The organism is Streptomyces sp. (assembly GCF_019510245.1).
GTDB lineage: Bacteria > Actinomycetota > Actinomycetes > Streptomycetales > Streptomycetaceae > Streptomyces.
In genome coordinates, this window is sequence record NZ_JAEKKT010000125.1 from 57,672 (window position 1) to 114,481 (window position 56,810).

52 protein-coding genes and 1 pseudogene (2 of these 53 cut by a window edge) are annotated in these 56,810 nt (G+C 72.4%); 30 read left to right on the forward strand and 23 right to left on the reverse strand.

The genetic code is table 11. From position 1 onward, the window contains the following. From JF597_RS13745 to zapE, 3 genes are all read right to left on the reverse strand, one after another. Positions 1-451 carry the 5' portion of a carbonic anhydrase gene (locus JF597_RS13745; protein ID WP_293993608.1) on the reverse strand. 128 nt of this gene lie to the left of the window's left edge, so only the first 451 of its 579 coding nucleotides appear in the window; it begins with the start codon at positions 449-451; its stop codon lies beyond the left edge, outside the window. Between the two features lie 105 nt (positions 452-556). Next, a complete protein-coding gene (locus JF597_RS13750) occupies positions 557-952 on the reverse strand; it encodes a hypothetical protein (RefSeq protein ID WP_293993610.1) in 396 nt (131 codons plus the stop codon). A 191-nt stretch (positions 953-1,143) separates the two neighbouring features. After that, on the reverse strand, positions 1,144-2,250 hold the full coding sequence (gene zapE, locus JF597_RS13755) for a cell division protein ZapE (RefSeq protein ID WP_293993612.1): 1,107 nt from the start codon (positions 2,248-2,250) through the stop codon (positions 1,144-1,146). Between the two features lie 37 nt (positions 2,251-2,287). On the opposite strand from zapE, the gene JF597_RS13760 reads away from it, so the two are divergent. The 5 genes from JF597_RS13760 (at position 2,288) to JF597_RS13780 (ending at position 7,370) form a co-directional block, all read left to right on the forward strand. Then, positions 2,288-3,118: a pyrimidine reductase family protein gene (locus JF597_RS13760; RefSeq protein WP_293993613.1), complete on the forward strand. Its 831-nt coding sequence runs from the start codon at positions 2,288-2,290 to the stop codon at positions 3,116-3,118. Between the two features lie 170 nt (positions 3,119-3,288). Continuing rightward, complete coding sequence (locus JF597_RS13765) at positions 3,289-3,744, forward strand: indole-3-glycerol phosphate synthase (RefSeq protein WP_293993713.1); 456 nt, start codon at positions 3,289-3,291, stop codon at positions 3,742-3,744. A 388-nt stretch (positions 3,745-4,132) separates the two neighbouring features. Next, the gene (murC, locus tag JF597_RS13770) at positions 4,133-5,521 is read left to right on the forward strand and encodes a UDP-N-acetylmuramate--L-alanine ligase (RefSeq protein ID WP_293993615.1); all 1,389 of its coding nucleotides are present in this window, start codon (positions 4,133-4,135) and stop codon (positions 5,519-5,521) included. Positions 5,522-5,534: 13 nt separating this feature from the next. Beyond that, the gene (gene msrB / locus JF597_RS13775; protein ID WP_293993618.1) at positions 5,535-5,942 is read left to right on the forward strand and encodes a peptide-methionine (R)-S-oxide reductase MsrB; all 408 of its coding nucleotides are present in this window, start codon (positions 5,535-5,537) and stop codon (positions 5,940-5,942) included. A gap of 216 nt (positions 5,943-6,158) precedes the next feature. Next, positions 6,159-7,370, forward strand: a complete 1,212-nt coding sequence (locus JF597_RS13780) for a PP2C family protein-serine/threonine phosphatase (RefSeq protein ID WP_293993620.1) — start codon at positions 6,159-6,161, stop codon at positions 7,368-7,370. A gap of 351 nt (positions 7,371-7,721) precedes the next feature. Here JF597_RS13780 and JF597_RS13785 read toward each other — a convergent pair whose 3' ends face one another. Further along, positions 7,722-9,185 (reverse strand): HAMP domain-containing sensor histidine kinase, encoded by a 1,464-nt coding sequence (locus JF597_RS13785; RefSeq protein WP_293993622.1) that lies wholly within the window; start codon positions 9,183-9,185, stop codon positions 7,722-7,724. After that, positions 9,182-9,877, reverse strand: coding sequence for a response regulator transcription factor (locus tag JF597_RS13790; protein WP_293993623.1), 696 nt, complete (start codon positions 9,875-9,877; stop codon positions 9,182-9,184). Before JF597_RS13790 ends, JF597_RS13785 begins: the two co-directional genes overlap by 4 nt. Positions 9,878-10,028: 151 nt before the next feature. Here JF597_RS13790 and JF597_RS13795 point away from each other — a divergent pair, with 151 nt between their 5' ends. Genes JF597_RS13795 through JF597_RS13805 form a run of 3 tightly spaced genes read left to right on the forward strand, consistent with a single transcriptional unit; the run spans position 10,029 to position 12,518 of the window. Then, complete coding sequence (locus tag JF597_RS13795; protein ID WP_293993625.1) at positions 10,029-11,366, forward strand: ferredoxin reductase family protein; 1,338 nt, start codon at positions 10,029-10,031, stop codon at positions 11,364-11,366. A gap of 10 nt (positions 11,367-11,376) precedes the next feature. After that, positions 11,377-11,775, forward strand: coding sequence for an FMN-binding protein (locus JF597_RS13800; RefSeq protein ID WP_293993627.1), 399 nt, complete (start codon positions 11,377-11,379; stop codon positions 11,773-11,775). Between the two features lie 2 nt (positions 11,776-11,777). Continuing rightward, on the forward strand, positions 11,778-12,518 hold the full coding sequence (locus tag JF597_RS13805; RefSeq protein ID WP_293993628.1) for an FAD:protein FMN transferase: 741 nt from the start codon (positions 11,778-11,780) through the stop codon (positions 12,516-12,518). A 154-nt stretch (positions 12,519-12,672) separates the two neighbouring features. Here JF597_RS13805 and JF597_RS13810 read toward each other — a convergent pair whose 3' ends face one another. Continuing rightward, positions 12,673-14,760: a glycosyltransferase family 39 protein gene (locus JF597_RS13810; RefSeq protein ID WP_293993629.1), complete on the reverse strand. Its 2,088-nt coding sequence runs from the start codon at positions 14,758-14,760 to the stop codon at positions 12,673-12,675. Beyond that, entirely contained in the window at positions 14,757-14,900 is a 144-nt protein-coding gene (locus JF597_RS13815; protein ID WP_293993630.1) for a hypothetical protein, read from the reverse strand. The genes JF597_RS13810 and JF597_RS13815 overlap by 4 nt, the downstream gene beginning before the upstream one ends. 242 nt (positions 14,901-15,142) lie before the next feature. On the opposite strand from JF597_RS13815, the gene JF597_RS13820 reads away from it, so the two are divergent. The 3 genes from JF597_RS13820 to JF597_RS13830 are packed head-to-tail and all read left to right on the forward strand — an operon-like array spanning position 15,143 to position 17,582. Further along, the gene (locus JF597_RS13820) at positions 15,143-16,273 is read left to right on the forward strand and encodes an ABC transporter ATP-binding protein (RefSeq protein ID WP_293993631.1); all 1,131 of its coding nucleotides are present in this window, start codon (positions 15,143-15,145) and stop codon (positions 16,271-16,273) included. Beyond that, on the forward strand, positions 16,270-16,920 hold the full coding sequence (locus tag JF597_RS13825; RefSeq protein WP_046732640.1) for an ABC transporter permease: 651 nt from the start codon (positions 16,270-16,272) through the stop codon (positions 16,918-16,920). Before JF597_RS13820 ends, JF597_RS13825 begins: the two co-directional genes overlap by 4 nt. Further along, positions 16,917-17,582, forward strand: coding sequence for an ABC transporter permease (locus JF597_RS13830; protein WP_293993634.1), 666 nt, complete (start codon positions 16,917-16,919; stop codon positions 17,580-17,582). The genes JF597_RS13825 and JF597_RS13830 overlap by 4 nt, the downstream gene beginning before the upstream one ends. A gap of 67 nt (positions 17,583-17,649) precedes the next feature. Here the strand turns inward: JF597_RS13830 and JF597_RS13835 are convergent, their stop codons facing one another. The 4 genes from JF597_RS13835 to JF597_RS13850 are packed head-to-tail and all read right to left on the reverse strand — an operon-like array spanning position 17,650 to position 21,694. Further along, positions 17,650-18,246 carry an ATP/GTP-binding protein gene (locus JF597_RS13835; protein ID WP_293993635.1) on the reverse strand — a complete coding sequence of 199 codons (597 nt, stop codon included), beginning with the start codon at positions 18,244-18,246 and terminating at the stop codon, positions 17,650-17,652. After that, on the reverse strand, positions 18,233-18,649 hold the full coding sequence (locus JF597_RS13840) for a DUF742 domain-containing protein (RefSeq protein WP_293993637.1): 417 nt from the start codon (positions 18,647-18,649) through the stop codon (positions 18,233-18,235). The genes JF597_RS13835 and JF597_RS13840 overlap by 14 nt, the downstream gene beginning before the upstream one ends. A 52-nt stretch (positions 18,650-18,701) precedes the next feature. Continuing rightward, complete coding sequence (locus tag JF597_RS13845; protein WP_132890098.1) at positions 18,702-19,178, reverse strand: roadblock/LC7 domain-containing protein; 477 nt, start codon at positions 19,176-19,178, stop codon at positions 18,702-18,704. Continuing rightward, positions 19,175-21,694: an ATP-binding protein gene (locus tag JF597_RS13850; RefSeq protein ID WP_293993641.1), complete on the reverse strand. Its 2,520-nt coding sequence runs from the start codon at positions 21,692-21,694 to the stop codon at positions 19,175-19,177. Before JF597_RS13850 ends, JF597_RS13845 begins: the two co-directional genes overlap by 4 nt. Before the next feature lie 321 nt (positions 21,695-22,015). Between JF597_RS13850 and JF597_RS13855 the strand changes: the two genes are divergently transcribed. Beyond that, positions 22,016-22,981, forward strand: coding sequence for an ABC transporter substrate-binding protein (locus JF597_RS13855; RefSeq protein ID WP_293993642.1), 966 nt, complete (start codon positions 22,016-22,018; stop codon positions 22,979-22,981). 441 nt (positions 22,982-23,422) lie between these two features. On the opposite strand, the gene JF597_RS13860 is transcribed toward JF597_RS13855, so the two are convergent. Then, the gene (locus tag JF597_RS13860) at positions 23,423-23,878 is read right to left on the reverse strand and encodes a tellurite resistance TerB family protein (protein WP_293993644.1); all 456 of its coding nucleotides are present in this window, start codon (positions 23,876-23,878) and stop codon (positions 23,423-23,425) included. Between the two features lie 173 nt (positions 23,879-24,051). Here JF597_RS13860 and JF597_RS13865 point away from each other — a divergent pair, with 173 nt between their 5' ends. The 4 genes from JF597_RS13865 (at position 24,052) to JF597_RS13880 (ending at position 27,891) form a co-directional block, all read left to right on the forward strand. Further along, a complete protein-coding gene (locus JF597_RS13865; RefSeq protein WP_293993646.1) occupies positions 24,052-24,414 on the forward strand; it encodes a metalloregulator ArsR/SmtB family transcription factor in 363 nt (120 codons plus the stop codon). After that, entirely contained in the window at positions 24,404-26,965 is a 2,562-nt protein-coding gene (gene mgtA, locus JF597_RS13870; protein ID WP_293993647.1) for a magnesium-translocating P-type ATPase, read from the forward strand. Before JF597_RS13865 ends, mgtA begins: the two co-directional genes overlap by 11 nt. Before the next feature lie 130 nt (positions 26,966-27,095). After that, positions 27,096-27,368, forward strand: coding sequence for a Sec-independent protein translocase subunit TatA (gene tatA / locus JF597_RS13875; RefSeq protein WP_293993649.1), 273 nt, complete (start codon positions 27,096-27,098; stop codon positions 27,366-27,368). Positions 27,369-27,405: 37 nt separating this feature from the next. After that, positions 27,406-27,891 carry a hypothetical protein gene (locus JF597_RS13880; protein ID WP_293993651.1) on the forward strand — a complete coding sequence of 162 codons (486 nt, stop codon included), beginning with the start codon at positions 27,406-27,408 and terminating at the stop codon, positions 27,889-27,891. Positions 27,892-27,963: 72 nt separating this feature from the next. On the opposite strand, the gene JF597_RS13885 is transcribed toward JF597_RS13880, so the two are convergent. Both JF597_RS13885 and JF597_RS13890 read right to left on the reverse strand, forming a co-directional pair. Further along, positions 27,964-28,428 carry a DUF6114 domain-containing protein gene (locus tag JF597_RS13885; protein ID WP_293993652.1) on the reverse strand — a complete coding sequence of 155 codons (465 nt, stop codon included), beginning with the start codon at positions 28,426-28,428 and terminating at the stop codon, positions 27,964-27,966. Then, a complete protein-coding gene (locus JF597_RS13890; protein WP_293993654.1) occupies positions 28,428-29,126 on the reverse strand; it encodes a DUF6230 family protein in 699 nt (232 codons plus the stop codon). Before JF597_RS13890 ends, JF597_RS13885 begins: the two co-directional genes overlap by 1 nt. Positions 29,127-29,737: 611 nt before the next feature. Here JF597_RS13890 and JF597_RS13895 point away from each other — a divergent pair. Then, a complete protein-coding gene (locus JF597_RS13895; RefSeq protein WP_293993656.1) occupies positions 29,738-30,382 on the forward strand; it encodes a Tat pathway signal sequence domain protein in 645 nt (214 codons plus the stop codon). Between the two features lie 17 nt (positions 30,383-30,399). Here JF597_RS13895 and JF597_RS13900 read toward each other — a convergent pair whose 3' ends face one another. Further along, positions 30,400-31,359: a lytic polysaccharide monooxygenase gene (locus JF597_RS13900; protein WP_293993658.1), complete on the reverse strand. Its 960-nt coding sequence runs from the start codon at positions 31,357-31,359 to the stop codon at positions 30,400-30,402. Positions 31,360-31,844: 485 nt separating this feature from the next. Here JF597_RS13900 and JF597_RS13905 point away from each other — a divergent pair, with 485 nt between their 5' ends. Next, the gene (locus tag JF597_RS13905; RefSeq protein ID WP_293993660.1) at positions 31,845-32,492 is read left to right on the forward strand and encodes a ScbR family autoregulator-binding transcription factor; all 648 of its coding nucleotides are present in this window, start codon (positions 31,845-31,847) and stop codon (positions 32,490-32,492) included. A 54-nt stretch (positions 32,493-32,546) separates the two neighbouring features. Beyond that, complete coding sequence (locus tag JF597_RS13910) at positions 32,547-33,707, forward strand: damage-control phosphatase ARMT1 family protein (RefSeq protein ID WP_293993662.1); 1,161 nt, start codon at positions 32,547-32,549, stop codon at positions 33,705-33,707. Here the strand turns inward: JF597_RS13910 and JF597_RS13915 are convergent. Beyond that, positions 33,679-34,956: a cytochrome P450 gene (locus JF597_RS13915; protein ID WP_293993664.1), complete on the reverse strand. Its 1,278-nt coding sequence runs from the start codon at positions 34,954-34,956 to the stop codon at positions 33,679-33,681. The genes JF597_RS13910 and JF597_RS13915 overlap by 29 nt on opposite strands. Before the next feature lie 196 nt (positions 34,957-35,152). On the opposite strand from JF597_RS13915, the pseudogene cyc2 reads away from it, so the two are divergent. Continuing rightward, positions 35,153-37,233 (forward strand): annotated as a pseudogene (gene cyc2, locus JF597_RS13920) (germacradienol/geosmin synthase Cyc2). A gap of 21 nt (positions 37,234-37,254) precedes the next feature. Here the strand turns inward: cyc2 and JF597_RS13925 are convergent. Together JF597_RS13925 and JF597_RS13930 are read right to left on the reverse strand one after the other, a co-directional pair. Next, positions 37,255-38,088 carry a hypothetical protein gene (locus JF597_RS13925; protein ID WP_293993666.1) on the reverse strand — a complete coding sequence of 278 codons (834 nt, stop codon included), beginning with the start codon at positions 38,086-38,088 and terminating at the stop codon, positions 37,255-37,257. Between the two features lie 103 nt (positions 38,089-38,191). Then, complete coding sequence (locus tag JF597_RS13930; protein WP_293993722.1) at positions 38,192-38,347, reverse strand: hypothetical protein; 156 nt, start codon at positions 38,345-38,347, stop codon at positions 38,192-38,194. Between the two features lie 134 nt (positions 38,348-38,481). On the opposite strand from JF597_RS13930, the gene JF597_RS13935 reads away from it, so the two are divergent. The 3 genes from JF597_RS13935 (at position 38,482) to JF597_RS13945 (ending at position 41,375) form a co-directional block, all read left to right on the forward strand. Continuing rightward, positions 38,482-39,036 carry a PDZ domain-containing protein gene (locus JF597_RS13935; RefSeq protein WP_293993668.1) on the forward strand — a complete coding sequence of 185 codons (555 nt, stop codon included), beginning with the start codon at positions 38,482-38,484 and terminating at the stop codon, positions 39,034-39,036. 188 nt (positions 39,037-39,224) lie between these two features. Beyond that, entirely contained in the window at positions 39,225-40,355 is a 1,131-nt protein-coding gene (locus tag JF597_RS13940) for an aminopeptidase P family protein (RefSeq protein ID WP_293993670.1), read from the forward strand. A gap of 72 nt (positions 40,356-40,427) precedes the next feature. After that, positions 40,428-41,375 (forward strand): aminoglycoside phosphotransferase family protein, encoded by a 948-nt coding sequence (locus JF597_RS13945; RefSeq protein ID WP_293993672.1) that lies wholly within the window; start codon positions 40,428-40,430, stop codon positions 41,373-41,375. Positions 41,376-41,483: 108 nt separating this feature from the next. Here JF597_RS13945 and treZ read toward each other — a convergent pair whose 3' ends face one another. Continuing rightward, positions 41,484-43,229, reverse strand: a complete 1,746-nt coding sequence (gene treZ / locus JF597_RS13950) for a malto-oligosyltrehalose trehalohydrolase (protein WP_293993674.1) — start codon at positions 43,227-43,229, stop codon at positions 41,484-41,486. A 176-nt stretch (positions 43,230-43,405) separates the two neighbouring features. On the opposite strand from treZ, the gene JF597_RS13955 reads away from it, so the two are divergent. From JF597_RS13955 to JF597_RS13965, 3 genes are all read left to right on the forward strand, one after another. Continuing rightward, on the forward strand, positions 43,406-43,957 hold the full coding sequence (locus tag JF597_RS13955; protein ID WP_293993676.1) for a DUF1707 and FHA domain-containing protein: 552 nt from the start codon (positions 43,406-43,408) through the stop codon (positions 43,955-43,957). A 141-nt stretch (positions 43,958-44,098) separates the two neighbouring features. Next, the gene (locus JF597_RS13960) at positions 44,099-45,466 is read left to right on the forward strand and encodes a M14 family zinc carboxypeptidase (RefSeq protein ID WP_293993715.1); all 1,368 of its coding nucleotides are present in this window, start codon (positions 44,099-44,101) and stop codon (positions 45,464-45,466) included. Next, positions 45,463-45,879 (forward strand): SSI family serine proteinase inhibitor, encoded by a 417-nt coding sequence (locus JF597_RS13965; protein WP_293993678.1) that lies wholly within the window; start codon positions 45,463-45,465, stop codon positions 45,877-45,879. The genes JF597_RS13960 and JF597_RS13965 overlap by 4 nt, the downstream gene beginning before the upstream one ends. A gap of 61 nt (positions 45,880-45,940) precedes the next feature. Here the strand turns inward: JF597_RS13965 and JF597_RS13970 are convergent, their stop codons facing one another. The 3 genes from JF597_RS13970 to glgX all read right to left on the reverse strand — a co-directional run bounded on the left by JF597_RS13970 (position 45,941) and on the right by glgX (position 52,054). Continuing rightward, positions 45,941-47,200: a M14 family zinc carboxypeptidase gene (locus JF597_RS13970; RefSeq protein WP_293993717.1), complete on the reverse strand. Its 1,260-nt coding sequence runs from the start codon at positions 47,198-47,200 to the stop codon at positions 45,941-45,943. Positions 47,201-47,471: 271 nt separating this feature from the next. After that, positions 47,472-49,823, reverse strand: a complete 2,352-nt coding sequence (gene treY, locus JF597_RS13975) for a malto-oligosyltrehalose synthase (protein WP_293993679.1) — start codon at positions 49,821-49,823, stop codon at positions 47,472-47,474. A gap of 122 nt (positions 49,824-49,945) precedes the next feature. Further along, positions 49,946-52,054 (reverse strand): glycogen debranching protein GlgX, encoded by a 2,109-nt coding sequence (glgX, locus tag JF597_RS13980; RefSeq protein ID WP_293993681.1) that lies wholly within the window; start codon positions 52,052-52,054, stop codon positions 49,946-49,948. 196 nt (positions 52,055-52,250) lie between these two features. Between glgX and JF597_RS13985 the strand changes: the two genes are divergently transcribed. From JF597_RS13985 to JF597_RS14000, 4 genes are all read left to right on the forward strand, one after another. After that, positions 52,251-53,066, forward strand: coding sequence for a Tat pathway signal sequence domain protein (locus JF597_RS13985; protein ID WP_293993683.1), 816 nt, complete (start codon positions 52,251-52,253; stop codon positions 53,064-53,066). Positions 53,067-53,124: 58 nt separating this feature from the next. Further along, complete coding sequence (locus JF597_RS13990) at positions 53,125-54,465, forward strand: copper amine oxidase (RefSeq protein WP_293993684.1); 1,341 nt, start codon at positions 53,125-53,127, stop codon at positions 54,463-54,465. A gap of 102 nt (positions 54,466-54,567) precedes the next feature. Further along, positions 54,568-55,809 (forward strand): SAV2148 family HEPN domain-containing protein, encoded by a 1,242-nt coding sequence (locus tag JF597_RS13995; RefSeq protein ID WP_293993686.1) that lies wholly within the window; start codon positions 54,568-54,570, stop codon positions 55,807-55,809. Positions 55,810-55,924: 115 nt separating this feature from the next. Further along, a complete protein-coding gene (locus JF597_RS14000; RefSeq protein ID WP_293993688.1) occupies positions 55,925-56,644 on the forward strand; it encodes a 3'-5' exonuclease in 720 nt (239 codons plus the stop codon). Between the two features lie 102 nt (positions 56,645-56,746). On the opposite strand, the gene JF597_RS14005 is transcribed toward JF597_RS14000, so the two are convergent. Next, on the reverse strand, positions 56,747-56,810 hold the 3' portion of the coding sequence (locus JF597_RS14005; RefSeq protein WP_293993689.1) for an aminoglycoside phosphotransferase family protein. The gene runs 800 nt beyond the window's last position; the window shows 64 of its 864 coding nt (coding positions 801-864); its start codon lies off the right edge, out of view — the gene reads right to left on this strand; its stop codon occupies positions 56,747-56,749.

Here is a 56,810-nt window from a genome sequence, read left to right on the forward strand (position 1 = left end):
GCAGCCGCAGCAGCTGGGCGAGCACGTGGTTCTGCACGCCCTCCGCGACGGCCGGGTCCTCGGCCGCCCCGCTCGGCCGTGGCTCGGCGCTGGCCAGCCAGTCCCGTACGGCGGGTACGGCGGTCAGGTCGTCGCCGCGCACCAGCGCGCCGACGGCACCGCAGTGCGAGTGCCCGCAGACGACGATGTCGCGGACGCCGAGCACCTCCACGGCGTACTCGATGGTGGCCGCCTCGCTGGTGGGGGTGGTCGAGGCGTACGGCGGGACGATGTTGCCCGCGGTGCGCAGCTCGAAGAGCTCGCCCGGGCGGGCGCCGGTGATCAGGGCCGGGACGACCCGGGAATCGGAGCAGGTGATGAAGAGCACCTGCGGGGACTGGCCTTCGGCGAGCCTGGCGAACTCCTCAGGGCGCTGTCCGAACGTACGGGCGTTGTCGATGAGGGGCTGCATGGTGTGTGGACTCCTCCTGGCGCGCTACAGCGGCGCGTCGGGCTTGCACGACGTTTGTGTGTGGGGGGATGAAGGGCATGGAGAGCCCGGGCAGTGCCCGTCCCGTCAGCAGCGGAAGACCTGAAGCGCGGCCGGTGAGTGGGCTCTCGACGCTCTCGGCGTGCGGAGGTGCCTGGCCGTGGGAGGCACCGGGGTGCGTATGGCCTCGGAGTGCCGCGCGGTGGACGGGCGGTCGTCCGTCCAGCCGGCGGTGGCCGCGCGGTGGCGGTCGGCGGTCTGCGGCGGGCCGGGCGGCTCGCCGCAGAGGCCGTGTTCCTGGAGGGTGTGCGAGCCGGCGCGCACGGCCTTCGCCGAGAGCTTCGGCCCGGGCTGGGCTTTGGCCTCGACATGACTGGGGGTGTGCGCAGCTGCGAAGGTTGCCGCGGGCGCGAAGAACTGGACGGTGAGCAGGGCGGCGGCCAGCAGCGAGAGCACGGTCCGGGCGGTTGCACCTCGGAACATGAGCCTCCCTTGCGGCAGTTCACGCCTCTCGTGTGCATCAAGCACAGGTCAATGGTTGGTCAAGAAACACGTTAACCCTGCAAAGTTGTTTGCAGGGTTAACTCGGTGTTGCGAGCCGAAGAGAGCGTGAAAAGTGCCGGTGGTGTGGCCTGATCAGACTCTTGACCTGGCGAGCTTGATCGACTAGTGGCCTAGTCGGCGGTCACGAGCGTCTTGGCGTCCCTGGCCAGGGCGGTGAGCCGGGATATCGCGCGGAAGTACTTCTTCCGGTATCCGCCGTTCAGCATCTCCTCGCTGAACAGCTTGTCGAAGGGCAGCCCGGAGGCCAGCACCGGGACCTCGCGGTCGTAGAGCCGGTCCGCGAGGACCACGAGCCGCAGGGCGGTCGACTGGTCGGGAACGGGCTGCACGTCCGTCAGGCAGACGGCGCTCAGGTCGTCGGTGAGCGCGCCGTACCGGCTGGGGTGCACCTTGGCCAGGTGGTCCAGGAGGTGCGGGAAGTCGTCGAGCGAGGCGCCCGGGGTGGCGTACGCCGCCTTCGTCACCTGTTCGTCGGAGAACGGCGCCGGCGCCTCGGGCAGGCCGCGGTGGCGGTAGTCCTCGCCGTCGATGCGCAGCGGGCGGAAGTGGGCCGACAGGCCCTGGATCTCGCGCAGGAAGTCGACGGCGGCGAACCGGCCCTCGCCGAGCTTGCCCGGCAAGGTGTTGGAGGTGGCGGCGAGCGCGACACCGGCGTCCACCAGCCGGCCCAGCAGCGTCGACACCAGGACCGTGTCGCCGGGGTCGTCCAGCTCGAACTCGTCGATGCACAGCAGACGGTGGCCGGAGAGGGTCTGCACGGTCTGCTGGAAGCCGAGGGCGCCGACCAGGTTGGTCAGCTCCACGAAGGTGCCGAACGCCTTCAGCGCGGGCTCGGCCGGGGTGGCGTGCCACAGCGAGGCCAGCAGGTGGGTCTTGCCGACGCCGTAGCCGCCGTCGAGGTAGACCCCGCGGGGCCCGGCCGGTGCCTTGGGTGCCTTCGCCCTCCCGAAGCCGAGGAAGCCACGCCTGCCGCCGGCCACCGCGTGCGCCCCGCCGAGACCGCCGGCGAACCCTTCCAGGACCCGTACGGCCTCGGTCTGGGTCGGCTGGTTCGGGTCCGGGATGTAGGTGGCGAAGCGGACCGAGTCGAAGCGGGGCGGCGGCACCATCTCGGCGACCAGCCGGTCCGCGGGGACGTGCGGCGAACGGGCGCACAGGGACAGCGGGGCCGCGTCGGCTATGGGGCTGACCTCGGAAGCGGCGGGAGAAGACGACACGGTCACCCATGCTAGTTGCCGTGCCACACTGCACGGCATGCGACGCCTGTTCCCTGTGACCGAACGAACAACAGCCCGGGCCTCCGGCGGTGCGGCCGAGGGGACGCTCCCCGAGGGCGGGGCCGAGGGTTCCGGTTGCGCCGACCGGGAGTGGAGCCTTGCCGAGCTGGCCCGTGCCTACGCCTACCCCGACTCCGCCGGGCGGGAGGCGTGGCTGCGGGCCAACATGGTGTCCACGCTCGACGGGGCCGGGCAGCACGACGGGCGGTCGCAGCCCATCTCCGGCGCGGCCGACATGCGGATCTTCGGCACCCTGCGGGGACTCGCGGACGTCGTCGTCGTGGGTGCGGAAACGGTACGGCAGGAGGGGTACCGGCCGGTACGCGAACGGGCGGAGTTCGCGGGCGCCCGGACCGCGGCCGGTCAGGCCGTGGTCGCCGCGGTGGCCGTCGTCACCGCGAGCCTCGACCTCGACTTCTCGCTGCCGCTGTTCACCTCGCCCCTCGTGCCCACGCTCGTCCTGACCGGTGCGGCCGCCGCCCCCGACCGCGTCGCCGCCGCCGAGAAGGCCGGCGCCCGCGTGGTGGTCGCCGGTGACGGCGTCGGCGTCGACCCCGCCCGTGCGGTCCGGGCCCTCGCCGGCCTCGGCCACACCCGGCTGCTCACCGAGGGCGGCCCCCGGCTGCTCGGGCAGTTCGTCGCCGCCGGGGTCCTCGACGAGCTGTGCCTTACGGTCTCCCCGATGCTCACGGCGGGCCACGCGCAGCGGATCGCCGGGGGGCCCGGTGTCGCCGTCCCCCGACGCTTCGAACTAGTGTCCCTTCTGGAAGAGGCCGGATTCCTGTTCGGTCGTTACCGCCGGTCCTGAAATCAGCGGAATAAACCGTTCCGCTTAGCGTCCGACGGGCAAACTGAATCCGGCAGTACCCGTGCGATCGCGGGGCAGGATGGTTTCCGCAGGGGTGCCGGCCCCACGGAGGACAGAGGGTCGAGCGACCCTCTAGGGAGAAGAGGCGCCTGGTGTTCACAAGCGTTCTGATGATCGAGAAGGCCCTGACGTCCGCCGACGTGGAGTTCGTCACCACCTTGCACGGGGACGAGCAGGTCGCCTTCCACGTGCTGCTCCAGCCGCGCGGCGACCAGGCGGACCGCCTGCTGCGGGCCATCGACGACATCGCGCTCGGCGAACTCGACGAGGCCACGCGCGAGCGGGAGACGCCGGAGGGGGAAGCGGCGAAGGGTCCTGCCGAGCAGGCGCTGGCGGTGTCCCTGACGGCCCTGCGGGCGGCGGGCAGCACCGCGGAGGGGCGGATGGTCGAGGACCACCCCCTGGACGCGCTGCGGAAGCTGGTGGAAGAGGTGGGCGCGGACGAGGTGATCGTGCTGACCGATCCCCACTATGTGGAGGAGTTCTTCCACCGGGACTGGGCGTCGCGGGCGCGGCACAAGGTGGGGGTGCCGGTGCTGAAGCTGTTCTCGCACAGCAAGGCGTAGGCGCCGTTTCAGGGGGGGCGCGTGTCCGGGTGCGGGTGGCGCCGTGGTTGCTCGCACAGTTCCTCCCCCAGCCTTCGGCCGGGGGTACCTCCAGCGCCCCCGAAGGGGCGCCGGGGCCGGCGCCTCTTCCCAGCCGCAGGCACTCCGCCATTGCCGGTCCCTTCCCCCGCGGGCCGGTGGGGGCTGGTCGCGCAGTTGCTCGCGCCCTTTAGGGGTGCTACCCAGCGGTGTCTTTCAACCCTGCCGCGGGCAGTCGTGCCGCTGGGGCGGCACGGGTGGGCGCGGGCGGCGCCCGGCCGGCGCCGGTGAGCGCCCCTTGCAGGGTGGCCGGTGTCCGAGCACATAGGCTAAGCACGCTTTCGCACGTCACCGTCTCTGGGAGAAATACATGGCACCCGGCCTTCCTTCCGCCATGGAGCGTCCGCACTTCATCGGGATCGGCGGCGCCGGGATGTCGGGGATCGCCAAGATCCTCGCCCAGCGCGGGGCCCGGGTGGCCGGGAGCGACGCCAAGGAGTCGGAGACCGCCGAGGCGCTGCGGGCGCTCGGCGTGACCGTGCACATCGGGCACGCGGCCGGGCACCTCGCCGACGACGCCAGCTGTGTCGTCGTGTCGTCGGCGATCCGCAAGGACAACCCCGAGCTGGCCCGCGCGGCCGAGCTCGGCGTCCCCGTGGTGCACCGCTCGGACGCCCTCGCCGCCCTGATGGACGGCCTGCGTCCGATCGCGGTCGCCGGCACGCACGGCAAGACCACCACCACGTCCATGCTCGCGGTCTCCCTGACCACGCTGGGCCGCGGCCCCTCGTACGCCATCGGCGGCGACCTCGACGCACCCGGCTCCAACGCCCTGCACGGCGAGGGCGAGATCTTCGTCGCCGAGGCCGACGAATCCGACCGCAGCTTCCACAAGTACGCGCCCGAGGTCGCCATCGTCCTCAACGTGGAGCTCGACCACCATGCCAACTACGCCTCGATGGACGAGATCTACGAGTCCTTCGAGACCTTCGCCGGCCGGATCGTGCCCGGCGGCACGCTGGTGGTCAACGCCGACCACGCGGGGGCGCGCGAGCTGACCCGGCGGGTGGCGGGCAAGGTGCGGACGGTGACGTACGGCGAGGCCGCGGACGCCGACGTCCGGGTGCTCTCCGTCGTACCGCAGGGCCTGAAGAGCGAGGTCACCGTCCTGCTGGACGGCACCGAGCTGACGTTCACGGTGTCGGTCCCCGGCCGGCACTACGCGCACAACGCGGTCGCCGCGCTGGCCGCGGGTGTGGCCCTCGGGGTCCCCGCCGCCGAACTCGCCCCCGCCCTCGCCGCGTACACCGGCGTGAAGCGGCGCCTCCAGCTCAAGGGCGAGGCGGCCGGCGTCCAGGTGATCGACTCCTACGCCCACCACCCGACCGAGATGACCGCCGACCTGGAGGCGATGCGCGCCGCCGCCGGGGACGCCCGGATCCTGGTCGTCTTCCAGCCGCACCTCTTCTCCCGCACCCAGGAGCTCGGCAAGGAGATGGGCGACGCAGTGGCCCTCGCGGACGCCTCGGTCGTCCTCGACATCTACCCGGCCCGTGAGGACCCGATCCCCGGGGTGACCAGCGAGCTGATCATCGAGGCGGCACGGGCGGCCGGCGCCGACGTCACGGCCGTGCACGACAAGGACGAGGTCCCCGCCGTGGTCGCGGGAATGGCGAAGCCCGGTGATCTGGTTCTCACCATGGGCGCGGGCGATGTGACCGACCTGGGCCCGAGGATCCTGGAACGCCTGGCGAAGTGAGGGGCTGAGAGTCATGTCGTACGACGTCGAGAAGCCGGACGAGCAGTGGCGGGCGGAGCTGTCGCCGGCCGAGTACGCCGTGCTGCGTCAGGCGGCGACCGAGCCGGCCTTCAGGGGTGAGTACACCGACACCAAGACCAAGGGCGTGTACTCCTGTCGCGCCTGCGGTGCCGAGCTGTTCACCTCCGGCACGAAGTTCGAGTCCCACTGCGGGTGGCCGAGCTTCTACGACCCGAAGGACACCGACGCGGTCGAACTGGTCGAGGACCGCACCCACGGGATGGTCCGCACCGAGGTGCGCTGCGCGCGCTGCGGCTCGCACCTCGGCCACGTGTTCGAGGGTGAGGGGTATGCGACCCCGACCGACCAGCGGTACTGCATCAACTCGATCTCGCTCCGGCTGACCGCCGACGAGAGCTGAGTCCGGCCGGGCCCGTCGTCCGACGGGCCCGTGGGCCGACAGCCGCGGCACTCGCCCGCGGCCTCGGTCAAGCGCCTCCCGGGGCTCCCGGCGCAGGCGGCTGGTGCCGGGCGGGGCGCTGTTTGAGACTCTGTGAGGGTGTCAGGTGGCGCGCGATGGTTCCGGTCCCGCAGGGGACCCGCGCCCGCCGACGGCCCGGGCGGACCGGACGGGCTCATGGCGGGCGCCGACCCCGCCGCGCCCCTCAGGGCGTTGCGCGAGGCCGCGGCCGGCATCGGCACCAGCCTGGACGAGTCCACCACCTGTACGGAACTGACCCGGGCGGCGGTACGGCTGGCCGGCGGCTGCGCGGCCGTGATGCGGCGGGCCGGCGACACCGTCCACGGCTACGAGTCGATCACCGGCGACGCCGATCTGCTGCCCGACGCCCGCTGGGCCACCGCGGTCGCCCGGGACGCCGGCACCCCGGCCGCCGACAACTGGGCGGACCCGTGGCTGTCCCGCCCGCCCGGCAGCCAACCCCGCCCTGCCCTGTGCGCGCCCCTGACCAGCGGCTCCGACCAGTACGGCGTCCTGGTCTGCGCCCGCGAGGGCGCGGTGTTCGCCCGTGCGGAGGCCGAACTGCTCGCCCTCCTCGCCGAACGCGCCGCGTCCCACATCCGGCACGCCCGCGAGTACGACCAGGTCAACCGTACCGCCGGGGACCTTCAGCGGGCCCTGCTCTCCGAGCCGGGCCGGCCGCACCCGAACCTCGACGTGTCGATCCGCTACCTCCCGGCCGGCGGGCGGGTGCTGGTCGGCGGCGACTGGTGCGAGACCGTACGGCTGCACTTCGGGCGCACGCTGCTCGTCGTCGGCGACGTGATGGGCCACGGCCTGGAGGCCGCCGTCGACATGAACGCGTACCGCTCCTCCCTGCGCTACATCGCCTCCTCCGAGCTGCCGCCGCACCGGGTGCTGCGCCAGATGGACGACATCGCCGCCACCGAGGCGGACCGAAGACCCGCCACCTGCCTGCTCGTACGCGTCGACCCGAGCCGCGGGCAGGTCACCCTGGCCAGCGCCGGCCATCTGCCGCCCGCGCTGATCACCAGGGGAGGCCGTACCGCACTCCTGCGGGTCCCCGTCGGGCCGCCCCTGGGCACCGGTTTCGGCGGCTACGAGTCGGCCACCCACCGGCTCGAACCCGACGAGGCGCTGGTGCTCTTCACCGACGGCCTGGTGGAACACCGCGGCGAGGACATCGACCGCTCCCTGCACCGCCTCGCCGAACTCCGCTTCACCCCTGCCGTCGACGTCGACGGCCTGCTGGAGTCCATCCTCACCCGCCTCGACGCCCGGCACGCAGAGGACGACGTCGCGGTGCTGGCGGCGCGCCCGCACCCCCGGGAGGGCGGGTTCAGCTCCGTGGCGGAGGCGGAAGGGTGAGGGCTCCGCCGGAAGGCCGACGATGTGCCGTCTGCCGTCTGCCGTCTGCCGTCTGCCGTCTGCCGTCTGCCGTCTGCCGTCTGCCGTCTGCCGTCTGCCCTCTGCCGTCTGCCGTCTGCCGTGCGGTCGTGGCTGGTCGCGCGGTTCCTCGCGCCCGTTTGGGGGCGTTGGGGATGGTCGTGTCTGCCGTGCGGTCGTGGCTGGTCGCGCGGTTCCTCGCGCCCGCTTGGGGGCGTTGCGGATGGTCGTGTCTGCCGCGCGGTCGTGGCTGGTCGCGCGGTTCCTCCCCCAGCCTCCGGCCGGGGGTACCCCCAGCGCCCCTTCGGGGGCGCTGTAGATCGACGGAGCCGGTCAGGTACCGGTGTGGTCTGGTGGTGGGTTTCTCGGGAGCGTCAGGGTGAAGGACGTGGTGGCGGTGGGGCCTTTGTCCAGTCCGATGGTCCCGCTGTGCGCCTCCACCAGGGCCCGGGCCACCGAGAGGCCGAGCCCGCTGCCGCCGCGGTCGCGGCTGCGGGCCTTGTCGACGCGGTAGAAGCGGTCGAAGACGCGGGCCCGGTCACCGGGCGGGATGCCGAGGCCGTGGTCGGCGACGCTCACCGACACCGAGCGGGCGGTGACGGTGACCGTCACGGACACCGGAGTGCCGGCCGGCGTGTGGACGGCCGCGTTGGTGAGGAGGTTGTCCAGCACCTGGCGGATGCGGACCGGGTCGAGGCGGAGCGGGACCGGTTCCGGGCCCGTGGTCACCGTCAGGGGGTGGCCGGGGTGGGCCGCGCGGAAGGCGTCGGCCGCCTCCCGCACCAGCTCGGTCAGATCGGTGTCCTCCAGCCGCAGCGGAGCCTCCACCTCGGCCGCGTCCAGGCGGGCGAGCAGCAGCAGGTCGTCGAGGAGGACGCCCATCCGGGCCGCCTCGGCGCGCAGCCGGGCCAGGTGCCTGTCGCGCTCCTCGGGGTGGTTGGCGGCCGCGTACTGGAAGAGATCGGCGTAGCCGCGTACCGACATCAGCGGGGTGCGCAGTTCGTGCGAGGCGTCCGCGACGAAGCGGCGCAGCCGCTGCTCGGCCTCGGCACGCACGGCCAGCGAGTCGTCGATGTGCTCCAGCATCGTGTTGAAGGCGGTGCGCAGCTCCTCGACCTCGGGTCCGCCGCCCCGCTTCGCCGCGCGCAGCGGCAGCCGGGCCGCCGACTCCGTCAGGTTGTGGGAGGCGATGCCGTGGGCGGTGCGTGCCATGTCGCTCAGCGGCTCCAGGCCGTTGCGCAGCAGCCGGCGGCCGAACACCACCAGCGCCAGCAGGGCCAGCCCGAAGGCCACCACCTGGACCGTGACCAGCCGTCGTACCGTGTCGTCGATGCTGTCCATCGGCGCCCCGCTGACCAGCACCACCCCCGGCTCCACCGCGCAGCCGCGCAGCCGGTACTCGCCCTCCCCGGTCAGGTCGCTGGTGCGCAGCACCTCGGTGCCCGCGGCGAGCTGTGCCCTCGCCACCGCGGTGAGGGCGCCGATGTCCGTGGGCAGGTCACTGCTCTCCTCGGGTTTGCGCAGCACCGGGGTGCCGTTCGAGACGTCGTACACGGCGTAGTACCAGCGGTAGTACTTCTTGCCCTGCAGGGTGCCGGTCTGCTCGATGCTCTTCGACTGGGCGGTCTGGGCGAGGCCGAGCTGGTCGTCGAGCTGGGCCGACAGGTAGTCCCGCATATAGGTGGTCAGGGCCGTGCCGACGACCGCGAACACCACCAGGGCCAGCGCCCCCAGCCCCAGCGCGAGGCGGGTGCCCAGGCGCATGCTCCGGTACGAGCGCAGCAGCCGCCCGATCACTCCGCGGCCTGCTGCCGTATGACGTACCCGAAGCCGCGCACGGTGTGGATCAGCGGCTCCCCGCCGGCCTCGTCCATCTTGCGGCGCAGCCGGCTGACGACCAGCTCCACCACGTTGGAACGGCCGCCGAAGCCGTACTCCCAGACGTGGTCCAGGATCTGCGCCTTGGTGAGCACGGTCGGCGACTTGCGCATCAGGTAGCGCAGCACCTCGAACTCGGTCGGGGTCAGGGAGAGCAGCCGGTCGCCGCGGCGGACCTCGCGGGTGTCCTCGTCCATCGTCAGGTCGGCGACCCGGAGCACCGAGCGCTGGAAGCCGGGACCCGCACTGCGCCGCAGCACCGTGCGCAGCCGGGCCATCAGCTCCTCCACCGCGAACGGCTTGACCAGGTAGTCGTCCCCGCCCCGGGTCAGCCCCGCGACCCGGTCGGCGACCCCGTCGCGGGCCGTGAGGAACACCACCGGCACCATCGTCCCGGAGTGCCGCAGCCGGTCGAGCACCCCGAAACCGTCGAGGTCGGGCAGCATCAGGTCGAGCACGACGATGTCCGGCCGGAACTCGGCGGCCCTGGCCAGCGCGGCCTCACCGGTGTACGCGGTGACCGCGTCCCAGCCCTCGTAGCGCGCGACCGTCGCGACCAGGTCGGCGATCGGCGGGTCGTCGTCCACGACGAGGAGGCGTACTTTTTTCACCCGCTCATACTGCGCCACCGGGCTGGGTGCGCCAGACCCCGTCTCACGGAGAGAAGACATCGATAAGCAGTTGAAAGTCGTCCGACAGGAAATCGACAGCAGCCGCGGGTCAAGCTCGACTCCCCGGACCCGATCAAGGAGCTGCCCACCCGTGACGACCGTCCAATCACCCCCTGCGCCCCCCACGGCGATACGCCCCAGGGTGGTGGCCCGCACGGGCCTGTACGCCGTGCTCGCCGCGAACGCGGCCGTGGTCGCCTACTTCTTCGCCCAGGCGGGCTTCGCCTCCAACGCCCTGATCGTCATCGGCCGTTTCTTCGGCCTCTACGGTGCCCTCGTCATGGCCTTCCAGCTGGTGCTGGTGGCCCGGCTGCCCTGGCTGGACCGGCGGATCGGCATGGACCGGCTGACCTCCTGGCACCGCTGGACCGGCTTCGCCCTGCTCTGGACGCTGCTCGCGCACGCCGTCTTCATCAGCTTCGGCTACGCAGACGGCGCGGGTGTCGGCCCGGTCGGTGAGCTGGTCGACCTCGCGGAGACGACGGAGGGCGTGCTCCGGGCCGTGGTCGCGCTGGGCGTCATCATCGTGGTCGGCGCCGTCTCTGCCCGCTACGCCCGCCGCCGGCTCGCCTACGAGACCTGGCACTTCATCCACCTGTACACCTACGTGGCCGTGGTGCTCGCCTTCAGCCACCAGGTCGCGGTCGGCACGACCTTCACGGCGTCGTCCGCCGCGAAGACGTACTGGTACGCGGTGTGGGGCGTGGCGCTCGGTGCGGTGGCCCTGGGCCGCCTGGTCCTGCCGTTGTGGCGCAACCACCGCCATCGGTTCCGGGTCTCCGCCGTCGTCCCCGAGTCGGACGACGTCGTCTCGGTGTACGTCACCGGCCGCGACCTCGACCGGCTGGGCGCGCAGGCGGGCCAGTTCTTCCTCTGGCGGTTCCTCACGAAGGACCGCTGGTGGCAGGCCAACCCGTTCTCCCTCTCCGCCGCCCCCGACGGCCGCACCCTGCGCCTGACCGCCAAGGCGGCCGGTGACGGCAGCGCCGGCCTGCGGCACGTGAAGGCCGGCACCCGGGTCTTCGCCGAGGGCCCCTACGGCGCCTTCACCACCCTGCACCGGCGGAAGCCGGAGTCCCTGCTCATCGCGGGCGGCGTCGGCGTCACCCCGATCCGCGCCCTCCTGGAGGACCTCGAGGGCCACGCGGTCGTCATCTACCGCGTCGGCACCGACCGGGACGCCGTCCTCTACGACGAACTCCGTGACCTCGCCGTCGCCAAGGGCGCCGAGCTCCACCTGGTCACCGGCCCGCCCGTCCCCGACCGGCTGGCCCCGCGCGAACTGGCCCGGCTGGTGCCGGACATCGCCGACCGGGACGTCTTCCTGTGCGGGCCGCCGCCGATGATGAACGCGGTACTGCGCACCCTGGGGGACCTGGGCGTGCCCAAGCCGCAGATCCACTTCGAGCGTTTCAGCCTGGCGGGATGAGGGGGACACCGTGAAACGAGCCGTACCCGTCGTCGCCCTGAGCATCGCGGGCCTGATCCCCGTCTGGCGCTACGAGCCGGCGACCGCCGGTACGACGTCCGTCACCGCCGAGCCGGCCACGACCCCGTCCGTCGCCACGACCGGCGCCTCGGGCACGGTCGTCAAGGGCACGACCATCACCACGGACAAGGGTCCCGTCCAGGTCCAGGTGACCTTCTCCGGTGACCGGATCTCCGCGGTCAGGATGCTCCAGCAGCCGAACCATCCGCAGACGACGGCCGCCGTGCCGGTGCTCATCGCTGAGACACTGAAGGCACAGAGCGCGGACATCGACACCGTGTCCGGCGCGACGATCACCAGTGACGGCTACAAGGAGTCCCTCCAGGCCGCGATCGACGCCAAGGGCTGATCATGAACCGAGTCGAACACGTCATGGGTTTCCCGGTCTCGCTCCGTATCGACGACGAGGGGGACTTCGAGGAGGCCGCGGACGCCGTCTTCGCGTGGCTGCGCGAGGTCGACGAGCGGTTCAGCCCCTTCAGGCCGGACAGCGAGGTCTCCCGCCTCGACCGGGGCGAGCTCTCCGAGTCCGGGGTGAGCCCGGACCTCGCCGAGGTGCTCGCGCTGTGCGAGGAGTACCGGATCGCGACCGGTGGCGCGTTCGACGCCCGGCTGCCGGGCCGCGGCCTCGACCCGTGCGCGGTGGTCAAGGGCTGGTCGGTCCAGCGGGCGGCGGAACTGCTGGCGGCGGCGGGGGCGCAGCGGTTCTGCCTGAACGCCGGGGGAGACGTGGTCGCGGCCGGCGGCCCCTGGCGGGTGGGGGTACGACACCCCGAACGGGCCGATCAGCTGTGCCTGGTGCTGGAGATCACGGACGGCGCGATCGCGACCTCCGGGCGCTACGAGCGGGGCGACCACATCGTCGACGGCCGCACCGGCCGCCCGGCGACCGGCCTGCTCAGCGTCACCGTCGTCGCCCCGACCCTGACAGAGGCCGACGCCGCCGCCACGGCCGCGTTCGCGATGGGCGCGGAGGGCGCCGCGTGGGCGGCGGCCCGGCCGGGCTGCGAGGTGTTCGTGGTGGACGCGGAGCGGTCCGTACTGCGGACAGCGGGCTTGCCGGTCGCGGGGGAGCCCCCGGCGGCCGCGTGACCCCGGCGGCCGCGTGACCCTGGGGGTGGCTGGGGTGTGTGGGCGGGTGCGAGGGGTGTGTGGTCGCTCGCGCAGTTCCTCCCCCGGACTTCGGCCGGGGGTACCCCCAGCGCCCCTACAGGTGGGACCAGCCACAGGCGCTCCAGAGGGGCGGTCAGCCGACGTCGGACGCGTCCAGGCGGTACAGGCCGCTGCTGGTCGAGCTCGACGCCGAGGACCTGACCGCCGTGCCGTGCTTCTTGACCCAGGCGGCGATCTCCGAGTTCGTGCCCTGGCCGCCGTCGCTGCTGACGACGACGTAGTGCAGCTTGCCGGCCTTCACCAGGCTCTTGAGCTTGGCGAGGGTCATCGCGTCGTCGCTGCCGGACCAGCCGCCCATGGAGATGACGGGCCGGCCGGACTCCAGGATGATCGAGGAGGCCGTCTGGTCGGTGGCCACGGCCACCAGCCAGGTCGCGCCGTCCTGGTGCTTCTCGAGGTACGTGATCGTCTCGGAGGTGACCTGGGTGCCTCCGCCCGTCTGACCGTCCGCGCCGGAGGACTTGCCGGCCGAGGAGGGCGAGGTGGACGAGGAGGAGCCGGCGCCGGACGGCGGCCGGCCCATCGCCTGGCCGGTGGAGCTGGAGCTGGTTCCGGAGCTGCTCGAGCCGGAACCGCCGGGGAAGCCGCCGCTCGGGCGCTCGCCACCGCCGCCCGTACCGCCCATGCCGCCACCGGTGCTGGGCCCGGCCGTCGGGTTGGTGCCGTTGGTGCTCGCGCCGGTGGCCGCCGACACGGAGTAGGCGGCCGGTCCGGCCAGCAGGGCGACGACCGCCGCCACCGCCGCGAGGCCGATCAGCCTCTGCCGCTTCATGAACCGTCCGGCCGGCAGCCCGGTCACCGCGACCGTGCCGGCCAGGGCGGCGACCACCTCGGCGACCGTGTACACCGTGCCGGAGCCGGAGACCCGCTGGAGCAGGACGACCGCCCAGACGGTGCTCGCGCCGACGGCGGCCGGGAGAACCCAGCCCCACCTCGCCGCCGAGCCCTCCCGGAAGGCCTTGTACAACATGACCCCGCCCGCGCCGGCCAGGGCGGCGATCCCCGGCGCCATGGCGGTGACGTAGTAGGGGTGGAAGGTGCCCTCGGCGAGGGAGAAGGTCAGGAAGTGCAGGACGAACCAGCCGCCCCACAGCATCAGTGCGGCCCGCCTGGCGTCGGTGCGCGGCGCCCGGCCGCGCAGCACGAGCCCGCCGACGAGGGCGACCGCGGCGAACGGGATCAGCCACGAGATCTGGCCGCCCATGATGTCGTTGAACATCCGGTACAGGCCCGAACTGCCGCCGAAGCTCGCGCCGTTGCCGGCCGAGCCCACCGAGGAGCTCGCCCCGAAGATCCGGCCGAAGCCGTTGTAGCCGATGACCAGGTCCCAGACCGTGTTGTCGGTGGAGCCGCCGACGTAGGGCCGCGAGGAGGCCGGGATCAGGTCGACGACCACCATCCACCAGGCGCTGCTGACCACCAACGCGGCCGTGGCGACGGCGAGGTTGCGGACACGGCGGCCCAACGACAGGTTCGCGGCCCACAGGTAGACCGCGAAGAACGCGGGCAGCACGACGTACGCCTGCATCATCTTGGTGTTGAACGCGAAGCCGATCGCGACCGCCGACCAGACGAGGGGCGCCAACCTGCCCGTGCGCACGGCCTTCAGCAGCGCGGCGGCGCCCAGCAGCATCAGGAAGACCAGGACCGGGTCGGGGTTGGTGTCGCGGTCGATGGCGACGGTGATCGGCGTGAGGGTGAGGACGAGCGCGGCGATCGTGGCCGCCACGACCCCGAAGTCCCGCTTGACCAGCCGGTACAGCAACGCCACCGAGCCGACGCCGACGGCGATCATCGGCAGCGTCAACTGCCAGGTGCCGTACCCGAAGACGCGGGCGGACAGACCCATCACCCAGAGGGCGAAGGGGGGTTTGTCGACGGTGATGAAGCTGCCGGCGTCCAGGGCGCCGAAGAAGAACGCCTTCCAGCTCTTGGTGCCGGAGTAGACCGCCGCGTCGTAGAAGGTGTTGCCGGTGACGGAGGTGAGGTTCCAGGCGTACAGGGCGGTGGCCAGGAGCAGGATCGCCCACAGGGCCGGGCGGGCCCAGCGCGGGTCGTCGGGGGCACCCAGGAACAGCCTTCTGGCGCGGGAGACCGGCGGGGCGGCGGCCCGGTGCCGGCCGTCCTGGACCGGGGCGGGAGGCGGGGCGAGGGTCGTCATGACGCGTACTCCATGGGCTCGACGGCGGGGACGCGGGTGGAGCCCTCGGTCCGGTCGACCGGGACCTCGTGGAGGCGGAGCCCGTTGCGCTGGGCGAGCCAAGACCGGCGCCGCACGCCTCCCGCGTTCGTTTCGTTCATGACCATGACGATCGGGGCGCTGTCTGGGGCGGTCCTGAGGCCTCACTGAGCGGGGCATGAGAATCAGCGAACTCACAGGTGGCGCACAGTGACCGGCCGGTAGGTCACAAACTGAAGAGGATCAGTCAGCTGCCAAAGCGCTGAAACACTTCCGGTTTAGACTCTGCGGCAACAGCCTCCACCACGGCGACCGTGGTCGATAACTGGGCACTTTCTGCCAAACCCGAAGGGTATTCGGCGTTTTGATACGGATAGATTCAGTCACCAAGCGGTACCCGGACGGCACGGTCGCCGTCGACCGGCTGTCCCTGGAGATACCGGACCGCTCGATCACCGTCTTCGTCGGCCCTTCGGGCTGCGGCAAGACGACGACCCTGCGGATGATCAACCGGATGGTGGAGCCCTCCGAGGGCCGCATCCTCCTCGACGGCGCCGACATCCACGCGCAGCCGGTCAACACCCTGCGCCGGTCCATGGGTTACGTCATCCAGAACGCCGGTCTCTTCCAGCATCGCACCATCATCGACAACATCGCCACCGTGCCCCGGCTGCTCGGCTGGACCAAGCAGAAGGCGCGGGCCCGGGCGGCCGAGCTGATGGAGCGGGTGGGCCTCGACCCGGCCCTCGCCAAGCGCTACCCGTACCAGCTCTCCGGCGGCCAGCAGCAGCGCGTCGGCGTGGCCCGGGCGCTCGCCGCCGACCCGCCGGTGCTGCTGATGGACGAGCCGTTCTCCGCCGTGGACCCCGTGGTCCGCAAGGGCCTCCAGGACGAACTCCTGCGGATCCAGGACGAGTTGGGCAAGACGATCGTCTTCGTCACCCATGACATCGACGAGGCGATCAAGCTCGGCACGATGGTCGCGGTGATGCGCACCGGCGGCCATCTCGCCCAGTACGCCCCGCCGGCCGAACTGCTCACCGACCCCGCGGACGCCTTCGTCGAGGACTTCCTCGGCGCCGACCGGGGCATCCGGCGGCTCTCCTTCTTCCCGTCCGCGGACCTGGAGTTGCAGACCGCGCCGATCGTCGCGATCGACGCCGACGCCACCCGGCTCGGCGCCCGCGCCACGGCCGACGCGCCCTATCTCCTCGTGACGGACCTGGACGGCCGGCCGCTGGGCTGGGGCGAGCCGCGGGCCCTCACCGCCGGGTCGATCCGCCCGGAGCAACTGATCCCGTACGGGCGGCCCTTCGTCCCCGGCCGGGACTCGCTGCGCGCCGCCCTCGACGGTTCCGTCCTCTCGCCGACCGGCTGGGCCGTGGCCGTGGACGGTGAGGGACGCGCGGTCGGCGTCGTCTCCCAGCAGGTCATCGGCGCCGCGATCCGCACCGCCCACGCCGAGGGCCGCGACGACGCGAAGGTCGGGGGATGAGCGGCTTCTTCGACATCCCGAGCGACCTCCAGAACACCTACTTCGGGCTGATCGGCCTGCACCTGCGCGAGGCCCTCATCCCGGTCCTGGCCGGTCTGCTGGTGTCCCTGCCCATCGCCCAGCTCTGCGTGCGCTTCCGCTGGCTGTACCCGCCGGTCCTCGGCGTGACCACGATCCTGTACGCCATCCCCTCGCTGGCCTTCTTCGTCGTCCTCATCGACTACACAGGCCAGACCGAGACGACGGTGATGATCCCGCTCGCGGTCTACAGCCTGGTGGTGCTGGTCCCGGCCATCGTGGACGGCGTCCGCTCGGTCCCGGCGGAGACCCTCGCCGCGGCCACCGCGATGGGCCTCGGGCCGGTACGCCGTTACTTCCAGGTGCAGTTGCCGATCGCCGTGCCCGCGATCATCGCGGGCCTGCGGGTGGCCACCGTCTCCAGCATCTCCCTGGTCAGCGTCGGCATGCTGATCGGCAACCAGGGCGCCCTCGGCAACCTGCTCAACGACGCGAACCTGTACCACCGCCCTGAGCTGGCGGTGAACTCCGTGGTGACGACGGCCGTGCTGGCGATCCTGGCCGACGCGTTCCTCGTCCTCGTCCGCCGTGTGCTGACGCCCTGGATGCCGAAGGAGAGCACCCGGTGAACGTCCTCAACTTCATCCACGCGTTCTTCAGCGACAGCTCCCACTGGCACGGCTACGACGGCATCCCCACCCGCCTCTGGGAACACATCCAGTACTCGCTGGAGGCGCTGGCCTACGCGGCCGTCATCGGCCTGCCCATCGGCCTGGTCACCGGCCACTACGGCCGCGGCGGCAACACCCTCGCCCTGATCGCCACGGCCGGCCGGGCGCTGCCCAGCTTCGGCCTGCTGGTCCTGATGTTCATCTGGCTCGGCTTCGGCATGCTGCCGGTGATGATCCCGCTGGTGATCCTCGCCGTACCGCCGATCCTGGTCACGACGTACGAGGCGATGCGCTCCGTCGATCCGTCCCCGGTGGACGCGGCGCGGGGCATGGGCATGCCGGAGGCACGCGTCCTCTTCCAGGTGGAACTCCCGGTCGCCCTCCCGCTGATCCTCAGCGGCCTGCGCTCGGCGGCCATCCAGATCGTCTCGACGGCGACGATCGCGGCATACGTGAGCCTGGGCGGCCTCGGCCGCTACATCATCGACGGCCTCTACCAGAAGAACTACGAGAAGGTCGTCGGCGGCGCGACCCTGGTGGCGGCGATGGCCCTGGTCACGCTGGGCATCTTCTGGGCGGTGGCGAGACTGACGGTCTCACCCGGCGTACGTCGGAGTTAGCGCCCCCAGGGGGCGCGGGGAACTGCGCGACCAGCCACAACCGGTCGGCAGTTCCCCACAACCGGCACTACCCACCACTGCGTGCCAGCGCCAGTTCCAGAACAACGAGCAGGGCATCCCGAACGGAACCCCGTTCACGCGCGTCGAAGACGACCAGCGGCGTACCGTCGGCGACATCGAGCGCCCACCGCACCTCGTCCAGCGTGTGCTCGACCTGCCCGTCGAACGCGTTGATCGCGACGGCGAACGGGATCCCCTTGTGCTCGAAGTAGTCGACGGCGGCGTAGCAGTCGTCCAGGCGACGCGTGTCAACGATCACCAGACCGCCGAGCGCCCCTTCGACGATGTCGTCCCACATGAAGCCGAACCGTTCCTGCCCGGGCGTGCCGAACAGGTACAGCTTCAGCGTCGGGTCGATGGTGATGCAGCCGAAGTCCATCGCCACGGTCGTGGTCGTCTTGCGCGGCGTGAGCGAGAGGTCGTCCACGCCGGCCGCGACCTCGGTGATGGACGCCTCGGTGGTCAGTGGCTCGATCTCCGAGATCGAGCCGACGGCGGTGGTCTTGCCCACGCCGAAACCGCCCGCGATGACCATCTTCACCGGCAGCGGCGGCCGTACGGCCGTACGCCCGGCGCCCCGGGTCAGCGAGTCAGTCGGTGTCACGGAGTACCCCTCGGGAGTCGGGGATGGCCCGCAGGCCATCGATAACCCTGCGCAGGACGGACGAGTCGTGGGTGGCCTCGAAGTCGGGCACGTGGACCGTCAGCTGCCCGGCCTCGCGCAGGTCTTCTGCCAGCACCCGGACCACGTTCAGGTGCAGCCGCAGCCGGGCCGCCAGTTCCGCGAGCGACTGCGGAATCCGGCACGCCGCGATGATGTCGTGCTGCTCGAAGGACAGCCGGTCCAGCACGGCGAGCCCGGCGGTGGTGGCCACCACCTGGGTCTCGACGGGCATCGCCGGTCCGGAGGCGCTGTCCGCCACCCGGCCGGCGGTGACCAGGAACGGCCGTACGGCGGGGGCGGGGCCTACCGGGTCCGGGCCCGGGGGCGGGGTGCCGTCCGCCATGGCTGTGTCTTCCTCTCTCGGCCTTCTCGGCTGTGCCGACCGGCGTTGCCGGTCAGCGCGTCTGTGGGACGCCGACGCTGTTCTTCAGCTCCAGGACGAGCTGCGGACTGAGCGCCGCCCCCGCGCGGTTGGCGAACAGCGTCATCTCGTAGGCGATGTTGCCGAGCTTGGCCTCGTTGTCGGCGACCACGCCGAGCACCGCGCCGTTGCCGATCGCGGAGACGATGACATGGCCGCCCTCCAGGTCGATGATGACCTTGTTGAGGCCGCCCAGGCCGTAGTTGCCGGAGGCGCCGGCGGCCAGGCTGGTGATGCCGGAGACGATCGCGGCCAAACGCTCGGAGTGGGCGCGCTCGCGTAGCTCCGACACGGCGATCAGCAGACCGTCGGAGGACACGGCGATCGCGTCCACCACGCCTGCGGTCTCGGTCGCGAAGCGGTTCAGCAGCCAGGTGAAGTCGGCTGCGGCCGCCTGCAGGTCGGTCGGCGTGACGCCGCCCGTCGGGGTGTCACCTGTCGACGTGCTCACTGCTCGGCTCCTTCCGGAAGGTGGATCTGGTCGTGCGGCGGGTTCGGTTCGGTGTGCGGCGCGGGCCGTTCGTGGCTGCCGGTGTCGCTGTCGCGCCGGGCGCGCTCCACCGCCGCCTCGAACTCGTCGAGGGCGTCCCGCTCGGCCTCGGCGTCGCGGGTGCGCGGCGGCTGGGAGAGGGCCTGGGCGGCTCCGACGGTGGTGCGCAGGGTGGCGCCGCGTACCCGGCGGCGCAGGGGGCGGGTGCCGTCGGCGTTGTCGGCCGGGGGTTCACCGGAGCGCGCGGCGGGGATCAGCGGGGCCGTGGCGTCGGCCGCCGGGGGCAGCGGGGCCGTCCCGTCGCCGGCGGCCGGCTCCCGGCGTGGAACCCGGCGGGGGAGGGGGCCCTCGGCCTCCGCGGCGGCGTGCTCCGGGCCGGAGGCCCAGCTCGGCGTGGCCGCGCCACCCCGCGCCGGGGCCGGCCCGGTCGGCAGCGAGGCCGCGGGGGTCGGTCCGGTCGGCTCGGTCGATGTCGTGGGTTCCACGGTGAGCGGGCTGCCGGTGGTGTCGGCCACCGCGCTCATCGTCAGCAACAACCGTGCCGGAAGCGTCACTTCGGCGGTGACACCGCCGCCCGGGGTCCGGGTCAGCTCGACGCTGATCTCCCAGCGCCGGGCCAGCGCACCCACCACGAACAGGCCGAGCACCTTGGTCGGCACCAGGTCGAGGCGCTCACGGCGGATCAGCCGGGCGTTCTCCTCGGCCAGCCGCTCGGAGCTCATACCGAGGCCGTGGTCGGTGACGACGATGTGCGCACCCTGGTCGCTGGAGCGCACGGTCACCTCGACCGGGCTGCCCGCCGGCGAGAACGTCACGGCGTTCTCCAGGAGTTCCGCCACCATCAGGGTGAGGTCGCCGATGATGTCCGGCTCGATCATGGCGTCCGTGCCGGCGTACAGCCGTACCCGCTGGTACCCCTCGATCTGGCCGAGCGCGGCCCGGACGACGTTGGACACCGGGGTCGGGCCCGCGGCCAGCACGGTCTCGCGGATGCCGGCCAGCAGCATGAGGCTGTCGGCGTTGCGGCGCAGACGGACGGCGATGTGGTCGATGGAGTACAGGCGTTCGAGGAGGGCCGGGTCGGTCTCGGCCCGCTCCACCGCGTCGATGAAGGCGAGCTGGCGGGTGGTCAGGTTGCTGACGCGGCGGCCGACGTTGCCGAACATCTCGGCGGTGTTGCGGCGGCTGAGCACCTGGCGTTCCAGCAGGGCCGCGGCCGTGGTCTGCACCTGGTTGAACGCCTCGGCCAGGTCGCCGATCTCGTCGCGGGCGGTGACCGGCATGTCCCGCAGCCGGGGCGGGCCGGAGTCCTCGGCGTCGTCGTCTGCGACCCGGGCGAGTTCGCGGCCCGCCACCTCGGCGACCTCGTGCGCGACCCCGGTCAGGGCCTGCACCGGGCGGATCACCGAGCGGCGCACCAGCACCGAGAGCGCGAGCCACAGGACGAAGCCGAGCAGCGCGCCGCCCAGCAGCAGGCTCGCCCGCAGTTCGGCGGCCCGGTCGGCGGCGTCGGCCCGGTCGGCGATCTGGTCGATCAACGAGGTGGTGATGGTCAGCCGGGCGGCCGCCTGGTCGTGATAGGCGGGGTAGTCGCTCAGCGCGTCCTTGACGGCCCGCCGGATCTGGTCCTGGTCGCCGGACACCAGCTTGGTCGGGTCGATCTGCAGCTCGGCGAAGGACTCGGCGATGGTGCTCTGCGCCTTGGTGTGCTCGATGTCGGCGAGCTGCCGGGCCTGCCCCTCGGTGGCGAACCGGGTGAAGCGGCCGGCCTGGTGCTGGTAGAGGTCGTAGGCACCGACCGCGTTGGTGAACTCGATCAGCGCGTTGGTGTCCCCGGTGGTCGCGGCGAGCACGTTGGTCTCGAAGGCGCCGTGGGCGGCGTCCGCGCGCAGCAGCGAGTCCAGCAGGTTCCCGGTGAAGGTGGAGGCGAGGCTGGTGTTGCGGTCCAGACCGAGGCCGTCGATCAGGTCGTTGGCCGCGTTGGCGTACGCAGGGTCGATGTTGTCGGCCGGCAGGTAGGCCTGCTCGACGGACTGGCGGAGGCTGGACAGGCCCTCCACCTGGCGCAGGGCGCTCGTCTCGGTGTCCGGCAGGTCGCCGCCGAAGACCTGACGGACCGTCTGGACCTGGTCGTCCACCGCCGTCTGGGCCGCGTCGTAGGCGGCCCCCGAGGGCTTGCTGTCACCGGACTCGTACCGCGCGGACAGCAGGATCGCCTGCTGGTGCTCCGCCTCCACCTTGTCCACCAGCGTTGCCACTGCCGCGCTGTGCCGCACCATCTGGGCCGCGGACTCGGCGCTGCTGGACTGCTGCAGCAGATCGGTGAAGACGTACGCCAGCAGGACGACGATCACGGCGAGCGGCACACCGACCAGCAGGTTGAGCTTGCGCCGGAAGGGCCAACGGTCGGCGAATCCCCGTATCCCGCTCCGCTCCGGGGCGGGCCGGACGGGCGCGTCCACCTGGTTCGTGGACACCGGGCCTCCTTCATGAGGGTGTCTGGTCTGTGGGGGGCGTCTTCACCCCGAGCTGTTGCGGAACGACACCGAGTAGCGGGCCCCGTGCACCGCTGTGACCGATATCAACTTCGGTGAGACTACAGCTTTCTTGAAGCGCCATTCCGCTTGCTCTTTATCAAGAATCCGTTACAAAGAGACCGCTCTCCGTCCACAACTGGCCACGGATCGAAGCCAATCGGTGACCCGGAGACACTTGACTGACCGAGAACGGGCTGGATTGGATCGTGCGGAGTGGTTCGCAACACCCCCACCCTTCCCACAGCTCCCGGAACGGCAACCGTGACTTCCAACACCCTTCCCAGCAGGTCAATCCGGACATACCGAGGCGTGGCGGCCGTCGCGCTCGCCGCGACGACGGCCCTGCTGGCGGGCTGTTCCTCCTCCTCCGACGACAGCAAGTCCGACCCCCTGTCGGACAGCCAGGCGAGCGGCGACACCGTTGTCGTCGGCTCCAACAACTTCGCCGAGAGCACCCTGATCGCGGACATCTACGGCGAAGCGCTCAAGGCCAAGGGCGTCAAGGTCACTTACAAGCCGAACATCGGCAGCCGCGAGACCACCTACGGCCTGCTCAAGAACGGTTCGATCTCGGTCCTGCCCGAGTACAACGGCGCGCTGCTCGCCTACCTCGATCCGAAGGCCACTCCGAAGACCGTCGAGGAGACCACCAAGGCCATCGAGGCCAAGCTCGACTCCAAGCTGACGCTGCTGGACCCGGCGGAGGCGCAGGACAAGGACACGGTGACGGTCAACGCGACCACCGCCGCCAAGTACAACCTCACCGAGAAGTCCTCGATAGGCGACCTGAAGAGCATCGCCAAGGACCTGGCCATCGGCGCTTCGCCGGAGTTCCAGACCCGCCAGCAGGGCCTGGTCGGCCTCAAGTCCGTCTACGGCCTGGAGTTCAAGTCCTTCAAGGCACTCGACGCGGGCGGCGCGCTGACCGAGGCCGCCCTGACGAAGAACTCGGTGCAGGCCGCCGACATCTTCAGCACGGACCCGACCATCACCAAGGAGAAGTTCGTCGTCCTCCAGGACCCGGAGAACCTCTTCGGCTTCGAGAACGTCCAGCCTCTCGTATACAAGAGCGCCCTGAACCAGACGGCAACCGACGCCCTGAACGCCGTCTCCGCGAAGCTCGACACGGCGACCCTGCTGGACCTGGACACCCAGGTGCAGTCGGGCAACAAGGACCCGCTGGACGTCGCCCAGGCCTGGCTGAAGAAGGTCGGCCTCAGCAGCTGACCGCGTGCTCGACGGCAACGGCGTCGGCCGGACCGGACTCGTCCGGCCGACGCCGTTGCCGCGGCTCCTCCCGGCCGGCATCTGTGCGGCCGGCGCTCTTTTTCGGGGGCGTGGGGAACCGCCCGAGCAGCCGGCGCCCACCCGCAGCCTGAACTCCTGCTGCACGGCTGGGCGTTGCTCGGGCCCGGCCTGCCGGCCCTGACCGCCTTCGCACGGCAGCAGCGCCGCGCGACCGCGCCCCTCCCGAAACCGACCCTCTTCACCCGTCGCGGCTTCGCGCCCGCCCTCGCCGTTTCCGCGATGTTCTCCGCGGTGACCACGCGGCCGCTGCGCCCCGGGAGGTCGGCTCGGCGGCGGCCGTGGCCCTCACCGCACTCTGCCGGGCCACGAGCCGGCGGATGTGGGACGCTGCCGTCCCGCCGCCGGCCCCGGCCCGCGCGGTCAGAGGTCGAACTCGTGCGGCGGCAGGTCGAGCGTGTAGCACGCCTCGCGGACCACGGCCTGCTCGGTCTTGTCGAAGTCGCCGTCGGCGCCGCCGATCACGATGCCGATCTGGATGACGGCACGCGCCTCGGCCGGCTTCTTCTTCGCCTTGGCGACCTCCTGGAGCACGCTCACCTTGCCGAAGGCGAAGTCGGTGGTCAGCTTGTTCAGGTTCTCCTCGAAACGGCGGCGCAGGTCGTCCGCCGGGAAGTTCTGCAACACCTCGTTGGTGGCGATGAGCTGGGCGACCCGCTGGCGCTCGGCGGGGTCGATGGTGTCGTCGGCGGCGGCCACGAGCGCACACATCGCCATGCTCGCGTCGCGGAACGCACCGCTCTTCAGGTCGTTCTTCTTCGCCACCAGCTGGGTCTGCATCTGCGTCGCGGACTCCTTGATGCGGTCCCACAGGGCCATGCGCACTCACTCCTCGGTCGGTAAGAGACCTGCTTGCCAAGAAATTACTTCTACAACACCGTAGAAACTTGCGCGGCGGCCGATAAGTTCCCGCGTCCTAAACTGTGCTCCGACCCGTGACCGGCCGCTTCGGCGCGGTGGACGGAACGCGGTGGACAAGGAGGACCACGACGGTGGCGACGGTGCCCGGCAGTGGCTACGAGGACCCCACCGCGGACGTGCTCGCGGAGGCGGCCGCGGCCTTCGGGCTGCTGGCCTCGCCCGCGCGGCTGCACATCGTGTGGGCGCTGGCCCAGGGCGAGAGCGATGTCACGGGCCTCGCCGAGCGGGTCGGCGGCGCACTGCCCGCCGTCAGCCAGCACCTCACCAAACTGAAGCTCGCCGGCCTCGTCCGCTCCCGCCGGGAGGGCCGCCGCCAGGTGTACCTCGTCGACGACCCCGACGTCGTCGACGTCGTGCGCCTGCTCGTCGGCCGCCTCGGCGCCCGCACCACCGGCGCCGGGCTTGCGGCCCCCCGACGGCTCCATGGTCTCTGAGGGCGAGGCCGCCACCTCGCTGCAGGTGCTGCGCCGGCTGGACACGGGACCGCGCGGGCTGACCGAGGCCGAGGCGGCGGCCCGGCTCGCCGAGCTCGGCGAGAACTCGCCGCCCCTGCCGCACACCGTGTCCTGGCCGCTGCGCTGCGCCCGCGCCCTGCGCGACCCCTTCACCGCCGTCCTCCTCACCCTCGGCCTGGTCTCCGCCCTCGTCGCCTCCTGGGGGACGGCCGTCGTGATCCTCGCGCTGGTCGCGGTCAGCTGCGGTCTGCGCGCCGCGGGCGAACACCGCGCCGACCGCTCGCTGGCCGCCCTGCGCGAACTCGTCGCCGGCACCGCCACCGTGCTGCGCCGCGCCGGCGCCGGCGCGGAGCCGCGGGCACGGGAGGTCCCGGTCGCCGAACTGGTCCCGGGTGACGTCGTCCGGCTGGGCCCGGGCGACCTCGTTCCGGCCGACGTACGCCTGCTGCGCGCCCGTGGACTGACCGTGCACCAGGCCGCCCTGACCGGCGAGTCGGCGCCCGTCGCCAAGGCCGCCGTCGACGTCCCCGCCATCGCCGACCCGGCCGGGGCGGCCGATGCGGGGCCCTTCCAGGTGCCGTACCTCTGTTTCCAGGGCAGCGGGGTCGCCTCGGGCAGTGCCACGGCGGTGGTCGTGGAGACGGGGGAGCGGACCCGGTTCGCCGTCGCGCACGGCGCGGCCGCACCGCGGGAGGCGAGCGCCTTCGACCGGTCCGTGCACGGCATCTCCTGGGTGCTCATCCGGTTCATGCTGCTCACCCCGCCGCTGGTCCTCATGGCCAACGCCGCCCTGCGCGGCCGCGGACTGGAGACGCTGCCCTTCGCCGTCGCGGTCGCCGTCGGGCTCACCCCCGAGATGCTCCCGGTGATCGTCACCACCTGCCTGGCCCGGGGCGCCGCGCTGCTGGCCCGTGCCCACCAGGTCGTCGTACGACGGCTGCCCGCGCTGCACGACCTGGGCGCGGTGGACGTGCTCTGCCTCGACAAGACCGGCACCCTCACCGAGGACCGGCCCGTCGTGGAACGCGCCCTCGGACCCGGCGGCGAGAACGACCCGGAGGTACTGCGCTGGGCGGCCGTCGGCGCCTGGTGGACCCTGCAGCTCGCCGAACTGCCGGCCCCCGACGCCCTCGACGAGGCGCTGCTCACGGCGGCCGGGCCGGCGGGGGAGGAGTACGACGGAATCGGCGCCGTTCCCTTCGACCCCGGGCGGCGCACCGCCACCGCCGTCGTCGCCGGCACCCTCGGCACCCATGTCCTCGTCACCAAGGGGGCCGCCGAGGACGTACTGGACCGCTGCGACCTGAACTCCGCCGAGCGCGAGCGCCTCCTCGCCCTCGCCGCCCGCGAGGCCGGCGCCGGGCTGCGCGTCCTCGGTGTCGCCACCGCCCGACGCGCCTCCCGCACCCGCCCCTACACCGCCGCCGACGAGCACGGCCTCACCTTCCGCGGCCTCGTCACCTTCCGCGACGCCCTCGCCCCGGGCGCCGCCGAGGCCCTGCGCGGTCTCACCGACCTCGGCATCACGATACGGATCCTGACCGGCGACCACCCGGCCACCGCCGCACGGGCCTGCCGGGACCTGGGGCTGGGAGCCGTCGAGGCGGGGGTGGCGGCGGACGGGGCCGGTCCGGAGGCGGGCGGGACGGATCCGGTGGGCACCGGGGCGGTCCCCGGCCCCGTCGTCGTCGCCCGCTGCACCCCCGAGGACAAGGCCAGGATCGTCGCCGGGCTGCGTGCCGCCGGGCACACCGTCGGGTTCCTCGGGGACGGCGTCAACGACATTCCCGCCCTGCGCGCGGCCGACGTCGGGATCGCGCCCCGCACCGCCGTGGACCTCGCCCGCGAGACGGCCGACGTGGTGCTGGCCGAGAAGGACCTCGGCGCGATCGGGCACGCCGTCACCGCCGGCCGGCGCAGCAGCGCCAACATCGCCTCGTATCTGCGGGTCACGCTCTCCTCCAACCTCGGCAACGTCATCGCGATGCTCGCCGCCGGTCTGCTCCTCCCCTTCCTGCCGATGCTCCCGGTCCAGGTGCTGGCCCAGAACCTCTGCTTCGACGCCGCGCAGCTCGCCTTCGCCCACGACCGCCCCGGACCCGCGGCACTGCGCCGGCCGACCGTGCTGCGGCCGCGTGCCTTCCTGCGGTTCATCACCGGCTTCGGCGTGCTCAACGCGATCGCCGACCTCGCCACCTTCGGCGTCCTCGCGCTCGCCCTGCGCGGCCCCGACGCCCTCGACGACCAGGCCGTCTTCCACTCCGCCTGGTTCACCGAGAACCTGCTCACCCAGGCCCTGGTGATGTTCCTGCTGCGCGGCGGCACCCGTCCCGGGCCCGTCGGCCGTGCCGCCGCCGTCCTCGCCGCCGTCGGCCTGCTGCTGCCGCCCGGCCCCTTGGGCGCCGCCCTGGGCATGACCGGGCTGCCGCCCTCCTACCACGTGCTGCTCGCCGCGGTCCTCGGGCTGTACGCCGTCGCGCTGCGGGCGGTGCGGGCACGCCACGACGGGCGCCGCCCGGCACAGTCGTAGGGCCGGGTTCGGACACTGTTTCCCAAGCGGGTTGTACAGTTGCGCAATGTAGCAATCGTCGCTGCCCGGCCGAGGCGCGTGAACCACTCTCCGCCGACCCGGAACAACGTGAGAATGGGAGGGTGCGGTCATGCTCCGCAACGGACTCGAACCCTGGCACCTGCTGATCGTCGCGATCGTCTTCATCGTGCTCTTCGGTTCCCGGAAGCTGCCCGACACCGCCCGGGCCCTGGGCAAGTCGATGCGCATCCTCAAGAGCGAGGCGAAGGCCATGAAGGCCGACGAGGGGGCCGCGGCGGCGCCCGTGGAGCCGACGTCGGTGCAGATGGCGGCGGAACCGGCCGCGGCCCCCGCGCAGCCGGAGCCCAGGCCGGCCACCGAGCCGACCGTCACGACGAGCTGACGCCCTCCGGGTCCCCGAGGCCACGGAAGGCCGGTGCGTGTCAGCCGCGGATGTCCTCACGCCCGTTCTCGGCCGGCCCCCGCAGCGGGCCGCGGCCGGCTTCGAAGCCCTGGAGAGGGAATGGGGGGTGACCCTCCCCGAGGAGTACGCGGACTTCGGCCGTGCCTACGGGGACGCGACGATCTCGGACTTCATCTTCGTCTGCGGCCCCGGGACGCTTGAGTCGTACGCCGTGCGGATGGGGCCGCGGATGGCCCGCAGCCCCTTCGTGCCGGGACAGGTGCTCCCCACCGAGGGCGGCATGCTGCTGTGGGGGAACACGGTCGAGGGCGACCAGCTGTTCCTGGTCGACCGGGGCGGCGGCCGGTGGACCGTCGCCGCCTTCCGGCGGAACTGGGCGGACTGGTACGAGTCGGACCTGACGCTGCTGGAGTGGCTGCGCCTGGCCCTCACCGGGCGGATCGCCACCGACTGGCTGCCGGAGTGGCCGAAGCGCCACACCCTGATGCCGGCACAGCAGTGATCGCGGCGACCGCCCGGAAGCCGAATGCGCGCGAGGCGGACCGAAACCCGTCGGCCCGCCCCGTGCGCGGATTCAGGCGGGTTCCCCCGCGCCTTCCCCGAAACCCTGTGACTGCTGCGCGGTGGCCCGCGCGGCCTTGCGCCGCTTGCGCCGGCTCACCCGCGGCTCCTGGTCCGGCAGCCAGCCGAAGATCATGCAGCTGCCGACGGCCCCGAGGAGGAGGCCGACGAAGAAGCCGCCCAGGTTGGAGGTGACCCAGCTGCCCAGGGAGCAGAGCATGCCGAGGATGGAGTAGAAGAGGCGCTGTGAGGGGCTGAAGAGGGTCAGCAGGCCGCACAGCACCATGACCACCGGCAGCAGATAGCCCGCAACACCCTGCATGCCGACGTGGATGACGACCTTCAGCGACGCCTTCTCGGTGAGCAGGATCCAGCCGCCGCCCAGGGTCAGCAGCAGCCCGCCCCAGAACGGCCGACGGGCCCGCCAACCGCGGAAGGCGGGCCGCCACCCCTGGTGGGGAGTGTCTGTGCCGGACATCAGCAACCCGAGTCGCTGAAGCTGAGTTTCAGGCCGGGAAGCGTGAACGTACCAGCGGTCGTGGCGTAGTTGGTCTGCCGCAGGTTGTCGATGTGCACGGTGTCGGCCTGCTGGCTGAACACGCCCAGCGGTCCCTTCACCCCGGCCTTGTTGAGCTGGCTCGCGTCGTTGCCGATCTCGATGTTGTTGAAGGACGCGTCGCCCGTCAGCACGGTCGAGTCGGTGGTCAGATCGGTCGCCTCCACCTTCGACGAGCCGCTGCCCGCCTTGATCAGCAGGTTGGTGCCACCGAGGTCGACGCTCTGGCACAGGCTGTCCAGGGTCGCCTTCTTGATCGCGGAGGTGACGACCAGCACCTGGCCGCCGGTGTCACCGGCGTTCGGGCTGCCGTCGGCCATGTTGTCGAGCCCGCCGAACTGCTCGAAGCCGGTGCCCTGGAGCGACTTGGCCGTGACGGTGAAGGGCATGCCGGAGATGTAGAACGACACCCCCAGCGCCCCCTGGGCGGTCAGGACCGCGAGGCCGGCGAGGGCCACGGTGGCCGGGACGGCGAGCACGGCGGCCCGGCGTGCCCGGACCCGTCCCCGTCTCGGTGCCCCTCCGGTACCCCCGGTGGTCTCTGGTGTTTCGGAAAGAGAACCGCTTCCCGGGTTCTCAGGCGTGTTGTCGGCGGACGCAACGTCCGGGGACTCGGCCATGTCTGCTCCCATGCATTAGGTCACGCGGGTTGGGCTTCAGTGGCACGTTGTCCTGGCGCGGACAGCGGCTGCCGCGCACGCCTCCTCACAACTCCCGGCGGACGTAAGGGCTTTCTCGTTACGCAGCAGTAGCCAAGCCGAAAGTTACCGGCGGTTACTTTTCAGGGTCAAGGCAGTTGTGAAAAAAGAGTGTTGAATTCGCGTCAGTTGTGTTCCGACCATGCATTCCCTTGATCGAATGCACAACTCGCTTGATCGGCCTTGACGCTGACGGGCGATCAGGTCTACAACTCTCCCTGTTTCCTTCGGGTCCGTGGCGCCGGATCCGCCGAGCGGCATCGACCGCTTCCCGGCCTCTTCGATCACCGCTCCGCTTAGCGGCGTCGGCACGGTCGCGTCCCCCCAGGGGCCGTGCCAGAACGCCTTTGACCGGCCCGGTCGGAGGCCTATCCCCCCCAGGCTTTCGGCCGGTGTCCGGCCTGGCTGCCGTTGCCGGCCCGTCACGTACGGAGAAGGCGTGACGGGCCGGCAACGGCCGGCGCTGCATTCGCGCGCCCACGAACCCCCCACCTCACCCCACGCAAGACCCCCCAAAGAAAGAGGCAACCCGCATGCGTACGCGATCCCTCCTCGCCCTCGCCGGTACCGTCGTCGCCCTCTCGGTCGCGGCCACCGTTCCGGCCTCCGCCGACGGCGCGGTGCTCACCACGGGCAGCGCCGGCGGCACCGCCGTCGCGGTCGGCGACACCCTCAGCGCCTCGCTGGCCAGCGGCACCACCGCCACCCTCTACTCCAGCGCCACCAGCACCAGCGGCATCACCTGTGCGGCCTCGACCTTCACCGCGACGGTCACCGACAACCCGGCCGCCTCCGGCACCGCCACCGAGTCGGCCACCGCGCAGACCTTCAGCAGCTGCACCAGCAACGTGACCGGCGTGACCGGCGTCTCCAGCATCACGGTCAACAACCTGCCGTACACCACCGCCGTCTCCTCGGACGGCTCGGTCGCGGTCACCCCGCCGAGCGGCTCGACCATCCAGACCACGGTGAAGCTGACCACCCTCCTGGGCAGCATCACCTGCGTCTACCAGGCCCCGAGCCTGTCCGGTACCAGCTCCAACGACGACAACAGCCTCGCCTTCAGCAACCAGGCGTTCACGAAGTCGTCCGGCTCCATCCTCTGCCCCTCCGCCGGCTACTTCACCGCCAAGTACGCCCCGGTCAGCGACAACGGCGCCACCGTCTTCGTCAACTGACCTAATTACAAAGGCTGTCAGCGTCGACGCAGACGCAACGCCAGGGCGGCGCCGCCGGTGAGCACCAGCACCGCGGCGGCGCCGCCCGCCACCAGTGGCGCCGACGGACCCGAACCGGAGTCCGTGTCGGAGGCCACCGGAGTGCTGTCGGCGGCGGTGGTTCCGGTCGTTGGGGAGACCGGGGTCGCGGCCGCCGTCCGCTGTGCCCGGCCGGTGACACCCGCCGAGGCGCTGGGAGCCGGCGTCGTACCGGACCGCGGTTTGGTGCCCGCCGTCGCCCCGCCGTCCTTCTCCGCGTCCGTCGCAGTGTCCTTCGCGGGGTCCTGCTGCGCGTCCTTCTTCGCCGTGAACACCACGTCGGAGCACGAGTAGTAGGTGTCCGGTGTACTGCTGGTCTGCCAGATCGTGTACAGCACCTGACGACCCGTCCGGTCCGCGGGCAGTGTCGCGGTGAAGCGGTACGCCCCGTTCGTCAGCGGCGGGTCCTTGAACTCCGCGAAGGGCTGCGCGGGCAGCTCGGACCAGGTCAGCGGCTTCGCCGGATCGTAGCCCGGCTTCGTCAGATACAGCCTGAACGTGCCGGAGTGCGCGATCGTCGCGGCGTACGTCATCGTCATCCGGGCGCCCGGGGCCAGTTCGGTCGCGGGCCAGTCCGCGCGCGCCAGGTCGAGCCCCTTGTACGCCGGCAGACTGCCGCTGCACAACCGGCCGTCCGGAATCACCTGCCGGTCCCGGCCGTTCACGCCCGCCACCCGCACGTCGTCCCATGCGACGAAGTTCTGTCCGCTCGCCGAGATCGCCGCCTTGCAGGCCGCCGTCGGGGCGCTGCCGCCGCTGGGGGAGCAGGCGTAGGCCCGGCTGACGGGATAGGTGGGCGCGCCGTGCGCACGGGCGGACCCCGCCGCCCACGACAGGAGCAGGAGCGGGGCCGCGACGGCGGCTCCCGCGACTCTCAGGCGTGCGGTCGTCCGGGTCATGCGGGACGTCTCCTCGGCGGGCGCGGGTTCGGGGTTCTGCCCGATGGAGTACGGGAACCGGCGCCGCACTGTTCAGCGCGGTTGGTCACAGGGCCGGTCGAAGTGCGAGGCACCGACCGGATCGCCCGTTTTGCCGAGCTTCCGGGCGCCGTTGAGAACCAACCGCGCGGCTCGTATCGTGGCGATCACCGGTGCCCGCGCGGCCGACCGCGGCGCTCCGGAAACCGGTGCGGAGGCGAGGGAGGGGCGCGTTCTCATCTCGTCCGTTCCTGCACTGCCGACCCCGTTCACGTGGTCGCACGCCCGACTTGTACGCGTCCCGCACCAGGTCCGCACAGTTGCCTCCCGTTGCCGCACGGTGAGCTATCGTGTGCACGGGGTAAAGAAACAAACCGCATGCCCCGTCGGTTTGGAAGCCGTGGCACTCAGAAGGCGTCAAGCCCTGAAGTCGTGAAGTCCCGGAGCCGTGAAGGAGTGTCGAGTCGATGGCGAGGCAGTTACGCGCGGAGCAGACCCGCGCCACGATCATCACGGCCGCCGCCGACCTCTTCGACCGGCACGGCTACGAATCCACCAGCCTGAGCGAGATCGTCGAACACGCGAAGGTCACCAAGGGGGCGCTCTACTTCCACTTCGCCGCCAAGGAGGACCTGGCGCACGCCATCATGGAGCTCCAGTCCCGCACCTCCGGCCAGCTGGTGAGGGAGATGGACAGCCGTGGCTACTCCTCGCTGGAAGCCCTGATGCGCACCACGTTCGCGATCGCGCGGCTCTCCGTCGACGGCCCGATCCCGCGCGCCGGCCTGCGCCTCGCCACCGCGGACGTCACCGTACGGCCGCCGCTCAGGCACCCCTTCACCGAGTGGCTGGAGTTCGCCACGCGCAAACTCCTGGGCGCCGTCAAGGAGTCCGACGTCCACCCGGACATAGACGTCGGCGCGGTCGCACACTCCCTGGTCTGCTTCTTCGTCGGCACCCGGGTGGCCGGCCGCAACCTGGAACCGGTGGGGCGGCTGCCGCGCAGGGTCGCCGAGATGTGGCACCTGATGATCCGCGGCCTGGTCCCGGTGCACCGGCGCGCCCGCTACCTGACCCTCGCCACCCAGCTGGAGCGCGAGATCAGAACCGCCTGACAGGTGCCCTGCGGTGCGGCGGAGCCGGGCGGCCCGCGCGATAGCGTGGCGCGCATGCCCGACTCCGCCGCCGCACCCGTGATCCTCGGCACCACCGGCCCGTTCCCGCACAGCGTCCTGGCCGAACGGCACCCCGCGATCATCCGCCAGGTCCGGGACGCCTTCCCGTACGGCCCCGAGCAGCACCGCGCCCTCGACGCGCTGCTGCACAACTGCACCGAGGGCGTGATCGAACCTCTGCCTGGCGACGCCGGCGCCTGGCGGGACTGGGGCCTGGACACCTACGCCGGCCGGTCCTGGTTCGACGTGCCGTGGCTGTGGTCGGAGAGCTGGTTCTACCGCCGGCTCCTGGACGCCGTCGGCTACTTCGGCCCCGGTCCCTGGCAGGGCATCGACCCCTTCCGCCCCTTCAAGCTCGCCGAACTCGACGCCAAGGAGACCGACGAGGAACTGGCCGCGCTCGACGACCTCGGCGGCGACGCGGACCGGGCCCTGCTGCACGGCTCCCTGTGGGGCAACCGCGCCGACCTCGGCTTCCGGCTCTCCGCCGCAGAGTCGGGCGACGCTGTCGACGCCCTGGTTGCCGACGACAGCGCCGCCCTGTGGCCGCTCCTCCACGGCGGCGGCACCCTGTGCCTCGTCGCCGACAACGCGGGCCGCGAACTCGTCCCCGACCTGCTGCTGATCGCCCACCTCCTGGACACGGACCGCATCGCGCGGGCGCTCCTGCACGTCAAGCCCCATCCGTACTACGTCTCCGACGCCACGACCGCCGACGTGCTCGACGCCCTGCGCAGGCTCACCGCGGCCCCGGGCGCCGCCGCCGGGTACGGCCGTACCCTCTGGTCCGCGATGGCCGACGGCCGCCTCACCGTGCGTGCCCACCCCTTCTCCTGCGCGCCGCTGCCGTACGCCGAGATGCCCGGCGACCTGCGCGCCGAGTTCGCCTCCGCCGCGCTGACGGTCTTCAAGGGCGACCTCAACTACCGCCGTCTGGTGGGCGACCGGCTCTGGCCGCCGACCACCCCCTTCGCCGACGTCACCGCCTGGTTCCCGGGCCCGGTGGCGGCGCTGCGCACCCTCAAGTCCGATGTGGTCACCGGGCTTTCCGCGGACACCGAGGCGGCCCTGGACGCGGCCGAGGCGGAGCGCTGGCGCACGGCCGGCACCCATGCCCTGATCCAGGTCAACCCACGTGCATCGGCAGCGACTTGAGCCCGTTGATGAAGTTCGACACGAGCCGCTCGGCGGGACCGGCGGGCTGCAGCACGGCCGGCGCCCGAGCGTAGAGCGCGCGCAGCTGGAGCCGGGCGAAGTGAGCGCCCAGGCAGACGTGCGGTCCGTCCCCGAAGGACACGTGCGGGTTGGGCGACCGGGTGAGGTCGAGCCGGTCGGGCCCCGCGAAGGCCCGCTCGTCCCGGTTGGCCGAGGCGTGCAGGACGACCACCTTGTCGCCCGCCCTGATGCGCCGCCCGCCCAACATGGTGTCCCGCGTGGCGGTACGGCGGAAGGTCAGCACCGGGGGATGCCAGCGCAGCAACTCGTCCACCGCGCCGTCCGCCGCGGCCTTCCCCGCGCGCAACAGACGGTAGGACTCCGGGTGTTCGGCCAGTGCCAGCAGTCCGCCGGGGGCGGCCGAGCGCACCGTGTCGTTGCCCGCGACGGTCAGCAGGAAGAAGAACATCTCCAGTTCGCCGTCGGCGAGTTCCGCGTCGTGGGCGAGGGCCGTCATGACGTCGTCGGCCGGGTTCCGGCGTTTGTGCGCGGCGAGTTGCCGGGCGTACTCGAACATGTCCCGGAGCATGGCGGGCGACCGCGGGTTCACCGGTCTGCCGTCGCCGTCGCCGTCGCCGTCGAGCGTCCCGGGCCCGGCCTCGTCCGGGTCCTGGTAGCCGATCACCCGCCGCGTCCAGTGCAGCAGCAGCCCCCGGTCGCCCTCCGGGACGCCCAGCAGATCGGCGAGGTTGAGCAGCGCGTACTCGTCGGTGACGGCACCCACCAGGTCCACGGTGCCGTCCCCCGCCCGGGCCGCCTCCAGCACCCGGGCGAACAGGATCCGTGCCCGCTCCCGTACCACCGCCTCGAACCGCTCGATCCGGCCCGGCGTGAAGGCCCGGCTCACCGTCCGCCGCAGCCGCCCGTGCCCCGGCGGATCCTGGTTGAGCATCATGCGCCGGACGAACGGCAGGTCCTCCGGGTCCGGGTCCCGGATCTGGGTCGCACCGAGGTGCGACGAGTACGTCCCCGCGTCCTTGAGCACCCGCACCACGTCCGCGTGCCGTGCCACCGCCCAGAACCCCGGGCCGGCCGGCCACCCCAGTACTTCCGGCTCCCGCTGCCAGGACACCGGGTGGCGGTCGCGCAGGACGCGGTAGTCGGCGTACGGTACGCCGACCGCGTACCGGCGCGGATCGAACACATCGGGGACGGGCGGCGCGTCACCGCCGCCGGCAGAGGTGGTCATGCGACCACGGTGGCCCGTGCGGCAGGACCGGGCAAGACGGGCCGCAGCAGGGCGGCAGCCCGAAGGTGCACTCCGTGAACGCCTCGCGGGAGCCCTGTCCGCCCGGAAATCCCGGTTTCCGTCCCGGTTCACGCGATGGTGTGATCATGTGCCCCGTGGTGGATGGCAGTTGTGGCGCACGGGTAGGGCCCCGGCCATGACGCAGCCGTTCGAACTCCCGCACTTCTACATGCCGTATCCCGCGCGGCTCAACCCGCATCTGGACGAGGCCCGGGCCCACTCCACCGCGTGGGCCCGCGAGATGGGCATGCTGGAGGGTTCCGGGATCTGGACCCAGGCCGACCTGGAGGCACACGACTACGGCCTGCTGTGCAGCTACACCCACCCCGACTGCGACGGCCCCGCCCTCTCGCTGATCACCGACTGGTACGTGTGGGTGTTCTTCTTCGACGACCACTTCCTCGACATGTACAAACGCACCCAGGACCGCGCCGCCGGCAAGGCCCACCTCGACCGGCTCCCGCTCTTCATGCCGCTCGACCCGGCGACGCCCGTGCCGGAGCCGCAGAACCCGGTCGAGGCGGGCCTCGCCGACCTGTGGGCGCGCACGGTGCCGTCGATGTCGGTCGACTGGCGGCGGCGCTTCTCGGTCGCCACCGAGCACCTGCTGAACGAGTCGATGTGGGAGCTGTCCAACATCAACGAGGGGCGGATCGCCAACCCCGTCGAGTACATCGAGATGCGCCGCAAGGTCGGCGGCGCCCCCTGACCTTCGCGGACGCCGTCCACCTGCGCAACGACCTGTTCTCCTACCAGCGCGAGGTGGAGGACGAGGGCGAGAACAGCAACGGCGTCCTGGTCCTGGAGACCTTCTTCGACTGCACCACCCAGGAGGCCGCCGACGCGGTCAACGACATCCTCACCTCCCGCCTCCACCAGTTCGAGCACACCGCCCTCACCGAAGTCCCGGCCCTCGCCGCCGAGAAGGGCCTCACCCCCGCCCAGGCCGCCGCGATCGCCGCCTACACGAAGGGCCTGCAGGACTGGCAGTCCGGCGGCCACGAATGGCACCTGCGCTCCAGCCGCTACATGAACCAGGGCGCCGTCCCGGCCTCCCCCTGGCAGCACCTCACCGGCCCCGGCACCTCCGCCGCCGACGTCGGCGCCCTGCTGGCCGCGGCCGCCGCGGAACGCCTGCGTGCGTACAGCCACGTCCCCTTCCAGCAGGTCGGTCCCTCCCTCCTGCCCGATTTCCACATGCCGTACGAGGTCGAGCTCAACCCGCATCTCGATGCCGCCCGGCCCCGGCTGGCCGCCTGGATGCACGGCACCGGAATGCTGTCCGAGGGCGTCTGGGACGAGGACCGGCTGGCTGCCTCCGACCTCGTACTCTGCGCCGCAGGACTCGACCCCGACGCCGGTCCCGGGGAACTCGACCTCAGCGCCCAGTGGCTGGCATGGGGCACCTATGCCGACGACTACTACCCACGCTGCTTCGGCACCCGGCGCGACCTGGCCGGCGCCCGGCTCGCCACGGCCCGCCTCTCGGCGTGCATGCCCCTCGCCGGCGAACCCGTGCCGGTGCCGGCCACCGGCATGGAACGCGGCCTGACCGACCTGTGGGCCCGCACCACCGCCGGGATGAGCCCCGAGGACCGGCTCGCCCTCAGGCAGTCCGTCGACCGCATGACCGAGAGCTGGCTCTGGGAGATGTCCAATGAGCTCCAGCACCGCATCCCCGACCCGGTCGACTACCTGGAGATGCGCCGGTCCACCTTCGGCTCGGACCTCACCCTGAGCCTGGCCCGCCGTGGCCACGGCCCCGCGATCCCTGCGGAGGTGTACCGCAGCGGCCCGGTGCGCTCCCTGGAGAACGCCGCCATCGACTACGGCATGCTCGTCAACGACGTCTTCTCCTACCAGAAGGAGATCCAGTACGAGGGCGAGCTGCACAACGCCGTCCTCGTCGTCCAGAACTTCTTCGGCGTCGACTACCCGACCGCGCTCCACGTCGTGCACGACCTGATGACCCAGCGGATGCAGCAGTTCGAACACGTCGTCGCGAGCGAACTCCCGGTCGTGTACGACGACTTCGAGCTGCCCGCCGAGGCGCGCGAGGCGGTGGACGCCTACGTCCGCGACCTGCAGAACTGGATGGCCGGCATCCTCAACTGGCACCGGCGCGTCGACCGCTACAAGGCGGACCACCTCGCCCGCCGCGCCCACGGCTTCGTCCCTGACCGCCCACCGCTCGCCCCGTCGCTGCCGGTCGCCTGAGGGTGCCCGGCCCGCGGGTCGCTACCGGAGGGAGGCGTGCAGACCCCGGGCCCGCTCGGCCTGCGCCAGGTCGCCCAGCCGCTCGAACTCCTCGGCCAGCCGGAGCAGCGGCGCCGGATCGAGGTCCTTTCCGCTGCCGGGCCGCAGCAGCAGGCTCCGGTTCACGAACACGTCGTCGAGGCGGCGGATCAGCGCCACCCGGGCGAGCTCGGTCATGCCCTGCTCGGCCGCCAGCCGGGTCCACGTCGACAGCGGCTGGTCGGCCGGGTCGCCGGGGACCTCGTGCCGTACCACTTCCCACAGGGGCGGCCGGGGGTGGGGGTCGAGCAGGTCGTAGGCGCAGCCTTCGTCCGCGTTCAGCAGGAGGAAGTCTGGCTCGGTGCGCAGCAGGGCCGCGTGCAGCACGCCGAGCAGCTCGACCGGGGAGCGGTCGGGCAGGCCCAGGGCGGCGCGGAGTTCGGCGCGCTCCTCGTCGATGCCGTAATACTCGCGGATCTCCTCCTCGATCCCGGCCACGCGCGCGAGGATCGCCGTCTCGCCGTCCGCCGGAGACAGGTGCAGGAGGTCACGCCAGCCCGGCAGGCCGATCACGATCTCCAGCGCCTCGTCGACGGACGCCCCTATGATCCCGGCCGAGCCCTCCGAGTCCGCGTAGAGCAACGAGCCGTCCGCGCACACGAAGTACGTGCCACCGGTGTCGCAGCCCGCCACCGCCTCCAGAGAGTCGCCGGAGGCGAGGCGGACCGGCTCGGCATGGCCGTCGGCGGCCCGGCCCAGGTCGAAGTTGAAAGGGAACGCGGCCAGTTCGGCCAGACGGCGGTGGAGCCGGAGCAGCCGCAGGCAGTGATCGGTCATGTCACAGAACGTAACAGCCGCCACTGACAACGGCCTCGGGTCCCGGCACTCGACGGAGCGACGCCGCCCCCACACCGACGCACCCCCACACCGACGCGCGCCCTCACACCGACCCGCGCACCCGCTCCGTGGCGTGCGCGACCGCCGCCCGGGCCGGCGGCCGGATCACCGCATGCGGGCGCGAGCCGACGCCCGCCGGCTCCGGCTGGAAGAGCGCGGCCCTGCTGCCCCCGCGCACGGCCACCGGTGTCCCCGGCACGGCAAGCCTTGTCGACGGTGCCCAGGGCGCAGGTCAGGGCTGAGCCTTCCCGCCGTTGACCCGGGGTCAGTCTCACTCGTTCGTGGTTCGTCGCGCCCGCGTGCGCCGGGTAGAGCTCGACGTGGAGGCGAACCATGGAACAGACCGCATTGCGTCCCAAGCCGATTCCCGGTCAGGAACGCGGGGACAGCCCCCCACCCGGCCCGGCCCACCGCCCGCATGCCGCGCGCCGGCGCGGCCGCCGGCTCAGGACCCTGCTGTTCGGATCGATCATCGGCACGGTCCTGGTGCTGTCCGGGGTCGGACTGGGCACGGTGGGCGCCACGGTGATCGGCATGAGCAGACTGGCGGAACTGCGGCAGCAGACCCCGCCCACGACACCGAGGCCCGCACCCCCGGCCACCCCCACCCCCTCGCCGACGGCCGCCGCGACCCTGGGCCTGGAGGCCGTGGACGCCGACAAGGTGGGCGCCCTGGTGACGGGCGTCCATGTGCCGGGGCCGGGCTACACGGCGGGACTGGTGCGCGGCGACGTCCTGCTCCAGTTCGGCGCCGACCGGATCGACAGCGCCGCCGACCTGGTCCGGGCGATCGCCCGCGCCCGCCCGGGAAAGGAAGCCCGGCTCACGGTGCGGCACGCGAGCGGGGGCTACCAGCAGCTGACCGTGGTGCCGGGCGTCGTCATCTGAGAACACCCGCACGGGCGCCCCGAAGGGGCGCGGGGAACTGCGCGACCAGCCACAACCCACCCGCACCGGCAAGACAACCGCTACCCGCAACGGCGGCTCTGCCCAAACCGGCTCGCGCGGCCCCGCCGCACCCGGCAGGATGCTCCCCGAGGCCCCGTACACCCACCTCACCGCGTCAGGAGGCCTGAATGACCGGCAGCAACAGGCCCGCCCCCTTCACCGCCGCCGACTACGAGTCCCGCATGACGCGCGCTGCGCGCACCGCTGCGGACGCCGGCCTCGCCGGCCTCCTGATCGCTCCCGGCCCCGACCTGGTGTGGCTCACCGGCTACACCCCCACCGCGGTCACCGAACGGCTCACCCTCCTCGTCCTGACCCCCGGCAGGGACCCCGTACTGATCGTCCCGACCCTCGAAGCCCCCGACGCCGAGAAGGCCGACGGCGCGGCCGTGCTGACCCTGCGGGACTGGACCGACGGGACCGACCCCTACGCCGTGACCGCCGGCCTGCTCGACGGGACCGGCCGGTTCGGTGTCAGCGACAACGCCTGGGCCATGCACCTGCTGGGCCTCCAGAAGACACTCCCCGGCACGTCCTACGCCTCTCTCACCGACGCGCTGCCCATGCTCCGCGCCGTGAAGGACACGGCCGAGCTCGAGCTCCTCGCCGCCGCCGGCGCGGCCGCCGACTCGACGTTCGAGGAGATCCGCAAGGTTCCCTTCGCCGGCCGCCGCGAGTCCGACGTCGGCCACGACCTCGCCGACCTGCTGCGCCGCTTCGGCCACGACCAGGTCGACTTCACCATCGTCGGCTCGGGCCCCAACGGCGCCAACCCGCACCACGAGGTCGGCGACCGGGTCATCCAGGACGGGGACATGGTCGTCCTCGACTTCGGCGGCCTCAAGGACGGCTACGGCTCCGACACCACCCGCACCGTGCACGTGGGCCCGCCCACCGCCGAGGAGCGCGAGGTGCACGACATCGTGCGCGCCGCCCAGGAGGCGGGCTTCCGGGCCGTTCGCCCCGGCGTCGCCTGCCAGGAGGTCGACCGGGCCGCCCGCGCGGTCATCGCCGACGCCGGGTACGGCGAGTTCTTCATCCACCGCACCGGCCACGGCATCGGCGTCACCACGCACGAGCCGCCGTACATGATCGAGGGCGAGGAGCAGCCGCTCGTGCCCGGGATGTGCTTCTCCGTGGAGCCCGGCATCTATCTGCCGGGCCGCTTCGGCGTGCGCATCGAGGACATCGTCACGGTGACCGCGGACGGCGGCCGTCGTTTCAACAACACCACCCGCGAGATGGTGGTGGTGGGCTGACCGGCCCGGCCCCGGAACCATCCGCTCGCCCCCACCTCCCTCTACCCACCCCGAACGGCAACGGCGCGATCCATGACCCAGGCACCGACTCCCACCGCGGACACCGTCCGCCGACTGGTCCGCTCGCTGCTCAAGGAGGGTGCGGGCGGCGCCTCGGGCCCCGACGTGCGGCCCGTCGCGGAGGGCGGTGAACACTCCACCTGGTGGGTCGGCACCCGGCATGTGCTGCGCCTCGCCCCCGACCGGGACGCCTCCGTCCGCCAGCGCCGCGAACTGCGGCTGCGCGATCTGCTGCGGCCGCACCTGCCGGTGGCCGTCCCGGCCGGGGTGGCGCACGGCGAGTGGGCGCCGGGGCTGACGTACACGCTGGACACCGTGATCCCCGGGGGTACGGCCGAGGAGCACGACGTCTCCGCGGTCGGCGAGGCGGACCTGGCCGGGCTGCTCACCGGGCTCCGTGAGGTGCCCGTACGGCAGGCCGAGACGCTCGGCGTGCCGCGCACCCCGCCGCGCTCCCTGGAGGCGCTGCGCCGCATGGCCGTGACCGCCGCCGAACGGCTCGCCGCCGCCGACGAGTTCGACCCCGCCCGGCTGCTCCAGCTCACCCCGCCGGGCGCCGCCCAGCTCGCAGCCCAGCCCGGTACCGCCGTGCTGGTCCACCACGACCTCAAGGGCGAGCACCTGGTGGTCAGCGCCGACGGCAGGGTGCGCGGCGTCCTCGACTGGACCGACGCGGCGGTCGGCGATCCCGCCGAGGACATCGCCGGGCTCGCCCTCGCGGTCGGCTCCGGCGCCGCCGTCCGCGCGGCCACCCTCGCCGGCTACGGCGCCCGCCCCTGTCTGCGCGGCCTGTGGCTGGCCCGCTGCGACACCGTCGTCCGCCTCACCGACCGCATCGAAGGCCGCGACGACAGCCCCCTGCCGCTGCTGCGCACCCGACTCCGGCGCGCCTGGGAGGCGATCTTGCTGGAGCGGGTGACCGAACTGCGCGAGGACGCCGAGGACGACGACGAGCTGTAGCGGGGCGCCCGGCGCCCCGGGCCCGACCCGGGCCTGCCCCGACCCGGGCCTGCCCCGCCCCGGGTCAGGCCGGGGTGAGGCCCCGGTCAGGCCGGGGTGAAGCCCGGGTCAGGCCTGGGTCAGCACCACGCACGACTCGCCCGGCACGCGCAGTACCCCGTCCGTGTCCGGCGACGCCACGCTGTCCCACGCGGCCAGGACCTCCACCCGCCCGGTGCCGAGCGGGATCGCGGCCGGCTCCTTGCCCAGGTTCACCGCCACCCGGACGTCCCCGCGCCGGAACGCGAGCCAGCGTGCCGCCTCGTCGTACGCCACCTTGGTGTCGGCGAGATCGGGATCGGTGAGGTCCGGCTGCTCGCGGCGCAGCGCCAGCAGACGGCGGTACCAGGCCAGCACGCGCGCGTGCGGCTCGCGTTCCGGCTCCGACCAGTCCAGGCAGGAACGGTCCCGGGTCGCCGGGTCCTGAGGGTCGGGCACGTCCTCCTCGGCCCACCCGTGCGCCGCGAACTCCCGCCGCCTGCCGCGTCGTACGGCCTCCGCCAGGTCCGGGTCCGTGTGGTCGGTGAAGAACTGCCAGGGGGTGCCGGCCGCCCACTCCTCGCCCATGAACAGCATCGGCGTGAAGGGTGCGGTCAGGCTCAGCGTGGCCGCGCAGGCCAGCAGGCCGGGGGAGAGGGCCGCCGAAAGCCGGTCGCCCTGGGCGCGGTTGCCGACCTGGTCGTGGGTCTGGGTGTAGCCGAGCAGCCGGTGCCCGGCCACCTGCGCGCGGTCCAGCGGGCGTCCGTGCCGGCGGCCGCGGAAGCTGGAGTAGGTGCCGTCGTGGAAGTAGCCGCCCGTGAGCGTCTTGGCGAGGGCGGCGAGCGGGGCGCGGGCGAAGTCGGCGTAGTAGCCCTGGGACTCGCCGGTCAGCGCGGCGTGCAGGGCGTGGTGGAAGTCGTCGTTCCACTGCGCGTCCAGGCCGAGCCCGTGCTCCGCGCGCGGGGTGATGACCCGCGGGTCGTTCAGGTCGGACTCGCCGACCAGGAACAGCGGCCGGCCCGACTGGGCCGCCAGAGCGGCCACCGCGGCCGACAGCTCCTCCAGGAAGTGGCACGCGCGCGTGTCGCACAACGCGTGCACCGCGTCCAGGCGCAGCCCGTCGATCCGGTAGTCGCGCAGCCAGGCCAGTGCGCTGCCCACCAGATAGGCACGCACCTCGTCCGACCCGGGTGCGTCCAGGTTGACCGCGGAGCCCCAGGGTGTCTGGTGCGCGTCCGTGAAGTACGGCCCGAACGCGGGCAGGTAGTTGCCGGACGGGCCGAGGTGGTTGTGCACGACGTCCAGGACGACACCGAGGCCGAGTTCATGAGCCCGGTCGACAAAGCGCTTCAGCGACTCGGGGCCGCCGTACGGCTCGTGCACCGCCCACAGCGACACGCCCTCGTACCCCCAGCCGTGCCGGCCGGGGAACGGACACAGCGGCATCAACTCCACGTGCGTGACGCCCAGTTCCCGTAGGTGCTCCAGGCGGGCGGCGGCCGCGTCCAGGGTGCCCTCGGGGGTGTAGGTGCCCACGTGGAGCTCGTAGAGGACCGCGCCGGGCAGCGCGCGTCCCGGCCAGGCGGCTCGCCACTCGTGGAGCTCGTGGTCGACGACCGCGCTGAGCCCGTCCGGTCCGTCCGGCTGGCGGCGCGAGCGCGGGTCGGGCAGCACCGGGCCGTCGTCCAGGGCGAACCCGTACCGCGTGCCGTCCTCGGCGTCCGCCTCCCCGATCCACCAGCCGGACCGTCCCGGGGCGCGCTCCAACGCGCGCGTGGCGCCGTCGCAATGGAGCGTCACACGGTCTGCCTGCGGTGCCCACACCTCGAACTGCACGGACGGTCCCCTTCGTCTGGCTCATCGTGAGGTAGTACGTCCATCGTGCCGTGAAAAGAGATCAATCCGCTTTGAATCCCGGCTTTGCGGGGCGGGTGTCGCCGTACGTACGCGCGTGGGACGGCCGTTTCCCCGTTTTCTGGACACCCGGGGTTCACTGACCCAGAATCGGCAGCGTGACGTCGTCCTTCGAGTTCCACACCTACCCCGCGCGGCTGTCCGACGCGGAGCGCGACAAGGCGCTGAGCGTGCTGCGTGACGGCGTCGCCATGGGACGGCTGTCGCACGACACGTTCGTGCGCCGCATGGAACTGGCGCTCGCCGCCCGCCGCTCCGACGAACTCGCCGCGCTCACCGCCGACCTGCCCCGGGAGAACCGCTTCGCGCGCATGCTCTTCGGCAGCGTCGAGGCCGTCTCCGGCTTCACCGTGCGGCTGCGCCGGGCCTGGCAGGCCGAGCGGCTGCCCAAGCTGCTGCTGCCGCATCCGGGCAACGGACACCCGCTGCGCATCGGCCGCGACCCCGCCAACGGGCTCCGGCTCAACCACGAGACGGTCTCCCGGGTGCACGCCGAACTCCGTCGCCAGGGCGGCCTGTGGGTCCTCAGGGACCTCGGCTCCACCAACGGCACGACCGTGAACGGCCGTCGGGTGATCGGCGCCGCCGTCGTCCGCGAGGGCGACCAGGTCGGATTCGGCCGGATGGCCTTCCGGCTCGCGATCGACTGACCCCCGGGCCCGGCCGCCGCCACCTGGACCTGTCCGGCGCGATGGCTGAAAAGTGTTTGTCCGCCGCGGTGTTGACGTACCCCCTAAGTCGTGACTGACTGTGCGTACATCATGCACACCATGTGAACCGACGGCACCGCTCTGTGGAGGTGTGACCTGCCGCCCCTCCTCCGCTACCCGTCCGTGGACGAACTCGCCTCGCGGGCGGCCGCACTGGTCGCCGAGCGCCCCCGTGACGCCCGGCTGCGCAGGGCCGGTGTCTCCCGCGCGGGCACGCCGATGTGGCTGCTTTCCATCGGTCACGGCACCCGTCACGTCCTCGTCGTCGCGGGCCCGCACGCCAACGAACCCGTCGGCGGCGCCACCGTGCTGCGCCTCGCCGAGCGCGTCCTCACCGACCCGAGGCTCACCGACGACGCCGACGTCACCTGGAACCTGCTGCTGTGCCTGGACCCCGACGGCTCACGGCGCAACGAGGGCTGGCTGGCCGGGCCGTACACCCTCGGCCACTACTTCCGGAACTTCTTCCGGCCCGGCTTCCTGGAGCAGCCCGAGTGGCTGCCCGACGGGGCGGACGCCGCCGCGCTGCCCGAGACCCGGGCACTGCTCGGCCTCCAGGACGAGCTGCGGCCCTTCCTCCAGTGCTCGCTGCACGGCGTCGACGTCGGCGGCGGCTTCGTCGAGCTGACCCGCGAGCTGCCCGGCCTCGACCGGCGCCTCGCGCACACCGCGACCCGGCTCGGCATCCCCCGCGAACTCGGCGCGTACGACACCCTGTACTGGCCCGCCCTGGGCCAGGCCGTCTACCGCGTCCCGCCGCCCCGCCGGGGCGACCTGGCCGCCGCCATCACCGAGGCCGCCGTCGAGTCCACCTGGTTCCACCCCTACCGGCACGGCACCGTCACCGCCATCGTCGAGGCGCCCATGTGGGGCGTGGCCGCCGTGCAGGACGGCACCCCGCCGGCCGACCGGGACGCGGCGCTGCGCTCGGTCAGCCGGACCCTGCGGCGCGACACGGAGCTCCTGGACGGCATCCTGGCCCGGGTCCGGCCGCAGCTGTCCACGGCGCCGGACGCGGCCCGGCTGCTCGCGCCGGTCGACGACTACCTGCTGGTCCGCCCCGGCCTCGCCGACGCCTGGGACCCCGACACGGACACCGGCAGCACCCGCCCGCTGCCCCCGCTGACCTCCGCCCATCTGGCCGCACTGCGCATCGCTGGGCGCCGGCTGGCCCTGCGCACCGCCGGGATGCTGCACCAGCTCCTGCGCAGCACCGGCCAGGACCCGGCCGCCGCCCTGCCCGACCTGGACCGGCTGATCGACACCTGGTGCGCGGACTTCCACGACGCCCTGGGCGCGCGCTGGATCCCGGTCGCCCGCCAGGCCGAGTACCAGACGCGGGTGGTCCTGAGCGCCTTCGAGCTGGCCCACCGCCACGCGCGCGGGCTTGCCCGTTCGGGTGAGTCGGACTGGGGGACCGAGCCCGCCGTGCCGATGCACGGGGAATGACACCTCTCAGCAAAGCGACAGCGGCCGCCGGTGCCCTGCTGGCCGCGGCCGCCCTCCTCGCCGCCGGCCCCGCCCAGGCCGCGCCGGGCGGGACGCGCGACGGCGACTACCTGTACCTGACCGTCACCCAGGGCGAGAACCAGTCCGGCGACGCCCGCGGCACCGTCCTGCTGTGCGACCCGCCCCAGGGGCACTCGCACGCGGCCGAGGCCTGTGCCGAACTCGCCGCGGCGGACGGCGACGTCGCCCGCCTCACCCCGGCCAAGGACGCGATGTGCCCGATGGTCTACGCCCCGGTGACCGCCCAGGCGCGCGGCCAGTGGAACGGCAGGCCGGTCGAGTACCGCGAGACGTTCTCGAACTCCTGCCAGATGGCGGCCCGGACCGGTCCGGTCTTCGCCCTCGACGACTGAGCCCGGGGGCGGCGTGCGGTCCCCGGCGCCGGGCTCCGGAGCCGGACCTCACGCCGCCCGCTCACGCCGCCCGCTCACGCGCGTGCTGCGCGGCCGCCAGCACCGTCCGGGACTGATGCTCCACCTGGCGCTCCAACGGCACCCAGCGGGCCCCGAAACGCTCGCCGTAGGCCTCGCACCAGGCGGCCACCAGCTCCTCCAGCCGCGGTGCCGCGCAGTCCTCCGCCTCCCGCAGCACCCGCAGCAGCATCGACGCGGCCCGCAACGGCAGCCGCCGCCCGAAGGCGTCCACACTGCCGACGTACGCCATCGTGGTGTCGACCGGCGGCCGCTGGATCCAGTCCTCGGCCAGCCCGGGGATCAGCCCCAGCGCCCACCGGGCGGCCCGCAGCAGCGGTCCGTCCAGGCCGCTCAGGCCGTCCAGCCTGGGCAGCGCCTCGGCCAGCACCCGCTCCACCTCCCGCGAGTCCCGCAGCAGCCGCAGGGCCAGCCGCCGCATCGCCGCCGCCGGCGCCGGGTGCGGCGCCGGGTCGTCGACCAGGTCGCTCGCCCACATCGGCACCTCGACCACCGCCGTGAGCCCGCCGTACCGGTGCGCGTGGTACCAGGTGCTGTGCCGCGCGTCGTCGGGCATGCTCGGGTACGCCACCCCGGTCTCCGGACCGGGCATCACCCGCACCCCGGGCCCGGAGTGCGGCCAGCCCGCGGCGTCCGAGGCGCCTGTCTCCACCGGGATGTGCAGCTCCGCGGCGGACTTGGCGAACGGTTCGGCGAGCCCCGGCACGTCCCGCGTCAACTGCACCCAGCTACCGCCCAGGTCGGTGCCGTGCAGGGTCACCTGGAGGTAGGGGCGCAGCTCGTCGATCACCCCGAGCAGGGCCCGGGTCTCGGGCGGCAGCCGGTCCGGCGGCAGCACCGACGGCGACCACTCCGGCTGCTCGGGGCCCGCCGGCCGGTAGAAGCCGAGGTGGTAGTCGAACAGGCTGCGCGGGGCCGGGGTGACGTGCAGGCTCGCCCCGTCCGGGTCCGCGCAGAGCAGGAAGTGCCAGGAGTTCTCCGCCCGCAGTTCCCGCTCGTTCAGCACTCGTTCGGCCAGTACCTGGAGGGTGCCGCCTCCGGTCGGCTCGTTGGCGTGGGCACCCGCGACCACCAGGACCGCCCGCCGGGCGTGTCCCACGGACAGCAGGTGCAGCGGTCTGCCCGCGCGGGACACGCCGATCTGCCGCAACGTGCACAGGCCGGGCCGGTGAGCGGCCAGCGCCCGGGCGGTGGCGACGAGTTCGGGAACACTGGGGTAACGCAGCTCCGGCAGGAGACTCACCCCCGACTTGTCCGCCCGGCTTCGCATTCCCCAGTCCCGCACGGCATAGGTGAACTGTCAAGAACCTCCCGGGGGAGGCTCCAGGGGGCGCCCGGAGGCATGGGCCGCCGGCCTGTGGAGCTGTTGACGCGGACGGGGGTGCGAAGCCACTACGGGGCGCGGAACGGCTCCGCGCGCCGATAACCGACGCCGCCGGCGCCCGGCGAGTTTCAGCAAACCGACGGATCAGCCACATATTCACTCGTACGAGTGAATTCTGGTGCCGATTCCGTCAGCCCTCGTCCCCCACCCGCTCCAGCAGCGCCACCGGCAGCCCCTCGAAGAGCTCGCCCACGCGCGCGTGCCCCGTGAACTCCCGCCCCGGCGCCAGCGCGTCGGCCCACCGTCCCGGCGGCAACGCCAGGACCGTGTCCCGCCAGCCGCCCGCGGCGGCCAGCCGCAGTGACAGCCGGGTCACCGCGGTGACCACCTCCCCGGAGCGCGCGAACGCCAGACAGTGCGCCGCGGCCGGCCCCTCGGCGGTCAGCGGTGCATACGTCGCCGTGTCGCCGAAGACGTCCGGTCGCCTGGCCCGCAGCCGCAGCGCCGCCGCCGTCACCGCGTCCTTCTCGCCCGGGTGTTCCGGCGGGAAGGAGACCGGCCGCCGGTTGTCCGGGTCCACCAGCGCCCGGTACTCGCCCTCGGTGCCCTGGTAGACGTCCGGCACCCCCGGCATCGTCAGCTGGACCAGGGCCGTGCCCAGCACGTTCGCCCGGACGTGCGGCTCCAGCGCGGCCCGGAACGCCGCCACGCGCTCTCCCGGCGCCCCGCACGGCCCCGCCGCGACGAACGAGACCACCGCCTCCTCGTACGGCGGCTCCTGCTCCGTCCAGCTCGTGTACAGGCCCGCCTCCCGCACGTGCTTGACCAGCGCCCCCCGGACCCGCTCCGGAGCCGCCGGGCCGAGCCCGAACACCGTCTGCCAGGCCGCCCAGGCCAGCTGCGCGTCCGGCACCCCCTCCCCGTCCCGGGTCACCTCGGCCAGCAGGTCCGCCCAGCGCTCCGGGCACTCCGTGAGCACCGCCAGCGCGGCCCGCACGTCGGCGCTGCGCTTGGTGTCGTGCGTCGTCACCACCGTCCCGGTGAGCGGCCAGTCGCGCTGCACGCGCGCGCAGTACGCGTGGAAGACGTCGGGGGAGACGCCCGGGCTGCCCGGGTTCCCACCCACCTCGGTCGCCGACAGCAGCGGCACGTAGCGGTAGAACGCCGTGTCCTCGACGGACTTGGCCCGCAGTGCCGACGCGGTCTGCGCGAACCGCGCCCGGAACTCCGCGACCGCCGGCCCGTCCCCCGCCAGGAGCAGCCCGCGCACCACGTCCACCGCCCCGCCCTCCGCGGGCACCACGAAGGCCCGCCGGGCCTCCTCGGCGGCCTCCGCGGTGACCACGGCGGCCACGTCGCCGGACGAGTAGGGCCGGTACACCGGCATCCGCACCAGCAGTTCCTGCAGCGCGGTGCGCAGCGCCCAGGGCGCCCGGTCGCGCAGCGCGGGATCCGGCGACGTCGCGCACACGCGCGTGGCCGCCCGCGTCAGCCGGTCCGTCTCGGCCGCCAGCTCGTGCGTGAGCACCTTGTACGCCGCCCGCCGCGCCGTGGCCGCCCAGTCGCCGCCCCGGTCCGTCTGCGGGGCGGCGAACCTCCGGTACCGGCCCAGCAGTTCACCGGCGCCCGCGGGATCCGTGAACAGGCCGTCCACGTGCCGCAGGGCGTCGTACCCGGTGGTGCCCGCGACGGGCCAGCCGGCCGGCAGGTGTTCGCCGTCGGCCAGGATCTTCTCCACCACGGTCCAGCGGCCGCCGGTCGCCTCGTGCAGCCGCGCCAGGTAGCCGTCGGGGTCGGCGAGGCCGTCGGGATGGTCGACGCGCAGCCCGTCCACCACGCCCTCGCGCAGCAGCTGGAGGATCTTGGCATGGGTGGCCTCGAACACCTCCGGGTCCTCCACCCGCACCCCGATCAGCTCCGAGATGCTGAAGAACCGCCGGTAGTTCAGCTCGGTACGGGCCAGCCGCCACCACACCGGGCGGTACCACTGGGCGTCCAGCAGCTCCGGCAGCGGCAGGTCCGCGGTGCCGTCGCGGAGCGGGAAGGCGTGCTCGTGATAGCGCAGCACGTCACCGTCGACCACGAGCTCCCCGAGCACCTCGCCGACCGGCCCGCCCAGCACCGGCACCAACAGCTGGCCGCCCTGCGCCTCCCAGTCGATGTCGAACCAGCGCGCGTACGGCGACTTCGGGCCCTCCCGGAGCACCTCCCACAGCGCGTGGTTGTGCCGGGGGGACATCGCCATGTGGTTCGGCACGATGTCCACGACGAGGCCGAGACCGTGTTCCCGCGCGGTGCGCGACAGGGCGCGGAGCGCCTCCTCGCCGCCGAGTTCCTCGCGTACGCGCGCGTGGTCGACGACGTCGTAGCCGTGCGTGGAGCCCGGGACGGCCTCCAGGACGGGGGAGAGGTGGAGGTGGGAGACGCCGAGCGAGGCCAGGTACGGCACGGCAGAGGACGCCGCCGAGAAGGGGAAGGCGGGCTGGAGCTGGAGTCGGTAGGTGGAGGTCGGGACGGTGGGGGTGGTTCGCTCGGCTGTCATGCGGACCTATGTACCCGTCTGGTTGGGTTTTGTGTCACGGTGCGGGCCGGTGGGGGCTTGTCGCGCAGTCCCCCCCAGCCTTCGGCCGGGGGGGGACCCCCAGCGCCCCCAAGGGGCGCGCCTTATGCCGGCCTCTTCAGCACAGTCAGGCTCCGGCCCACCAACGTCAGGCGTTCGCCCCCGTCCACCTTCAGTCCGGGTGGCACCGGCTCCACCTGCGCGGTGTCGACCACCACCTCCCACTGCCGACCGTGGTTGATCGGCACCGAGAACTCCAAGGGCCCCGGCGACGCGTTGAACATCAGCAGGAACGAGTCGTCGGCGATCCGCTGCCCCCGCGTGTCCGGTTCCGAGATCGCGTTCCCGTTGAGGAACACCGTGAGGGCCGAGGCCTGGGCCGAGTCCCAGTCCTGCTGGGTCATCTCATGCCCCTCGGGGGTGAACCACGCGATGTCGGAGAGCTCGTCGTGGGTGCCCTCGACCGGGCGGCCGTGGAAGAAGCGGCGGCGCCGGAAGACCGGGTGATCCTTGCGCAGCCGCGCCATCGCGCGCGTGAAGGCCAGCAGTTCGCTGCCGTCCTCGGGAGCCGGCCAGTCCACCCAGGACAGCTCGTTGTCCTGGCAGTACGCGTTGTTGTTGCCCTGCTGGGTGCGCGCGAACTCGTCGCCGTGGCCGAGCATCGGCACGCCCTGGGACAGCATCAGCGTGGCGATGAAGTTCCGCATCTGACGCTCGCGCAGTTCGAGGATCGCGGGGTCGTCGGTGTGGCCCTCGACCCCGCAGTTCCACGACCGGTTGTGGCTCTCGCCGTCCCGGTTGTCCTCTCCGTTGGCCTGGTTGTGCTTGTCGTTGTACGACACCAGGTCGTGCAGGGTGAAGCCGTCGTGGCAGGTGACGAAGTTGATGGAGGCCAGCGGCCGGCGGCCGTCGTCCTGGTACAGGTCGGAGGAGCCGGTCAGCCGGGACGCGAACTCCGCGAGCGCGCGCGGCTCGCCCCGCCACAGGTCGCGCACGGTGTCGCGGTACTTGCCGTTCCACTCGGTCCACAGCGGCGGGAAGTTGCCCACCTGGTAGCCGCCCTCGCCGACGTCCCAGGGCTCGGCGATCAGCTTCACCTGCGAGACGACCGGGTCCTGCTGCACCAGGTCGAAGAAGGACGACAGCCGGTCCACCTCGTGGAACTGCCGGGCCAGGGTCGCCGCGAGGTCGAAGCGGAAGCCGTCGACGTGCATCTCGGTCACCCAGTACCGCAGCGAGTCCATGATCATCTGGAGGACGTGCGGGGACCGCATCAGCAGCGAGTTGCCGGTGCCGGTGGTGTCCATGTAGTACCGCGGGTCGTCCGTCAGACGGTAGTAGGACGGGTTGTCCAGGCCGCGGAAGGAGAGCGTCGGGCCCAGGTGGTTGCCCTCGGCGGTGTGGTTGTAGACCACGTCGAGGATCACCTCGATGCCGGCCTCGTGCAGCGCGCGGACCGCCGACTTGAACTCCAGGACCTGCTGGCCGCGGTCGCCCCAGGACGCGTACGCGTTGTGCGGCGCGAAGAAGCCGATGGTGTTGTAGCCCCAGTAGTTGTTCAGGTCCATGTCGACCAGCCGGTGGTCGTTCACGAACTGGTGGACCGGCATCAGCTCCAGGGCGGTGACGCCCAGCGCCGTCAGGTGGTCGATGACGGCCGGGTGGGCCAGGCCCGCGTAGGTGCCGCGCAGCTCCTCCGGCAGGCCAGGGTGGCGCATGGTCAGGCCCTTCACGTGGGCCTCGTAGATCACGGTGTGGTGGTATTCGGTGCGCGGCCGCCGGTCGTCGCCCCAGTCGAAGTACGGGTTGATCACCACCGACGTCATGGTGTGCGGTGCCGAGTCCAGGTCGTTGCGCTTGTCGGGGTCGCCGAAGTGGTAGCCGTACACCTCCTCGCCCCAGCGCACCGACCCGCTGACCGCCTTCGCGTACGGGTCGAGCAGCAGCTTCGCCGAGTTGCAGCGCAGCCCGCGCGCGGGATCGTACGGGCCGTGCACCCTGAAGCCGTACCGTTGCCCCGGCATCACGCCGGGCAGGTAGGCGTGCCGCACGAAGGCGTCGCTCTCGCGCAGTTCCACCGCCGTCTCGGAGCCGTCGTCGTGCAGCAGACACAGCTCCACTCGGTCCGCGGCCTCCGTGAAGACCGCGAAGTTGGTCCCGGCGCCGTCGTACGTGGCGCCGAGCGGATATGCCTCTCCAGGCCAGACCTGCATGAAGTCGACTCTTCCAGGTGTGTCCCGCGCCCGAGGGCGCCTTGGTCATGAGTCTGCCCGAAAGTAATGGAACCCCTCCTGGCTTACGGCCCTCTTACCCGCCGACCAGTGCACACAGCGGCCCATGTGGCGAAGTGTGCCGAACCAGTGGGGCAATCACGTACTTCCTGTGACCAAAGGGGAGTAGGGGGAAGATGTGCGCAAGATAGTGCACCGCCATCTGGGCAAGGTGGTGGCCGGTGCGGGACTGGCGGTGGCGGGGACCGCCGTGATGGTCGGGATCACCCTGCCGGGCACGGCAGGGGCGAACGAGTCGGGAGGGAGCGACGGGAACGGCGCGGTCACCGCGCAGCAGGCCGGCCAGGGACAGGACGCGGTCAAGCCGGGCGTGGTGGAACAGGCGCCGGCCGAGGGGAAGAACGGCACCGGCAGCGACCCGCTGACCGACGACGAGACCAGGCGTGTCGAACAACTCGCGCTGACCAAGCAGATGTTCAGCGCCGGGGAGAACGTCGAGGGCCGGCGCGGCCCGGAGCGGCTCAGCGTCGATCTCGCCGAGCCGGACGCGAACGAACTGGACAGCTCGAACGCGCCCCGCCGCGCGGACGTGACGTTCTACGACTACCGGGACGACACCCTGGTCACCCGGACCGTCAACCTCGACACCGGCAAGGTCGAGCAGACCACCAGCCGTACCGGCGTCCAGCCGCCGCTCAGCCACGACGAGAACGTCGAGGCGCTCAAGCTGCTCGTCGCCGACCCGCTGGGCGCCGGCCTGAAGGCGGACTACAAGGACGCCACCGGCACCGCGCTGACCGACCCGGAACAGCAGCTGCTGCTCAACAGCGCGGTCTACCGCGCCACTCCGGGGGCCCAGCCGGCCGCGCTCGACGCGTGCGGCGAACACCGCTGTGTGCGGCTCTTCCCGAAGGTCAAGAACGGGCCGTGGATCGACGCCAGGTCGCTCATCGTCGACCTGAGCGCGCGCAAGGTCGTGAAGCTCGGACGCTGAGCCGGCTCCGCCGTTCACCTTTCCACCCTGCATCTCCCGTACCAGGAGTCACTTCGTCATGCACGTGAACCTGCGCGCGAGCACGCGCGCGCCCAGAGTCCGCCATGCCCGCAGGACGGCCGCCGTGGGCCTGTCCGCGGTCGCGCTGGCCGCCGGCGCCACCACCGCGGCCGGACCCGCCGTCGCCCAGCCGAAGCGGGCCGCCGCGGCCGCCGCCGACTGCTCCGCGGCCTACCGCATCGAGCAGAAGCTCTCCACCGGCACCACCTGGCGGATGTGCTGGCGCTACGACAGCAAGGCCGGGCTGGTCCTGGAGCACATCTCCTACCAGCCCAAGGGCGAGGCCGCCCCCATCAAGGTGCTCTCCAGCGCCCGCCTCGCCCAGATCGACGTCCCCTACGACGACGGCAGCGTCGAGTACGACGACCTGACCGGCTTCGGCTTCGCCCAGGGCCTGGTGCCGCTCGCCTCGGCCGAGTGCCCCGGCGGCACCATCAAGACCGTCAAGGTCCCCGAGGCCTGGGACCCGGCCCACCCCGACGTCAACGGCCTGTGCACGACCACACGTTCGCGCGGCCACGCGTACCGGATGCAGGCCGACACCGGCAACCGGGTGTACCAGCAACAGGGCAAGGACCTGCTGATCTACACCGTCAACAAGGTCGGCTGGTACGAGTACATGACCGAGTGGCGGTTCCAGGACGACGGCACGATCAACATGAACGTCGGCGCCACCGGCAGCCTCTCGCCCGGTGACTACGACGCCGGGGACGGCCGTGGCTGGCCGATCGGCAAGGGCGCCCACGCCTATGCCACCAGCCACAGCCACAACGTGTTCTGGAAGCTGGACTTCGACCTCGACGGCTCCTCCAAGAGCCGTATCGAGCAGTACGACTCGGCGGTCAGCGCACCCACGCACGGCCAGGAAGCGCCCACCAACAAGACCACCCGCACCGACGTCACCAAGGAACTCGCCGGTGACGCCAAGAACATGCGCTGGTGGCGGGTGGTCAGCACGGCCGGCAAGAACAAGGACGGGCACGCACGGTCGTACGAGATCGTCCAGGGCGCCAGCAACAAGTACCCGGGCCACGCGTTCTCCTCGCACGACGTCTACTTCACCCAGTACGACAAGTGCGAGCAGTTCGCCAGCAACAACCCGGGCTGCGCGACCGGTCACCCCAAGACGGTCGACAAGTTCGTCAACGGGCAGACCCTCACCAACCCCGTGGTCTGGGTGAACGTCGGCTTCCACCACATCGCGCGCGACGAGGACCAGCAGCCGATGCCGGTCCACTGGCAGGGCTTCTCCATCGCCCCGCGGGACGTCACCGCTATGAACCCGCTCACGCCGGCCGCGCTCGCTGATCAGAACGGGCAGCCCGGAAACGGTAGTTGAGAAACGACCTGTCCATCCGGCTGCACCGCCGACCACTCCCGGAGTACCCTTCCTTGATCGTTGGCACAGGGAGAGCTCGGGGGAGCGGAAGGCGGTGCACGGGTGGGCTCGGGAGGCCTGGAGCTGCCCCCTGGTGACGAGGGTCACGAGGGGAACTCCACAGACGTCCCGCCCGGCGCGGTGTCCCTGGCCCGGCTGATGGACGCCACGGGTTCCATCGGGCCGGAGCTGGAGTGGGACGCCGACGCCTGGCTGGAGGTGCGTACGCGCGCCCAGCGGGCCGGCCGGGCCTACATCTGGCTGAACCTCGTCGAACAGCGGATGCGCGCCGTCGTGGCCGCCGTGCTGCGGCCCATCTACGAACCCGTCCACGGCGACGAGTGGGTGGTCGCCGCGGCCGGTCCGGCCGGCCAGGAGTGGGTCCAGCGGGCCGTCGCGGTCCGCGAGGTCAGCCGCCGCAAGGGCTACCTGCTCGACCCCGCCGACGACAACGTGCTCAGCTTCCTCACCCTGCCCCAGCTGCGCGAGCTGATGGTGCAGCACTGGCCCTGCTTCGAGCCGTACTTCGACGAGCGCCGGGACGTCGAACTCGCCCTGGACGAGCTGGAGGTGACCCGCAACGTCGTCTCCCGCAACCGGGCGCTGTCCGGCGCCGTCCTGGACCAGGCCGAACGCGCCTCCGCCCGGCTCCTGGAGATGCTCGGCGCGGGCGGCGACGTGCCGTCCGCGCGCCGGCTGCCGGTGGACGCGGTGGAGGACCTCGTCGGCGACCGCTACGCGGACGTCGTCGCCGTCCACCCCGACCGGGTCCGCCTCATGCGCCAGTTCCCGGCCGAGGACCTGTTCGGCGGCGCCCGCCGCCTGGACGCCATCGGCATCGGCCTCAACCTGCTCGTGCAGAACTTCTCCGGCCGCCGCCTGGTCCGCCTCGCCGAGACCGGCTGCCGGGTCCGCCTCCTCTTCCTCAACCCCGCCTCCAGCGCGGTCAAGCGCCGCGAACGCGAACTCGGGATGAAACGGGGCGAACTGGCCCGCTCGGTCGAGATGAACATCCTGCACATGCGCCGGGTCCGCTCCCGGCTGCGCGACCCGGGCGCCTTCGAGATCCAGGTGTACGACGACACCCCCCGCTTCTCCGCGTACCTGGTGGACGGCGACGGTGCCGACGGCGTCGGGATCATCCAGTCCTACCTGCGCGGGGCGCGCGGGATGGAGTCGCCGGTGCTGGTGCTCCGCAACAGCGGCAAGGTGGTCAAGTCGGACGACGTCGTGGAAACAGGACTCTTCCCGACGTACCGCGAGGAGTTCGAGACGGCTTGGGCGGATTCGCGCCCGGTGTCCTGACGCGCGTGCACGCACCGGACGGGCCGACAAGCGGAACGCGGTCGTCTGATTGTCAGTGGTGCATGCGAGGGTGGAGACCACTGGGGGAAAGCACCACCAAGAAGGGGGGCCGCCCATGGGCTGGCACCAGGAGCTCCTGATCGGCTTCGACCTGGAGACGACGGGTACGGATCCGCGCGAGGCACGGATCGTCACGGGGGCCGTGATCGAGGTCAGGGCCGGGCAGGAACTGGGCCGCCGCGAGTGGCTGGCGGATCCGGGCGTGGAGATCCCGGCCGACGCGGTGGCGGTGCACGGCATCAGCAACGAACGGGCGGCGGCGGAGGGCAGCCCCGCCGACCAGGTCGCCGACGCCCTCGCCGACGTCCTCACCGGCTACTGGAAGACCGGCGTCCCGGTCGTCGCCTACAACGCGACCTTCGACCTCACCCTGCTCTCCGCGGAGCTGCGCCGGCACGGACTCCCGTCGCTCTCCGACCGCCTCGGCGGCCTCGACCCGGCGCCGGTCGTCGATCCGTACACCATCGACCGCTGGGTCGACCGCTACCGCCGCGGCAAGCGGAACCTGGAGGCGGTCTGCGCCGAGTACGGCATCACCCTCGCCGCGGCCCACAACGCCTCGGCCGACGCCCTCGCCGCGGCGCGCCTGGCCGGTGCGATAGCCGAGCGCCACCCGAAGATCGCGGCGCTGGGTCCGGCGGAGCTGCACCGGCGCCAGGTGGAGTGGTACGCGGAGTGGGCGGCGGACTTCCAGCAGTTCTTGCGGCGCAAGGGAGAGGCCGACGCGGTGGTGGACGGGGCGTGGCCGTTGCGGGAGCTTGTCGACGCCGTCTGAGTGCTGGGCCGGTCAGGTGGTTCGTTTGCCGCAGGCCGGTGGGGACTGGTCGCGCAGTTCCTCCCCCAGCGCCCCGTCGGGGCGCTCCTCAGCGGCCGCTCCTCAGAAGGGGTACCACCGCACCGACTCGTCGCCCTCCCGTAGTGACGCCACCCGGCGTTCGAAC

Bases quoted from the DNA above. Each gene is read 5' to 3' on its own strand.
- JF597_RS13940 (WP_293993670.1), top strand. From the start codon at position 39,225: ATGACCGGCAGCAACAGGCCCGCCCCCTTCACCGCCGCCGACTACGAG.
- glgX (WP_293993681.1), bottom strand. From the start codon at position 52,054: ATGCAGGTCTGGCCTGGAGAGGCATATCCGCTCGGCGCCACGTACGAC.
- JF597_RS13860 (WP_293993644.1), bottom strand. From the start codon at position 23,878: ATGGCCCTGTGGGACCGCATCAAGGAGTCCGCGACGCAGATGCAGACC.
- JF597_RS13765 (WP_293993713.1), top strand. From the start codon at position 3,289: ATGATCGAGAAGGCCCTGACGTCCGCCGACGTGGAGTTCGTCACCACC.
- JF597_RS13815 (WP_293993630.1), bottom strand. From the start codon at position 14,900: ATGAACGAAACGAACGCGGGAGGCGTGCGGCGCCGGTCTTGGCTCGCC.
- JF597_RS13885 (WP_293993652.1), bottom strand. From the start codon at position 28,428: ATGTCCGGCACAGACACTCCCCACCAGGGGTGGCGGCCCGCCTTCCGC.
- JF597_RS13840 (WP_293993637.1), bottom strand. From the start codon at position 18,649: ATGGCGGACGGCACCCCGCCCCCGGGCCCGGACCCGGTAGGCCCCGCC.
- JF597_RS13945 (WP_293993672.1), top strand. From the start codon at position 40,428: ATGACCCAGGCACCGACTCCCACCGCGGACACCGTCCGCCGACTGGTC.
- JF597_RS14000 (WP_293993688.1), top strand. From the start codon at position 55,925: ATGGGCTGGCACCAGGAGCTCCTGATCGGCTTCGACCTGGAGACGACG.
- murC (WP_293993615.1), top strand. From the start codon at position 4,133: ATGGCACCCGGCCTTCCTTCCGCCATGGAGCGTCCGCACTTCATCGGG.
- JF597_RS13750 (WP_293993610.1), bottom strand. From the start codon at position 952: ATGTTCCGAGGTGCAACCGCCCGGACCGTGCTCTCGCTGCTGGCCGCC.
- treY (WP_293993679.1), bottom strand. From the start codon at position 49,823: ATGACAGCCGAGCGAACCACCCCCACCGTCCCGACCTCCACCTACCGA.
- JF597_RS13900 (WP_293993658.1), bottom strand. From the start codon at position 31,359: ATGACCCGGACGACCGCACGCCTGAGAGTCGCGGGAGCCGCCGTCGCG.
- msrB (WP_293993618.1), top strand. From the start codon at position 5,535: ATGTCGTACGACGTCGAGAAGCCGGACGAGCAGTGGCGGGCGGAGCTG.
- JF597_RS13915 (WP_293993664.1), bottom strand. From the start codon at position 34,956: ATGACCACCTCTGCCGGCGGCGGTGACGCGCCGCCCGTCCCCGATGTG.
- tatA (WP_293993649.1), top strand. From the start codon at position 27,096: ATGCTCCGCAACGGACTCGAACCCTGGCACCTGCTGATCGTCGCGATC.
- JF597_RS13780 (WP_293993620.1), top strand. From the start codon at position 6,159: ATGGCGGGCGCCGACCCCGCCGCGCCCCTCAGGGCGTTGCGCGAGGCC.
- JF597_RS13810 (WP_293993629.1), bottom strand. From the start codon at position 14,760: ATGACGACCCTCGCCCCGCCTCCCGCCCCGGTCCAGGACGGCCGGCAC.
- JF597_RS13925 (WP_293993666.1), bottom strand. From the start codon at position 38,088: ATGACCGATCACTGCCTGCGGCTGCTCCGGCTCCACCGCCGTCTGGCC.
- JF597_RS13805 (WP_293993628.1), top strand. From the start codon at position 11,778: ATGAACCGAGTCGAACACGTCATGGGTTTCCCGGTCTCGCTCCGTATC.
- JF597_RS13910 (WP_293993662.1), top strand. From the start codon at position 32,547: ATGCCCGACTCCGCCGCCGCACCCGTGATCCTCGGCACCACCGGCCCG.
- JF597_RS13825 (WP_046732640.1), top strand. From the start codon at position 16,270: ATGAGCGGCTTCTTCGACATCCCGAGCGACCTCCAGAACACCTACTTC.
- JF597_RS13905 (WP_293993660.1), top strand. From the start codon at position 31,845: ATGGCGAGGCAGTTACGCGCGGAGCAGACCCGCGCCACGATCATCACG.
- JF597_RS13895 (WP_293993656.1), top strand. From the start codon at position 29,738: ATGCGTACGCGATCCCTCCTCGCCCTCGCCGGTACCGTCGTCGCCCTC.
- JF597_RS13990 (WP_293993684.1), top strand. From the start codon at position 53,125: ATGCACGTGAACCTGCGCGCGAGCACGCGCGCGCCCAGAGTCCGCCAT.
- mgtA (WP_293993647.1), top strand. From the start codon at position 24,404: ATGGTCTCTGAGGGCGAGGCCGCCACCTCGCTGCAGGTGCTGCGCCGG.
- JF597_RS13935 (WP_293993668.1), top strand. From the start codon at position 38,482: ATGGAACAGACCGCATTGCGTCCCAAGCCGATTCCCGGTCAGGAACGC.
- JF597_RS13890 (WP_293993654.1), bottom strand. From the start codon at position 29,126: ATGGCCGAGTCCCCGGACGTTGCGTCCGCCGACAACACGCCTGAGAAC.
- JF597_RS13760 (WP_293993613.1), top strand. From the start codon at position 2,288: ATGCGACGCCTGTTCCCTGTGACCGAACGAACAACAGCCCGGGCCTCC.
- JF597_RS13965 (WP_293993678.1), top strand. From the start codon at position 45,463: ATGACACCTCTCAGCAAAGCGACAGCGGCCGCCGGTGCCCTGCTGGCC.